Raw genomic sequence first — 56,176 nt, 5'->3', positions numbered from 1 at the left:
GCCGTAGCCGATCTGCAAGGTCGAGCCGTCCTCGATCATGTCGGCCACCAGCTTGCCGATCGCCTGCTGCACGGCGCCGATGGCCGGCAGGCCGACCTCGATCACCGCCTCGTCGCTTTCAACCAGCGCCGTCACCTGCGACAGGTGGACGATGCAGTCGCCGTGCGCCACCGGCACGTTCGGATTGACCTCCAGCACCACCACGCGCGCCTTGCGGATCGCCGCCATCGTGTAGTCGGCCGCCAGGCTGAGCGCGAAGTTGCCGTGCTCGTCCATCGGCGACGCCATCGAGAACACCACGTCGGCCGGCACCAGCCCCCGCTGGATCAGGCCGGGCAGCTCGGAGAAATAGGCCGGGATGAAATCCGCCCAGCCGGCCTGTCCGGCCGCGCGCGAGGCGCCGCCGAAGAACAGCGCCACGTGGCGCACATGGTCGACCGTGTCGCAGTCGAAGTAGCCGTATTTGCGCATGGCGAGGATTTGCGCCACCTTGACGTCGCGCAAGCCGGTGCGGCGGGCCGACAGCGCGTGCAGCAGCGCGGGCGGCTCGCCGGCGCCGGTCGGCACGATGATGGTGTCGCCGTCCTTGAGCAACTCCAGGGCCTGGTCGGGGGAGCAACGTTTGCTGGCGTATTCAACATGCATGGCGCGGGCCTCTCACATAATGAAAACCCACTATAAACCAAAGTCGAGAAGAATTTGACGTAAACGTGTTAAGCCGCACAGAGCCATGCCCCCCGGCGGCCTATGATGAACTTAACAATTTACTCAAGTTCCAAGCTCATCATGAAACCGAACCTTCTCGTTACCGCGCTGTCCCTGATCCTGCCGCTGGCCGCGACAGCGCAAGAGTCGTCCTCGGTCGAGGTCTACGGCTTGCTGGACGCCGGCGTCGTGGCCGAACGGGGCTGCAAAGGCGACTGCGCGCGCACCAAGGTCGACAGCGGAATCGCTTCCGGCTCGCGCCTGGGCGTGCGCGGGCGCGAGGACCTGGGGCGCGGCACCTCGGCGGTCTACACGCTCGAGGCCGGCGTACTGAACGACACCGGCGCGTCGGAGCAAAGCGGCAAACTGTTCAACCGGCAAGCCTATGTCGGCATCGACGGCCCGCTGGGGCTGGTGACCCTGGGGCGGCAATACAACCTGGTCTACGAGACGCTGACCGATGTGGCCGACCCGTTCCATGGCGGCATGGCCGGCAGCGCGGCCAACCTGGTCGGCTACACGTCCAAGCGCTACGACAACACCATCAAATACAAGACCAAGCGCGCCCGCAGCGGCCTGATTGGTGCGGTGCAGTACAGTTTTGGCGAGTCGCCGTTCAACAGCAAGGTCAACCGCGCATACGGCGGCAGCCTGGGATATGAAAATGGCGCGCTCAAGATCGGCATCACCCATCAGCGCAAGGACAACCTGCTCGACGCCACCGGCACCACGCCGGCGGTCGACCAGTCGGCCCGCAACACGCTGGTGGCCGCCAATGTCGACTTCGGCCGCTTCACCGGCTACGCCGCGTTCGGCCAGAGCCGTGGTGAGGGCAGCCAGCACTGGGACATGTCCAACCCCTATGGCGCGGTGGCCCAGACCTTGCCGACCGATAAGAGCCGCGACGTGCTGTTCGGCGTCGCCGTGCCGATGGGCGCGACCACCTTCCTGGCCTCGTACATCCGCAAGGACGACCGCACGCTGGCCAACCGCGACGCCGACCAGATCGCCATCGGCGCCAGTTACGCGCTCTCAAAGCGCACCGACTTCTATGCCGCGCTGGCCAAGATCAAGAACCGCAACGGCGGCGCCTACTCGGTCGGCAACGCCAGCAACCAGGGGCGGGGCGACCGCGCGCTCAACATCGGCATGCGGCACGCATTCTGAGGCGGCCGGCGCAAACGTGCTAAATTGCTTGTTTCTCTGATTTCGGAACAAGCATGCATCTGACCTACTTCAACGGCGACTGGGCCGAGGGCAACACTCCACTGTTCGGCGCGATGGACCACAGCGTTTGGCTCGGCTCGTCCGTATTCGACGGCGCGCGCGCCATACGCGGCCACCTGCCGGACCTGCGCCTGCATTTGCAGCGCGTCATCACCTCGGCCGAGCGGGTGGGCCTGGCCTGTCCGTTGAGCGTCGACGAGATGGAGCGCCTGGTGCGCGAAGGCGTGGCGCGCTTCCCGGCCGACGCCGAGCTGTACGTGCGGCCGCTGGTGTTCGGCACCGACGGCTTCCTGATCCCGGTGCCCGAGAAAAGCGCTTTCGCGCTGACCTTGTTCGACGCGCCGATGCCGGCGTTCACCGGTTTTAGCGCCTGCCTGTCGGCGCAACTGCGCCCGGACCCCTTGATGGCGCCGACCGACGCCAAGGCCTCGTCGCTGTACGTCAACACCGCCAAGGCCATTCGCGAGGCGCAAAAGCGCGGCTTCGACAACGCCGTCGTCTGCGACAGCGCCGGCAAGGTGGCCGAGTTCGCGTCGGCCAACCTGTTCTTCGTCACGCCCGAGGCCAAGGTGGTGACGCCGGCGGCCAACGGCACTTTCCTGTCCGGCATCACCCGCGCGCGCGTGATCGCGTTGCTGGCGGAGGAGGGCATCATCGTCGAGCAGCGCGCGGTGCTGCCGGAGGAGCTCGAGAGCGCCACCGAGATCTTCAACACCGGCAACTACGGCAAGGTCATGCCGTGCATCCGCTATGAAACGCGCGAGTTGCCGATCGGGCCGATCGCCACGCTGGCGCGCGAGCGCTACATGGCGTTCTCGGACAGCCAATAGCCCGCCACCCGGCTCAACCCTGCGGCCTGGCCGGGCAACTGGCCGAAACCCAGCGCCCGGTCGAATCGACATGCACCTTTTGCGCCGAGCCGGTCGCCTCGGTGTTGACGTCCATCGTCATCGTGTAATGGCTGTCGTCGCTGAAGCGGATCTGGCCCTGGCCGCTGGAGGTCGGATTGGTGCAGCTGAACGACACGTCCAGCCCGCCCGCCGCCGGCACGCTCTTCGACGTGCAATTGCCCTTCTGGTTCAACGGCAGTTCCTTTCTGGCCGCCATTTCCGGCGTCACGCACGCGGTCACGCTGATGGCGCCGTCGCCCCCGGCCTTGGGCATCGACACGCCGTTCTGCCCCAGCATCGCCTCCATCTGCGCGCGCTGCGCGGCCGGCATGGTGGCCAGCTGCCGCATCGCCATCTCAAGGGCGGCGTCGGTCTGGATATCGCCGGTCTTGACCTTGTTATTCAGTTCCCACAGGCCCGGCTTGATGGTTTGCGCCTGCGCGCCGGCGGCGGCCATGGACAACAGGGCCAGCTCGATCAAAATACGTTTCATACTCACTCCCTGGAAAAGCCTGCGCACAGCATAAACGAAAAAGCGGCGCCCCACCGCGAGGGTGGGGCGCCGCCGTGATCAGTTCGCGGTGTGTGCTACACGCCGCGTCCGCTAATCAGGCGCAGCAGAATCATGATGATCGCGACGACCAGCAGCACGTGAATGAAGCCACCGATGGTGTACGAAGTGACCAGGCCCAGCAGCCACAGGATAAGCAGAACTACAGCGATGGTATAGAGCATGATTCTCTCCTCAAGTTGTTATTGCGACGTCCACGGTGGGCATCGAAGGCGATGTCGAACTGTTGTTCGTATCTTGGGTACCATTATCATTAAAACCAGCTTAAGCTTCTGTACGGTGCCGTACGCAAGACCGATTTCAGCGAATAATTTTTCAACTTGACATCATTCGGCCGAGCGCAACTGGCCGTTGACCACGCGCACCGCGTCGCCGGAGCGCCACGCCGGCTGCGCCGACTGGTTGAAGGTGCGGGTGGTGCCGTTGTCCATGCGCACCACGATGCGCCAGGTTTGCGTGGTTTTCATGTGGGTTTCGACCTGGTTGCCGGCCACCGCGCCGCCGACCGCGCCGGCCACCGTCGCCAGTTGACGGCCGTGGCCGCTGCCGACCTGGTTGCCCAGCAAGCCTCCCAGGATGGCGCCGCCGGCCGCGCCGACGCCGCTGCCTTGCGGGCGGTGCTCGATGGCGCGCACCGACGCGATCACGCCGCAACTCTTGCAGACGGCCGGCGCCTGTTTGGCTTCCGGTTCCGGCGCGCGGTCCTGGTTGCGGTCGAGGCCGGCGTTGTCGCGGGCGTCGTTGGCGGCGAGGTTGTTGGCGCCGTTGTTGCCGTTATAGGCGGCGCCGGCCGGCGGTTGCGCCGGCGGCGGCACCGACGACAGCTGGCCTGGCAGCGGCGCCGCGCCGGGCAGGCTGCCGTTGGCGTTCGAGGTCGGCAGCCAGCCCATGATGGCGGCCGTGCCCACGCCGCAGAACAACACCACCGCGACGGCGGCGATGATCATCAGCGGGTGCAAAGTCTGTTTGTTGGGGGTGTTTGGCATAGTCATAGCGGTGTCCTTTTTTACCGTGTTGTTTGCTTGTATTACGCGCGGAATTTTCCTATAGGACATGTTTAGCTTCCGTGCGTCAGCGTACATACATGGTAAATGATTACCCTTACGCTGGATTCATGCATACCCATCTCTTACACCTATCCGAAGAAGACAGGAGCCAGCCACGAACGGTGGTCAACCGCTTACTGTCCAGCTTGCCAGAGGATGAGCAAGCCCAGCTCGCCAAACTTGGCGAGACTGTCAGGGTTGAAGTCGGGGACGTGCTGTACGAACCCGGCCAGACCATCCGTTACATTTACTTCCCGATCGACAGTCTGATCTCGCTGCTGGCGGTGGCCGAGGGCCGCATGACGCTGGAGGTGGGCGCCGTCGGGCGCGAGGGCATGATCGGTGCCTCGGTGGTGCTCGGTCACGAAATGGCCCAGGTGCGCGCGGTGGTGCAGCGCGCCGGCCGCGCCATGCGCATGGACGCGGTTGAGTTCGCCACCGAGTTCGCGCGCATGGAGTCGCTGCAGCGGCTGTTGTACCGCTACACCGACACCTTGCTGGCGCAGGCGATCCAGATCGCCGTGTGCAGCCGCTTCCACGTGCTGGAGGCGCGCCTGGCGCGCTCGCTGCTGATCACCCGCGACCGGCTGCAATCGGAGAAATTCCACCTGACGCACGAGTTCCTGGCGCATGCGCTGGGGGTGCGCCGGGTCGGCGTCACCAAGGCCGCCAGCGCCTTGCAGAACCAAAAACTGATTTCCTACAGCCGGGGCAATATCGAGATCCTCGATGCGGCCGGACTGGAAGCGGTGTCGTGCCGCTGCTACGAGCTGGTCAAGGATGACGGCGCGATTGGCATGGGTAACGTGTTTTTGTAGAAACACCGCACGGGCGGGGAGAACGGCATCGTTCTCCCCAACTTGCAATCGCGCCGCTTCGATAAACGTGGCGCACTCCTTGTGACATGGCTGGCTGTCAAGCCTCCTCTCCAGTCTCTCCAATCTAGCAAGCGGTAAATGCCTTGCTATAGCTCAAAAATACCATCCTTACGGTATGACATGATCGACATTCCGGGCGGTTCATCGGTGCTATCAGGCATCGCTGGCGCGTGGTACGCGATTGATGCCACGATGGGACCGAGCCTCGTCATTATCCACCTGTCGATGATCTTCTTGCCTTGCGCGTTTGATGCACCCGCTGTGTCTCAGAGGAGTAACCGTGGAAAGCGATAACGATTTTTTCAGCTTCATGAGCATGCCCAAGGAGCTGGTCACCTTCAACCGGCCGATCCGGCTCAAGCTCGACCTGCCGGGCGGCGTCAACGACGACATGCTGCTGCCGCAGCGCGTGTTCGGCACCGAGACGCTGTGCGGCGGCATCGACTACCGCGTCCTGTGCGTGTCGTCCAACGCCAACCTGGCCTTGAAGCAGCTGATCGCGGTGCCGGCCGCGCTGCAATTCGTCACCGACCAGGGCGGCCTGCGCAGCGTCTGCGGCATCGTCACCGAAGCCAGTTCCGGCGACAGCGACGGCGGCCTGGCCAGCTACCAGCTGGTGCTGCGCGACGCGCTGGCCGTCCTGGAAAAGCGCATCAACACGCGCGTGTTCCGTCAGATGGACGAAGTGGAGATCGTCCGCCAGATCCTGCGCGAATGGCGGCAAAAGAGCTCCACGCTGGGCGTCTGCTTCCGCGACGAGGTGGACGAGGTTTTTCATCTGCGCAAATACCCGCAGCGCGAATTCACGATGCAGCACAACGAATCGGACGCCGCCTTCATCCGCCGCCTGCTCAAGCGCAGCGGCATCGGCTGGTACGTGCGGGCCGAGGCCAATGGCGAAGGGCCGATGCACACGCTGGTGCTGTTCAACGACGCCGAGAGCCTGCGCCAGAACGCCGCCGGCACCATCCGCTACCACCGCGACGCCGCCACCGAGGAGCGCGACACGATCACCTCCTGGGGCGCGGTGCGCACGCTGCAGCCGGGCGTGGTGACGCGGCACAGCTGGGACTACCGCTATTCGCAGGGGCCGGACTACATGATGGCGCAGGCCACCAGCGGCGTCGATCAGGGCGTGTGCGGCAACGACCTGGCCGCAAGCCTGGACGACTACCAGGTGATGATGCCGCACGCGGGCGACGACGTCGATGACCTGTGCCGCCTGGGCCGGCTGCACATGACGCGCCATGATTTCGAATCGAAGTGTTTTCATGGCGAAGGCAGCGTGCGCGATCTGTGCGCGGGCGAGTACTTCACGCTGACCGGGCACCCGGAGGTGGACCAGCATCCGGCCCAAGAACGCGATTTCGTCGTCACGGCCTTGCAGGTGGACGCGCAGAACAACCTGCCCAAGGCGCTGGCCGAACGTGTGGAACGCATGTTCTCGCGCAGCCGCTGGACGCAGGACGTGCACGAGCCGCAGCTGCGCAAGGAGGTGGCGGAGCGGATGGCGTCGGGCGCGCTGCGCATGCACATCCAGTTTACTGCGGTGCGGCGCGGCGTGAAGATCGTGCCGGCGTACGACGCGCGCACCGATCTGCCGCAGGCGCTGATGCAAAGCGCGATCGTCGTCGGGCCGAAGGGCGAGGAGGTGTATTGCGACCAGATGGGCAGGGTGAAGATCCGCTTCCCCGGCACGCGGGCGCCCGATCACCAACATGCGGACGGTTCCGGCGCGGCCGGTGACGACAGCGATTCAGCCTGGGTGAGGGTGGCGTCGAACTGGGCGGGCAATGGGCCGGGGAGTGTGGATCAGTGCGGCACGGTCGGCCTGCCGCGCGTGGGGACGGAGGTGCTGGTCAACTTCCTGGGCGGTGACCCGGACAAGCCGGTGATCGTGGGACAGTTGTACAACCAGCAGGCGCAGCCGCCGGCGTTGAGCAACCTTGGGGATTTGCCAGGCAACCGCTACCTTTCTGGCATCAAAAGTCGGGAAGTGAAAGGCAGTCGCGGGAATCAACTGCGATTTGATGACACGCAAGGTGAGATCAGCGCGCAGCTATCGAGTGATCATGGCTCCAGCCAATTGAATTTAGGGTCGCTTACCAAACCGAAAACGCATGGGCGGGGCGAACCGCGTGGCGAAGGCGCTGAGTTACGTAGTGACATGGGGGTTGCCGTTCGAGGAGTCGGTGGGGTACTCGTTACTGCAGAGTCTTCTCAGCAAGACGGTCCACATCTCGACCGGGGTGAAATGAACAGCTTGGTCCAAAGCCTGCAAAAAATTGCTGATCAACTTTCCAAGCTCGCCGCGACTCATTCGCAAGATCCCTCAGACGGGTCTCAGGCAACGGAACTAATCAGCAAATTAGCACATCTGGAAAAGCAGGCGGCACAAGTTGTTGCCGTCTTTGGCCCTGATGGAACTTTCGTCGGTAGTGGCCAAGCTCTGCTCTTAGATGGATTGAAGGGCGTAGACATTCTGAGCGGAGCTCATGCTCGTATTGGATCTTCAGGCATGACGTCAATTCGTGCTGCCAGTGGAATAAGTCTATTCGCTAACGAAGGTGGCGCAAAGCTCATCTCCGCGGCTGGCAGAGTTCAAGTACAGGCACAGAGCGAAGGAATGGAACTTCTCGCGAAGCGAGTGCTTGACATCATCAGCGCAAGCGATTGGATAAACATACGATCGAAGCAGGGGGTGCGCATCAGCGGCGGCGGCAGTGAAATCGTAATAGATGCACAGGGCATAAGGGGCCAGACGAATGGGGAGCATGAGATGCATGCAAGTGCTCACCGGACTTTTGGTCCACGAGCAGCCTCTTCGAACCTTCACCGTGAGTTTCCGGAGCTGTCGAAATTACTTACTGAGAAAACCTGGATCGAGATCGCTTTGATCGATGGTGCCACCCCTGTAAGCGGGGAGCGATATCGACTAACTGATGCAGAGGGCGGCATTCATGAGGGCAACCTTGATTCTCAGGGGCTAGCGAGAGTTGAATCCATAGTGCCAGGACACTGCAAGTTGGAATTCCCCGATTTGGGCCAAAGTAGCGAAGTATCGGTTTGAGTTGGAGTCAACATGACCAAGACAGAGCAGACGCCAGAAAAACTCAAAGAAGGCATCAAAATTCCAGCGGAAAAACTTACGACTATTCAGTTGATATCGCCTACGGTCGAACTTCTTGTTGGTGGTCCGTATAAAGCTCTTGATGGGATGCATACTTATGGGCATATGGCTTTACGAGTGATGACATCGAAAGAGGAGCGAATTTATGATTTTGGTCGCTATGGCAAAACTGGTGGAGATTTTAGCGCAGAGGGAGAGGGAATTCTTCGTGTGTGGACGGACTTTAACTCCTATATTTCTGGCGAGAATTCGTATGGCCGTACTACAAAAGGTTTTTCTTACAACATAACAACAGAGCAAGCTGAAAAAGTTTTCGCCCATTACTCTTCTATAATTGCTGGGGCGACTAAGCGGCGATCGAAACATCCAAATTCGGAGGAATACAAGCTCGCCCAAGACTATCATGGGATATCCAATAACTGTGCGACGATGTCGCTTTCGGGGGCGCGTGTGGCGCTACCTGGAATTGATGCTAACAGCTCAGCTTACAATGTGGGAAATGGAATGGGTAATTTGGAGAAAGTTGCCGCCCGTGGAACGAATTTCGGAGCTTGGCCTTCTAAGATATTTATGCCTGCCGACGTGCAAGCGATGTTGGAGACAGAAAAGAAGTATGTCCCAAAGAAAGTTGAAGTCTACGGGAAAGGGCTAAAATGAAAATTTCTTCGATTGTGCCGCATGTTCTAGTTGCAATCATGGCTGCAACTTTTGGCTTTTTACTTTCAGAAAAAGGAGTTATTAAGATGAGTGATAAAAAAGCATTTCGATTAGAAGAACCTCTTCTCATCGAGGGAGAGAAACAGAATAACTACTCATTACTGCCGACTGGAACGGTATTGTATTACGATAAAAGCTGGGCCGAGGGGCATAGTACCTACCATGTCTATTTCCACTTTAAAGGCGATTTCAAGTCTGTACCTGTTGATGGAAATGGCATCGATCCAATTTGGTTACGCACAATAGACAGTGCTGAGTTATCTAAGCTGATGACTGAATACCCCGTCAGCAGGGAGGAGCTTACGAATATTTTGAAGGCTAAGCGTGCGACAAAACAAGATCTTGTCCAAATACTTCGTGACTGGATAGATTGAAAATGGCAGAAAAACCTGGAATGGATAGGTTCACGCTGAGTTCGATGTCGTCGCTGCGGAGACTTTGATACAAGGTCCCACTAATGGAAATTTAATGGCAAGGCATAAATTATGAGAAATAGCGAAGGTCGCGGCGTAATCCGACTTGGTGACTCAACCTCTCATGGTGGAAAGGTCACCTCCGCTTGCAGCGATTTCACAGCGCTCGGCAAACCTATCGCCGTGCATGGCGACATGACCGTTTGCCCTCAATGCAAAGGCTCCTTTGCAATCCAAGTGGCTTCCAGCGATCGCAAACATCATGGGAAGACCGTGGCATACCACGGCGACAAAACCGCCTGCGGCGCCGTACTGATCTCATCCATATAGCCTTTGCCCAATCTCGTAATATGCGGCGACTTCGGACTCTGTGCGTCGCTGCAGAGTCTGGCGCACCCGATTGCTAGGCGAGCTGTTCAGCGCGATGAAAGCACAACGTTCTTATGTCTTCCGCTTCGATGTCGCTGCTGCCATCGCATGGAGGGAAGGTTCTCAACAGTAGCGTTGAGCATTGTGTCCTGATTGGAAAGGTGGTCGTTGTCGTGGGTGATAAGTGCTCGTCCCGTCAACAGTCATCAGAATTGTATAGTTGCCAGCGGAAGTGCGCCCCACACCGTCAGGAGTAAGGCGGTCGCTTACGATGGCGACAGGACGTCCTGTGGCGCGACGCACATGTCGTCTGTGCCAACCTTTTCGCGAAAATGATGGAAGCGTGTCGTGCCGCTGCCTAGCTGGTCAAGGATGACGGCGCAATTGGCATGGGCAACGTGTTTTTGTAAGAAGCGGTCATCCGTTGCACTAAACGCACAATCGATCATTTTACTGAGTGTGTTGGCAACCGTATCTCTGCTGCAATGTTTTCAAAAGATATAAGGGCTAGCATCGGTTTGCTGCACCTGTTCTTTTAAAAACAACTATGACGGAGATACGTATGACAACCAATAAGTATTTAGTGACGTTTCTATTGGCCGGAACGGCCCTGGCCGGATGCGGCGGCGGCGGTTCCGCCGACGTCCCCGCCAATTCGCTTAGCACCGCCGCGACCATCAGCGTGAACGCGGCCACCGCCGATCCCGTGCTGAACCAGACGGGCAATCCGGCATACAAGGAAATCGAACGCTATAAAAGCTGGCTGAGCACCAACAGCGACACGGCCGCCGCGCTGGCCGCCGACAAGACCAAGGCCACCAACATCGTCTCGTGGCAGATGCCGCATGGCGGTTTCTACAAGCTGCCGGCCTGGTACGGCGCGCCGTGGAACGGCACCGCCAGCCGCTCCGAGTGGTTCGGCGCCAATGGGGTCGAACTAGGTACCATCGACAACGACGGCACGGTCACTGAAATCATGTTCCTCGGGAACGTGTACGCGCGCAGCGGCACCGTGGCCTACCGCGACAGCGCGCGCCGTGCGATGGATTTCATCCTGAACATGCAATATTCATCGGGCGGCTTCCCGCAAGTGTATCCGGCGCGTACCGGCACCTCGTATTCCAATTACGTCACCTTCAACGACAACGCGATGGTGCGCGCGCTGGTCCTGCTCGACCATGCCGCGCAGCAGAAAGCGCCGTTCACCGGCGACTTCTTCACCGCCGCGCAGCGCACCCGCATGACCAACGCGATCAATCTGGCGGTGGGCTACATCCTCAATGCGCAGATTGTGCAAAACGGCGTCAAGACGGTGTGGTGCGCGCAGCACGATCCGGTCAACTTCGCCCCGCGCGGCGCGCGCTCGTACGAGCTGCCGTCGAAGAGCGGCAAGGAGTCGGCCCAGATCGTGGCGTTCCTGATGACCCGGCCGCAGACGGCAGCGATCGCGGCATCGGCCAAGGCGGCGATCGCCTGGTACAAGAGCAGCCAGGTCAAACTGGAAAACACCGCCTACGAAAAGACCAATTCCAAGGCGACCAACACCTCGCCGTTCATCACCCAGGCGGGTTCGACCACGTGGTACCGCTTCTACGATCTGAACGCCGATACCGGCTTCTTCAGCGGCCGCCTGCCGACCGATAACCCTCCGGGCACCGGCAAGCAATACGACATCATGAATGTCGAGCCCGAACGCCGTTATGGCTACGAGTGGGGCGGCAGCTATGGCACCAGCCTGTTCGCCTACACCAACACGGTCGGTTACTAATCCGGGGCGGAAGCAAAACCGCCCCTGTCACGCCGGGTTCGACGTGACAGGGGCGGCATGTGCAACGCGGCCGTACCGGTTATTAGCGCGGTGGCTTGTTGACCTGGTTACCGATCACGCCACCGACGGCGGCGCCGCCGACCGTGCCGACCGCGCTGCCGCCGGTCAGGACCGAGCCGGCGACGGCGCCGACACCGGCGCCCACGGCCGTGCTTTTATCCTGCGAGGACATGCCGGCGCACGCGCTCAGGCCCAGGGTTGCGGCCAGAATGGCGGCGGTCGATGCGATACGTTTGATGTTGTTCATGATGGTTCTCCTTACGCTATTAAGGCACGGCGTCGCGCGCACCAATGACGACAGAGTACGTCTGCGCGCCGCCCATTTCCGTACGACAGCGCACATTGAAACACCTTGTTACCCTTTAGGCCGGGGCGCGATGTTTTGCGCGTTCTTGCCCGGCTTGGCGCGCAGCGTCTGTCCCGGCGGCGGCGCCACCGGCTTGCCGCCGCCTTGCGCCAGCAGGGTTTCGCAGCCGGTCGTCTCGCCCGGCCCGGCGTTGATCAGCGGCAGGATGGCGGCCACCGGCGCCACCAGGGTCAGCGCCAGCGCGCCGCCGGCGCGCATCGCCAGCACGCCCTTGTCGACGCTCACGTCCGGGTCCTTGAAGGTGCCGCGCACATAGATCGGCGCCCGCAGCGAGATCACGCGCACGCCCTTGGCGTCCGGCCGCAGGGTCAGGTCGAGCTTTTCGTTGGCCAGGTTGACGGTGCCGGCGACGTCGATCTTGGCGTCGGAGGTGTCGACCACGAACAGGCGCGAGCGCATCAGGCCGTTGGTGACGCTGAAGTCGGTCACCATGCAGTTGAGCTTGACCTGCTTGTCGCCGACCAGCTTGGTCAACACGACGTTGCCCAGGTTCAGGCCCATTTCCTCCAGCAACAGCTTGCTGACGCTGCCTTCGTTGATGACGCCTTTGAGTTCGCCGTTCGACGAGCCCAGCAGGCTGGCCACCGAGTTGCCGGTGGCCGACAGCGACATGTCGGCGTTGATCTGGCCGACCGTGGCCTGCATGCCGTCGATGGTGGGGAACAGCTGCTTCAATTGCAGCTTGCGCGCGCCGGCCTTGAGCTCGGCGCGGATGGCGTTCGGGTTGGTCTTGCCGCTGCCGTCGAGCATGATGTTGGACGTGAAGCGGCCGCCGGCGATGTCGAAGTTCATCGGCGTCAGCGACAGCACGCCGTCCTTCATGTGGATCAGCGTGTCGAGGTTGTTGATCGGCAGGCCGCCGTCGCGCGTGATGCGCTTGGCCTTGAAGCCGACGTCGGCGTCGAGCGCGGTCCAGCGCTCGGTCTTGAAGGTTTCGACCGGCAGCACCTTGTTGCCCGGCTGGACGGCCTCGACGCCGCGCGCCTGCTTGCTGGCGTTGGAGTCGGCGCCGACCAGCGGCCCCAGGTCCGAGAACTGCAGCAGGTTCGATTCGACGGCGCCCGTCAGCACCGGGCGCGGCCGGCCGGAGCGGTAGTCCAGCTTGCCGTGGATGTCGCTGTTGCCCACGCGTCCCGTGAACTTGTCGTAGATCCAATGGCTGGCGTTGGCGCCGAGGTTGCCGGTCAGATGGCCTTCGGTGGAGAAGGCCGGCGTCTCCGGCAGCAGCACGCCGGTGATGCCGTACAGGCGCGCCATGCTGGGGCCGGAGATCTTCAGCCGCATGTCGAGCGCGGTCAGCGCGGTCGGCTTGGTCAACGTGCCTTCGACGGCGATGCGGGTGCCGCCGACGTCCAGGCTGGCGGCCAGCGGGAAGGGCACGGTCTGCTGTTGCAGCGACAGCACGGCGCCGGACTTGCCGCTGCCGGTGATGGTTTGGTTGTTCCACTTGCCGCGCAGCTTCCACGACACGCCATAGGTCGGATCGGCGTTGATGGTGTCGATCGCGGCGGTGGCGTCGACGTGGGTCATGGCGTCGATGTAGCGCACCGAGCCTTTGGAGAACACCACGCGCCGCACGTCGAGCTTCCACGGCGACGGCTTGTCGGCCTGCTTGAAGGTCCAGTTGTTCTTGCCGTCGGCGTCGCGCTGCAGCAGCACGGTGGGATTGTCGAAGCGCAGCACCGGCACCGAGATCTTGTGATCGAGCAGCGACAACAAGTCGACGCCGAACGCGAACTGGCCGACGCTGGCCATCTCCGCCGGCGCCTGCATGCCGGCCGGATTGCCGACGTGGACGTCCCTGGCGACCAGGTGCGGCAGCGGCAGATAGTCGCTCCACGCGCGGTCGGCGCCGGATAAACCCTGCCGTTCCCACGTCAGCGACAGGTCGCCACGGATGTCGAACGGGCGGTCGATCGATTCGCTGATCTTGTCGTTGAGCCACGGGCGCGCCTTGTTCCAGTCGTAGTTCGACAGCGCGACCAGCGCGACGACGGGTATGGCGACCAGCACGCCGGCGACGGCGAGGGCGATGCGGGTGCGGTTGGGTGGACGGCGGGACGGGGCGGGACTGTTCTGGCGGGGCGGGGTCATCGGTGGCCTTTCTTATTGGTAACGGCATTTTACACACCCTACGCGGCGCGGGCGGGCCCGGTTGTACGCTGGCGCACCCAAGGCAGGCGGCCCGGGCGCCACCCCGCGTCAATGTGCGGCACCGTACTGAAGCAACAAAGGCAACGGCCTATAACGTTACCTGTCCACACAAATTTCAAGGAGAACAATAATGACGACGACCTTACACCGGAAACTGGCAATGATCTGCGGCACCGCCGCGCTGCTGGGCCTGACCGCATGCGCCAGCAATAAAACCCCGGCCACCGCCGATGTCGCGGTGTCGCGCGCGGCCGTGGCCAACGCCACCTCCGCCGGCGCCGCCGAGCTGGCCCCGGCCGAGATGCAGTCGGCCCGCGACAAAATGGCGCGCGCCAACCAGGCGCTGGCCAACAAGGATTACAAGGCCGCCCAGGATCTGGCCGCGCAGGCCCAGGCCGACGCCCAGCTGGCGCAGAGCAAGGCCAACACGACCAAGGCGACCGCCGCCGCCGACGAGCTGCAGCAGAGCATCCGCGTGCTGCGCGAAGAGCTCAACCGCAATAGCACCACCACCCAATAAGAGACGAGGCAACCATTATGAAACAACTGAACCTGAAAAAACTGTCCATCATGCCAACCGTGTTGGCCGTGTCGATGATGCTGGCCGCCTGCAGCACCACGCCGATGACCACCAGCATGCTCGACCAGACCCGCGGCGACTTCGCGGCCGCGCAGAGCAACCCGTCGGTGGCGGCCAACGCGCCGGTTGAATTCAAGGCCGCCGCCGACGCGCTGGACCGCGCCAACGCCGCCGCCGACAAGAAGGAAAGCATCGACACGGTCGACAAGCTGGCCTACCTGGCCAAGCAGAAGATCGCGGTAGCCCAGGAAGTGGCCAAGCGTAAGCAGGCCGAGAACGAGGTGGCCGACGCCGGCCGCCAGCGCGACGAGATCCGTCTGCAGCAGCGCACGCAGGAAGCCGACAAGGCCAAGGTGAGCGCCGAGCAGGCCAAGGCCGACGCCGACGCCGCCCGCCGCCAGGCCGAGGCGGCCACCGCCAGCGCGCGCGAAGAGCAATCGAAGAGCGCCGCGCTGCAGCAGCAGCTGGCCGACCTGCAAGCCAAGCAAACCGACCGCGGCCTGGTCATCACGCTGAGCGACGTGCTGTTCAAGACCGACAAGGCCGACCTCAGCGCCGAAGGCATGCGCACCGCCCAGAAGATGGCCGACGTGCTGTTGCAGGAACCACAGAGCGCCGTGTTGATCGAAGGGTTTACCGACTCCACCGGTTCGTCCTCGCACAACCTCGAGCTGTCGCAGCGCCGCGCCGAATCGGTGCGTAACGCGCTGATCGGTTTGGGCGTGAAGGCCGACAAGGTCGCCACGCGCGGCTATGGCGAAGCGTTCCCGGTCGCCAGCAACAGCGACGCCGGCAGCCGCCAGTTGAACCGCCGCGTCGAGATCGTGCTGTCGCAAAACGGCGCGCCGATCGCCAACCGCCGCTAATCACCATCGGCGGGCGGGCGCGGCGGCGATGGCCGCCGCGCCGGTCCGCGTCATCACTTTCTGTACTTTTTTAAGGAAAATATCATGGCTGAATCCAACCCCACCCAACCGGCAGGCATCGACCGGGAAGCCGTCCGCGCGGCCGCCCGCAACCTGGAAGATGGCCCGGTAACCGCCGGCTACAAGGGTGACCGCACCGCTGTCATCAAGATGCTCAACGAGGCGCTGGCGACCGAGCTGGTCTGCGTGCTGCGCTACAAGCGTCACTATTACACGGTCAGCGGCCTGCAGAACGGCCCGATCAAGGCCGAGTTCCTGGAACACGCCACCGAGGAGCAGGAGCACGCCGACTGGCTGGCCGAACGCATCGTCCAGCTGAACGGCCAACCTGATTTCAATCCTGCAACATTGCTCGATCGCAGCCATGCCGAGTATGATGGCTCCGAGGATGTGCAATCGATGATCCGGGCCAACCTGATCGCCGAGCGCGTCGCGATCGAATCGTACCGCCAGATGATCGAGCGGATCGGTGACAGCGACCCGACCACGCGTCATCTTTTGATTAAGATCATGGCGGTCGAAGAAGAGCACGCGGACGATATGCGCGATTTGCTTGAATAACGACTAACGTTTTAATTTTGCTGTACAGTTTTCACTCACAACCAAAACAGGAGCTCCATCATGCTGGAACAAAACATCAGTACCGTGAACAACGACGTGAAAACTCTGGTTAAAGATGCCCAGGCATTGTTTACCGCCGCCACCGCGCTGACCGGTGAAAAAGCCGAGGAACTGCGCGGCCGCGGCATGCGCGCGCTCGACACCGCGCTGGCCAAGGCGCACGAGGCGCAAATCAGCGCCGTCGCCGCCAGCAAGGAAGTGGCCAAGCAGGCCGACGTGTACGTCAAGGAAAACCCATGGCGCTCGATCGCCGCGGCCGCCGGTGTGGGCCTGCTGATCGGTGTCATCATCGGCCGCAAGTAATTTATGGCGCAAGCTGACGAGTTGAATCGTCCGCCAGGCCTGATCGCTTCGCTGGGCAATGTCGCCCGCAACAGCGTCGGCCTGCTGCTGACGCGGCTGGAGCTGGCCGCACTGGAGATGTCGCAGGTGCGCAACCACCTGATGCATCTGGTGCTGGCGTTCGCGCTGGCGGTGGTGGCGGGCTGCTTCGCGCTCGCCTACGCCACCGTCACGATTGCTTATCTGGCGTGGGACGCGCTGGGATGGACGATCTTGCCCATCCTGACCGGCGTGTTCCTGCTGCTCGCTATCGGCCTGATGGTGTACGCGCGCGGTTTGATCCGCAGCGGCAAGCTGGGCATGCCGGCCACCATGGCTGAACTGAAATCCGACCGCGACATGCTGTTGTAACAGGAGCGCATATGACAAAAGACGCGGAAAGCGCGGCATTCGACGCTGACAAACAGCGGCTGATCCGCGAAGGGGAGCTGTATCGCATCAAGGTGGTGCACGCGAAGGCCATGGTGGCCAACGCGCTGCATCCGGACGCGCTGTTCCATGGCGCCGTCGACCACGCGGTCGGACTGGCGCAGGCGCGCCTGGGCGGCCTGCTGCAGCCGGGCGGCCTCAGCGGCTTTAATTTCAAGGCGCTGATGCCGTACGCGCTGACGGTGGGCTCGTTCATCGCCCGCAAGAAGCTGGTCAAGCCGGCGCTGGGCGTGGCCGCGGTGCTGGGATTGGGCGCGGCGTGGCTGATGCGCCGCCAACGCGCCACGGACTAGCGTCTTGAGTTCGTCGTCGCACAAGCTCAACCCCGCCGGCATGCGCATCGTGCTGGTGCTGCAGGGCGGCGGGGCGCTGGGCGCCTACCAGGCCGGTGTGTTCCAGGCGCTGCACGAGCATGGCCTGGCCCCGGACTGGATCGTCGGCACTTCGATCGGCGCCATCAACGCCGCCATCCTGGCCGGCAATCCCCACGAGACACGGCTGGCGCGGCTGCGCCAGTTCTGGGACGGCATCTCGCACCGGGATCCGTTCGACATGCGGCGCCTGCCGGACGCGCAGCGCCGCTCCAATGTTCTGCTGCAAACCTGGGATACGCTGCTGCGCGGCGTGCCCGGCTTTTTCAAACCGCGCCTGTTCAGTGCGTTCGCGGCGGGCATGGCCGTCGCGCCCGAGGAGGCCAGCTTTTACGACACGGCCGAGCTCGGCGAAACGCTGAATGCCCTGGTCGATTTCGATTACCTCAACGGTCCGCAAGGCATGCGCCTGACCGTCAACGCCCTCAAGGTGACGTGCGGCACGCTGCGCAGCTTCGACAACCGCGAGCTCGACATCAACGCCAGCCACATCCTCGCCAGCGGCGCCTTGCCGCCGGGCTTTCCGGCGGTGCGCGTCGACGGCGAGCTATACTGGGACGGCGGCCTGTATTCCAACACCCCGCTCGAGACCGTGCTCGACGACGTCCGTCCGGTCGACACGCTGTGCTTCATGGTCGACCTGTGGAGCGCCGACGGCGGGGAACCCACCACCCTCGACGAGGTGCAGACGCGGCAGAAGGATGTGACCTTCGCCTCGCGGTCCAAGCGCCACCTCGACGATTACGTGGCCCGCCACAAGCTGCAGCAAAAGCTGCGCGCGCTGTACGCCGCGCTGCCGGAGCACGCGCGTTCGGAGCAGGGCGAGCAGGACCTGGCCGAGCTGGGCTGCGGCACGACCTTGCACGTGGTGCGTCTGGAATATGCGGGACGGGACTGGAACATGGCGGCCAAGGACATCAATTTTTCCAAGGGTTCGACCGAGTGGCGCTGGGACCAGGGCTATCAGGACGGGCTGCGCGCCGTCAAGGCGGCCGGCTGGCTGAGCTTTGTGTCGGAAGACACGCCGCTGGTGGTGCACGAGCTGCCGCCGCTGCCGGCCGCCAAACCACCGGGCACCGGCCGCGCCGCCTGAGCGTCGCGGCGGCCCGGCGCGGGCATTAGTGCTTGTTCTCCGCGAGAATCTGCGGCACCTTGTCCATATCGCGCTTGTAGGTCGCGCGCGCGTCGCGCAGGCAGGCCTCGCGCTCGCTGGCCGGCCCTTTTTTACAGGCGATGGTCGCCTCCGCCAGCGCGGCCCCTATCTCCTTGCGCAAGGTGCGCGCCTGCTCGGCGCCGGTGGCGTCTTCCTTGTACCACCGCGCCGGATCGCCCTTGGCGATTTCCTGCTGTTGCAACCGGGCGTTCTGGGGCGGCGTGGTGCCGCCCTGGGTGTCCTGGGCCTGCGCGGCCAGGGCCGCGCAGGCCAGCACCAGGCCGCATGCGATGTGATGGATGCGCGTCATGATGTCCTCCTTGTTTACAACCTGCCGGTCAGCAGCATGATCAGCAGGATCACGACGATCAGGCCGGTGATGCCGCTGGGCGCATAGCCCCAGTTGCGGCTGTGCGGCCAGGTCGGCAGCGCGCCGATCAGTGCCAGGACCAGAATAATCAGAATGATGGTGCCCATGGTGTTCCCCTTTAATTAGTATGTGTTTTTAGGTGTTGGCGTTGATTGGATCAGTAGCGGTACAGGCGGCCGTCGACCAGGCGCACGCGGTTGCCCACGCGCAGGTCGTAGACGCTGTCCTGGTTGACGAGGCGGTAGTCGCCGTTGTCCATGCGCACGCTGATCTGATATTCCTCTTTGGCCTGGCTACGGTTGCCTTCGACGTTGTTGCCGACCACGGCCCCGCCGACGGCGCCGGCCACGGTGGCGGCGGTGCGGCCGCTGCCGGAACCGACCTGGTTACCCAGCAGCGCGCCGACCAGGCCGCCGGCCACGGCGCCGGCGCCGCTGGTGCCGGCCTTCGCTTGCTTGATCTGGATCGACTCGATGGTGCCATAGCTGGCCGATTCGTTTTGATTCTGATACGACACTTGTTGCGGCGGGTTGTTGGTGTTGGCGCAGCCGCTGAGCACGGCAGTGCCGGCGATCATCAGCGCGGCCAGGGTCTTGGTATGGTTCATGTTGTCCTCCTGAAAATGTGATTCCAGAATAGTCACAGGGCGCGGGAGGGTCTGTGCGGTTCCGCACGAAGGTTGCCAAGTTGGCCGGCGTGCGTTTTTGGGCGGAATTTAATGTGTGTACGGTACCGTACAGATGTCCGTATGGAAACCACGTAAAACGTCTCCATCGGTAGCAGAGATGTCCAAACGTCCCGCTGGCTGACAAACTCATTTGTTAATAACTCCAAGGAGAACCGCCATGAAAATCGCACATAAAATCGCCACCGCCCTGTTCACCGTCTCGCTGCTGGCCACCGCCGGCTGCGCTTCGACCTCCACCAAAGAAGGCACCGGCGAATTTGTCGACGATTCGGTCATCACCACCAAAGTGAAAGCCAGCATCTTTAACGAGCCTACCCTGAAATCGACCGAAATCAACGTCGAAACCTTCAAAGGCACCGTGCAGCTGAGCGGCTTCGTCGCCCAGCCGGCCGATATCGCCAAGGCAGGCGAAGTCGCCCGCGGCGTCAAAGGCGTGACCTCGGTCAAGAACGACATCCGCGTCAAGTAAGCACTACCCGCCGGCGCGCCGTGCTCCTGGAGCATGCCGCGCCGGAGTTTTTTTTGTGAGCCATCATGAGCCAGCCGCCCGTAGAGATTTCCCACCCTCCTATTCCGGCCAGCAGCGTGGCCACCGGTCCGGCGCCCGACGCCGAACCCGATCTTAGCAACGCCCCCCGCATTCCCCTACATGTCAACGCCCGCGGTCTCGCGCTGGGCATCATCGCCACCGTCGCCTTTGTGTACGCGCTGCAGTGGTCGCGCGGTTTTCTCGTCCCCCTGTTGCTCGGCATTCTCATCAGTTACACGCTCAGTCCGATAATGTGCTGGCTCGAGCGCTGCCGCGTTCCGCGCTTCGTTGCCGCCACCATGATCACCGCCGCGCTGGTGGGCGGCTCGGTGATGGTAATCGACAAGCTGCACGGCGAATTCGAAGCCATCGTTGACGAACTGCCCAGCGCCGGCCACAAATTGTCGCGCCTGGTGTCCGAACGGCTGCACGGCGGCTCGAGCGCGTTGCAGCGCATCCAGGCGGTCGCCACCGAATTGCAGCAGGCCACCGCCGGCGCCCAGGAGCGCCGCGCCGCGCGCCGCTCGACGCCGACGCCGGCCTCCGACTTCCCGCTGATGGACTGGGTGTGGGCCGGATCGATGGGACTGGTGGGCTTCCTCAGCCAGGCCACGATGGTGATCTTCCTGGTGTTTTTCCTGCTGCTGTCGGGCGATACCTTCAAGCGCAAGCTGGTCAAGCTGACCGGGCCGTCGCTGACGAAGAAGAAGATCACCGTGCATATCCTCGAGGACATCAACACCTCGATCCAAAAATACATGCTGATGCTGCTCGTCACCAACGGCATGCTGGCGCTGCTGATGTGGGTGGCGCTGCGCTGGATCGGCCTGGAGAACGCCGGCGCCTGGGCCATCGTGGCCGGGCTGCTGCATTTGATGCCTTACTTCGGCCCCTTGCTGATCATGCTGGCGACCGGCATCGTCGCCTTCCTGCAGTTCGAGTCGTTGCAGATGAGTTTGCTCGTGATGGGCAGTTCGCTGGCCATCGCCACGCTGGTAGGGACCGTGATCACGACCTGGATGACGGGGCGCTTCGCGCGCATGAACGCGGCCGCCGTGTTTGTCAGTTTGCTGTTCTGGGGCTGGCTGTGGGGCGTCTGGGGCTTGCTGCTGGGCGTGCCGTTGATCGTTATCGTCAAGGTCGTCGCCGAGCGGGTCGAGGGCATGGAGGTGGTGGCGGAGTTGCTGGGGGAGTAGGGCCGCTGGGGAATATCGAAAGGCCGGCGGTGCGCCGTGCAGGCACGTATGGCGCGGAAACACGTAGGGCGGATTAGCGTAGCGTAATCCGCCATGCATGCGTTTCGACGGCTCACGCAATGGCGGATTACGGCGTGCCGCCTAATCCGCCCTACGTGGTTTAGATGGTTTAGATGGTTCTGACGACGCCTGCGGCGGCGGGCGGTGCTTTAAACTCCCCAGCTGCAGCGCGTATTGCCGCGCGAATTCGGCGCCGAGGAAGAAGATCTGCGCCGAGTAGTAAACCCACAGCAGCAGCGCGATCACCGAGCCGGCCGCGCCGTAGCTGCTGGCCACGCCACTGTTGCCGATGTACGCGCCGATCGCGTATTTCCCCAGCGCGAACAAGGCCGCCGTGCCCAGCGCGCCGATGCTCACGTCGTGCCACGACAATTTTACCCGGGGCAGCATCTTGAAGATCACGCCGAACAGCGCGGCGATCACGAAGAAGCTGATCGCGTAGTTGACGCCGGTCAGCAGGTCGCCGGCGTTGATCCACACGCTGTGCCAGTATTTTTCCAGTACCGTCAAAATGGCGCTGACCACCAGCGACACCATCAACAGGAACGCCAGCACCAGCACCATGCCGAACGACAGCAGGCGGGTGCGCACGACGTCCCACACCGTGCCGGTCTTGAGCGGCGGCACTTGCCAGATCGCGTCCAGGCTCGCCTTGAGCTCGGCGAACACGGTGGTGGCGCCGAACAGCAGCAGGCCGCCGGCGATCATCGTGGCCAGCCGGCCTTCCTCCTTGCTGCGGGCGCCGGCCAGCACCAGTTGGATCGCCTCGGCGCCCTGGCTGCCGACCAGGCCGCGCAGTTGCGCGAACAGCTCGCCCTGGGCCGCCTGCGGGCCGTAGAACCAGCCGGCGATGGCCAGCACCAGCACCAGGATGGGCGCCAGCGAAAACAGCGTGTAGAACGCCAGGGCCGCGCCCATGCTGCTGCCGCGGTGGTCGAACCATTCGTAGACGGTACATTTGAGCACCGAGCCTATGTTTTTATTCATCGCTATTAAGAAGCTCCGGCTAAAAAAAAAGCCCCGCGACGCAAGTCGCGGGGCTCAATGTACTAATTATTGAACGCGGCGTTCGATCGTGATCTGTTCGACTTCGACGCGACGGTTAGGTTCCAGGCACTTGATCAGGTCGGCGCGTTTCTTGTTGTCGCAGGTGACGACAGGATTGGCTTCGCCCTTGCCTTCGGCGACCAGGCGGTTGGCGGCGACGCCTTTGCCGACCAGGTAGTCCTTGACCGAGTTGGCACGCTTCTCGGACAGCTTCTGGTTGTACTTGTCGCTGCCCAGACGGTCGGCGTAGCCGGTGATGACGACGTTGTCGACGGTCGGGTTGGCGTTCAGCACGTTGGCGATCTCGTCCAGCTTAGGCTGGTTCGGGTTCAGCTTGGCGCTGTCGAAGGTGAACAGTTCGGTCGACGACATCGTCACTTTTTCAAAGCGCGCTGGCGGTGGTGGCGGCGGAGCGACCGGTGCCGGTGGTGGCGGCGGCTGCACGGCTTCCGGCGCTGGCGGCGGTGCCGGTGGGGCAGGGCGCGGTGGCGCGGCGAACGCGAAGTTCAGGCCGACGGTCACGTAGACGTTGTCCGATTTGCTAGGCGGGAAGGCATCGCCGCGCAGGAAGCCGTGCACGTCGCGGATGTCGGCCTGGAAGCTGGTGCGCTCGTTCAGGTCGGCCTGGAAGCCCAGGCCGGCGCTGACGAACGGCGAATTCTTGGAGATCTGGCCCAGCGTGTTCAGGTTCGACTTGTCGCGCTCGACGCCGGCGCCGACCAGGATGAATGGACGGAACGATTTACGGGAGAACATATAGAGACCGTCGACGCCCAGCGTCTGCTGCTGATAGCGCTCGCCGTTTTCCTTGGAGCGGGCGTAGGTGCCGCCCAGCTGCACGTCCCAGCTCGGGCTCACTGCCTTGCCGAATTTCAGGCCGCCGCCGTAGCCCTTCTTGTCGACGCCAAAAGCGTCGTCGTCCGGCTTGAAGCCGTTGACGCTCGGCTGTACATACCACGATGGATTGATGACCGCGTCTTGAGCGACGGCGGAAAAGGACGCGCAGAGAGCCGCGACGGCCAGGACGATGTTCTTAGTTTTATTCACAAGTAAGCTCCCGAGTAAGAAATATGATGTGTTGCTCATCAGCAGCAGCGCAGTGTTGACCGCTGTTGGACCGAAGATTAGGTAACTTTCATGATGTGGTCGGTTCGCTACCGCACAAAAGCTTGCGCTGTATCAAATCGACCACAAAAAATGAAACTTTCCCCTGCCTCGGCCGGTCCGACCATAAAAGGAGCGGGAATCAGCCCGTCCGGCGGAAGTTATATCACTAATGTTCGTTGCCGCACAGACTGGTGCGCCGCGAAACGGCATTCTTGAGTCAGATGCAGAGACTGTGGCGTTTCAAATCGTTGGCCACCCTCTTGCTGCCACTAATCTCGGCAAATTGTTATAAGGAGTGTTCAAATGCATGCAGTTAGACAACCTCAACACCAGGTTCAGAACGAGATGAAAGCCTCGCCGGAAATGCAGTCCACCACCGCCAAGCTGATGCTGGTGGAGCGTCCGGCCCCGGCTCCTCTGGACCGCAAACCGGCGCTGTCGATGGCGTCGATCGAGCGTGTGCGTTCGACCTCCGCGACCTTGCGTCGCATTGAAAATATGCAAAAATTGATCGGCGAGCTGTCCATGCACGAGATGCTGGCCGACGAAATCGCCTGGTTCCTCAAGTTCTCGCCGTCCGGCGCCCGCAAATACATCCGCGACCTGCGCGAAGCCGGCGTCATCGAGCTGGCGCGCTACGTCGAAGGCACCGCCACCTACCTGGGCAAGGCCGTCTACCAGCTGACCCCCGACCCGGAGCGCGTCGCCGCCTTCCTGGCCGCGATCGTCCAGCCCAAGCGCGAAGGCGCGCCCCCGCGCAAGGAACGTCCCGGCATCCGCGAACAGGCGATGGCCGGCAGCGGCCGCCACTTCCACATCCTGGCCGACGACACCCATTACGCGATCCGCGTCAACCGCGGTCCGGTCATGCGCGATCCGCTGGTGGCTGCGCTGTTCGGTTCGGCCCCTTCGGAACAAAAAGCGGCCGACTAAGCGTCCCTCCAGCTCTACCTGTATCATCGATAGCCGGGCATGCCCGGCTGTTTGCGTATTGAAAAGCAGACAAGCCGCCCCACTTAGCCAGCACTGGATACAACACGGACGCGGCACATGGAAGCTTTGATCTGGATCGGCCTGACGGCGCTGGCGATAGCGCTGCCTTTTTATGTGCCCCGCTGGCGCCTGCGCCGGGTGCTGGCCAGGCCATTGCCGGCCGAGGCGCAGGCCGTCCTGCAGCGTAATATCCCGGTCTACCGCCGCATGACGCCCGAGCTGCGCCAGCAGTTGCAGCGGCTGGTCGTGCAATTTTTGCATCAGAAAAAATTCGTCGGCTGCGAGGGGCTGGAGGTGACCGACGAGATGGCCGTCATCATCGCCGGCCAGGCCTGCCTGCTGTTGCTCAACCGTCCCACCAAGGTTTATCCGGCGCTGCACACGATCCTGGTCTACCCGAGCGAGTTCGTGGCGCGCCGCGCCGAGGTCGGTCCCGGCGGCGTCGTCACGCCGGGCCACCAAAGCATGCTGGGCGAATCGTGGGACGATGGCCGCGTGGTGCTGTCGTGGGACGACGTGCGGCGCGGCGCCGACGACTGGACCGACGGCCACAACATCGTGCTGCACGAGTTCGCGCACCAGCTCGACAGCGAGTCGGGACGTGCCAACGGCGCGCCGTATCTGGGCAGTCCGGACAGTTACCGCGAGTGGGCCGAGGTATTGTCGCGCAATTTCAACAGCCTGCGGCACAGCGCCATGTACCGCCAGCACAGCGTGATGGACCATTACGGCGCCACCAATCCGGCCGAGTTCTTCGCCGTCGCCACCGAAACCTTCTTTGAAAAGCCGTACCAGATGGCCGAGCATCACGGCGAGTTGTTCGCCGAGTTCCTCAAATACTACCGTGTCGATCCGCGCGAGTGGTTGCCGCCGCCGCCACCGCCGCCCGCGCCGCCTGAGGCCGATGCGCAATACGCGTGGAGCCCGACCTGGTCGCATTGACCATCGCGGGGCTACTAACGGTCGCGGTTCGTGGGGGCACGTAGGGCGGATTAGGCGGAACGCCGTAATCCGCCACTGCATGAGCCGTCGCGACGCATGCATGGCGGATTACGCTTCGCTCTGAGGCCTACCGTGCGGTGGGCCTCTTCAACGTTGGGCCCCCAGGGCGGATTAGCGTGCGGGGCACGCTAATCCGCCCCACGTGATCATCCTTCAGGCATAATTAGTTTCCATGTGGGACGCCAGCGAGGGTATCACCATGCAATTTGACGAGTTCGAATTATTCTCCTCCGATGCCGCCGCGCCGCGCGCCGCGCCGGCCGAGGCGGCGTCGCCCATCGTGCGGCTGCAGTACTTGGTCGACAATACCCCGGCCATCATCTATTGCACCGTGCCCAGCGGCGACTTCAAGATGACCTTCGTCAGCAACAACGCCTACAACGTGCTCGGCTATCGGCCCGAGCAGATGGTGGCCGACCCCAATTTCTGGTTCGACCACATCCATCCGGACGACGCCCCCAACATCTTCTCCAGTCTGGCGCTGGTGTTCACCGAGGGCCAGCGCGCCTACGAGTACCGCTTCCGCATCCACGACGGCAGCTACCTGTGGATGCACGATTCGCTGCGCCTGATCCGCGACGACAAGGGCGCGCCGCTCGAGGTGATCGGCTCGCTCACCGACATCACCGAGCGCAAGCTGATGGAGGAGGCGCTGCAGGCGCGCGGCATCGAGCAGCAGCAGCTGATCGGCGAATTGCGCAGCGCCCACGAGCAGTTGCTGCAATCGGAGAAGATGGCGTCGATCGGCCAGCTCGCCGCCGGCATCGCCCACGAGATCAACAATCCGGTCGGCTTCGTCAACTCCAATATGAGCTCGCTGAAGAACTATGTCGGCACCTTGCTCGGCGTGATAGACAAATATGAACAGGCGGCCGCCGCCCATCCGACCCTGACGGCCCAGATGGCCGCGCTGCGCAGCCAGGCCGACCTGGAATTCCTCAAGGAGGACGTGACCGACCTGGTGCGCGAGTCGATGGACGGGCTCAAGCGGGTCAAGGACATCGTCCAGGCGCTCAAGGATTTTTCCCACGTGGGCGAGACCGAATGGCAGGTGGCCGATCTGCATCACGGCCTCGACAGCACGCTGACCATCGTCAGCAACGAGATCAAGTACAAGGCCCGGGTCGACAAGGCGTACGGCGTGCTGCCGCAGGTCACCTGCCTGGCCTCGCAACTGAACCAGGTGTTCATGAACCTGCTCGTCAACGCCGCCCACGCGCTGCGCGAGCAGGGCGTCATCACGATCCGCACCGGCACCGAGGGCAGCGGGCCGGACGGCTGGGTGTGGGTCGAGATCGGCGACAACGGCGTCGGCATCGAGCCGGCCAACCTCAATCGCATCTTCGAACCGTTCTTCACCACCAAGCCGGTCGGCAGCGGTACGGGCCTCGGCTTGTCGCTGTCCTACGGCATCGTCAACCGCCACGGCGGGCGCATCGACGTCGCCTCGGTGGTCGGCCAGGGCACGCGCTTCACGGTGCACCTGCCGGTGCGCCCGCCGCAGGCGTCGGAAGCGAAAACGTAGGGCGGATTAGCGCAGCGTAATCGGCCATGCATGCGTCGCCGACGGCTCATCCATGGCCGATTACGGCGTTCCGCCTAATCCGCCCTACGAAAACAGAAAACACCGGTGTTGTCACTCGCCCTTGGGGTTGCGCACCCAGATCGACAGCCGCCCGCCGCTCTTGCTTTCGAAGTCCTGCACCTGCTGGATCATGCGGGCGTCGAGCGTGTGGTCGGCCGTCAGCAGCATCAGGCCGTCGCGGCTGACCAGGTCGCGCGCCAGCACCATGCCGGGCAACAATTCGCCCGACAGCACCTCGACCCCGGCCAGGCCGGCGCCGGGGCCGGCGCCGCCGTCGATGACCTGGCGGAACGCCGCCACCACGTTCGGATCGTAGCGCTTGCCGCTGGCGTCGAGGATCAGCGACTTGGCCTCGTCCGGGCGCAGGTGGCGCTGCACCATGCCGCCCTGCTGCAGGTTGTAGTAGTCGACCGCCAGCGACAGGATGCGGGCGCCGAGCGGAATGGCCAGCCCGGCCAGGCCGTCGGGGAAGCCGTTGCCGTCGAAGCGTTCGAGCTGGGCGCGCAGGATGGCGGCGCTGCCGCGCAGCTCCTCGAGCGGCATCAGCAGCTCGGCGGCGCGGATCGGATGCTTGCGGAACAGGCCCAGCGCGTCGCCGGTCAGCATCGTCAGCGGCGTCGACAGCATGTCGTCGCTAAAGCCGATCTTGCCGATGTCGTGCAGCAGCGCGGCGATGAACACGTCCTGGCTTTCCTTGGCGTCGAGCTCGAGGCGCACGCACAGCTGGCGCGCCAGGTCGGCCACCTGGCGCGCGTGGCCGGGCCGGTTGTGCGCGCGCAGCTCGATCATGGTCGAGAAAATCTTGATGGTGGTGACGAAATTGGTCTTGAGCTTGTTGTTGGCCGCCACCGTCGCCTCGTGCTCGACCTTGAGCAGTTTGGTGCGCGCCTCGACCTTGGCCTCGAGGCTCTGGTTGAGCAGCTTGAGCTCCTCGTTCTGGCGCAGCGCCAGCGCCTCGAGGCGCTGCTTGTCGAGCTCGAGCTGGCGGCGCTCGAGCGCGTGGCGCACCAGCAACAGCATGTCGCTGTCCTCCCACGGCTTGGTGATGTAGCGGTAGATCTCGCCGCAGTTGATGGCGTCCTGGATCGACTGGATGTCGGAGTAGCCGGTCAGCAGGATGCGCAACGTGTCGGGCCAGCGTTCGCGCACCTGCGCCAGGAAGCGCGCGCCGTCCATCTCCGGCATGCGCATGTCGGAGATGACCAGGTCGACCGCCTCCTTTTCCAGCACCTGCAGGCCCAGCGCGCCGCCCTCGGCGGTGAGCACGCGGTAGCCGTTGGCGCGGAACAGGCGCCGCAGCGACGACAGGATGTTGGGCTCGTCGTCGACGCACAGCACGGTGGCCGGCGCCGGCGGGGCGTTGGGCGACAGCGACGGCGTCGACGGGGAAAGCGGCGCTTGATTCATGGGGTGGGGTCCTCGGTGGCGGCCGTCTGGCTGATCGGCAGCCGCACGCGGAAGCGGGTGCCCTGGCCGAGCGCGGTGTCGACGTCGATGCTGCCGTTGTGTTTTTGCACGATGCCGTAGGCCAGCGACAGGCCCAGGCCGGTGCCCTTGCCGATCGCCTTGGTCGTGAAGAAGGGGTCGAAGATGCGCGAGACGGTGTCCGGCGCGATGCCGCTGCCGTTGTCGCCGACTTCCAGCCAGACGTGCTCGCCGTCGCGGCCGGTGCGCACGGTGATGCGCCCGCGCGCGTCGCCGATCGCGTGGGCGGCGTTGACGATCAGGTTCATCACCACCTGGTTGATTTGCAGCGGCAGGCACTGGATGTCCGGGATGTCGCCGTATTCCTTGATGACGTCGGCCTTGTATTTGACCTCGTTGCTGACGATGTTGAGGGTCGAGTCGATGCCGCGGTGCAGGTCGGCCCAGACCCATTCCTGGTTGGCGTCCACGCGCGAGAAATCCTTCAGGTCCTGGACGATGTGGCGCACCCGCACGATGCCTTCGCCCGATTCGGCCATCAGGGTCGGGATGTCCTGGCGCAGGAAGTCGAGGTCGATGCGCTCGCGCATCGCGCGCAAGGCGGCCGCGTCCGGCGCCGACAGCGACGGCTCGGCGCGCTGGTAGGCGTCGAGCATGCCGAACAGCTGGTCCAGATAGTTTTGCAGCGTGCGGAAATTGGAAAAGATGTAGCCGATCGGGTTGTTGATCTCGTGCGCCACGCCGGCCGCCAGCTGGCCGATCGAGGCCAGCTTGTCGGCCTGCAGCAACTGCTGCTGGGCGCGCGACAGTTGCTGGTTCAGTTCGGTCAACTCGAGGTTGCTGCGGCGCAGCTCGGCCTCGGCCAGCAGGCGCTGGGCGATGTCCTCCTGCAGCTTGGCGTTCATCTCGGCCAGCTGGCCGGTGCGCTTCTCGACCACGTGCTCGAGGTTGTCGTGGGCGCGCCGCAGCGCGTTCTCGGCCACGCGCCGCTCGGTGACGTCGCGCAGGGTCTCGATGGCGCCGACCACCCGGCCCTGGCCGTCGCGCAGCGGGGCGGCGGTGAAATGCAGCCAGTGGCCGCTGGCGCCGATGTTGGGGAAGAATTCCTCGACCTCGTAGGCGCCCGGGATCAGCGGCGAGCGCTTGCACTTGCCCGGATAGTAGTGCTCCAGCTCGCGCTCGAGTTCGGGCGACGGGCCGCCCATGATCAAGTCCGCCAGCAGCGGCCGCGGCCGGGCGTACAGCGCCTGCCAGTGGTTGGCGGTGCCGATCATGTCGGCCCGGGACCAGCCCAGCAGCTGCTCGCAGGCGTGGTTCCAGTGGGTGATCACGTGGTGGGTGTCGATGGCGAAGGTGGCCACCGGATGGCCGTCGAAAAACGCCGACAGCGCGATGTCGCCGCCGTCGTCGGCCAGCAGGGACGTGGTCGCGTGGCTCATGGGGTCAGGGTCTGGCACATGTCGTGGTACAGCTGCTCGGCCTCGGCGAACGCGCCCGCCCAGGCGCCGTCGTCCAGGTCCAGCGCGCCCCACACCTCGAGCGACAGCGGCGGCACCTGGTCGTCCTCCTGGCCCGACATGTCGAGCGCGTGGGCCAGGATGTTGGCCAGGTAGATCACCGTGGTCAGGGTCGGCGCCGGGCGGGCAGGGCTGCGGGCGCCCGCCCCGGTGCCCGGTCGTGCGGCCGCCTCCTCGGCCAGGTGGTGGCCGGCCACGGCCGCCTGGATTTGTTGCGGGAATTTCCAGTGCGCCGTCAGCGCGCTGCCGACGGCGGCGTGGTCGATGCCGAACACGGCCAGTTGGGCGGCCGAGGTCACGCAGTCGTGTTCGCGCCGGTAGGCCAGCACCCGCCGGTAGTCGGCCGGAAAGCGCGTGCACAGCACCAGGGTGCCGAGGTCGTGCAGCAGGCCGGCGGTGAAGGCGGTGTCCGGGTTGACGCCGCAGCGCGGCGCCAGCACGCGGGCGCACACGGCGCTGCCGATGGCGTGGCGCCAGAACGCCTGGAAGTCGAACTCGACGTCCTTGACGGGGGCGAAGCTGGCCGTCACCGAGCACGCCGTCACCAGCGTGCGGATGCTGTGGAAGCCGAGCACCGAGATGGCCTGCTGGATCGTGGTGACCTTCGACTGCAGGCCGTAGAACGACGAGTTGGCCAGGCGCAGCGTCTTGGCCGTGAGCGCCTGGTCGAGCGCGATCTTGGCCGCCAGCACGTGGGTGTCGATGTCCTCCTGCTCCATCGTCGCCAGCAGTTCGGCCACCACCGCCGGCAGCGACGGCAGGTCGCGCACGCATTTGATGATGTCGTCGGCCGCGATCACGCCGGGTCCCGTTCGCGGTAGGCGCGCAGCACGCGCAGCAGCGCGGCGCCGCCGGCGTCGTCGGCGCTGTGGCGGAACAGCCGCTCCAGCCGTTGCACGCGGCGCTCGCGCTCGCGCGCCAGTTGCGCCGGGTCGACCTCGGCGGCCTCGTCGGCGGCCCACACCACGCAGCGCTGCACGCCGCGCCGGCGCAGCGACGCCAGCATGGCGTCGGTCAGCGCGGCGTCCTGCGGCAGCAGCACGCCGCCGTGGGCGTCGAGCAGGGCGCTGGCCAGCACCATGCCGGCGGCGGCCTGCTCGAGGTCGATCTCGGCCGACTTGGCGCCGGCGTTCATGGCGCCTCCCCGGTCAGGCTCAGCGTGATCAGGCTGCCGCGCGAGGCCGAGCTCTCGCCCATCGGATAGACCACCACCGCGTAGCGCCGGCCGTCGATGTCGGCCAGGTGGCGGCTGGGACTGGCGTGGCGCGGCGGTTCGCCGGCCACCGGGCCGCTGGCCGGCGGCGCGAACAGTTGCGGCAGCACGCTGCTGGCCTCGTTGCCCAGCAGCGCGCCGCTGTGGCGGAACAAGCCCTCGGCGGCGCCGTTGATGAAGGCGATCATGCCGGCGTCGTCCATGCCGATCACCGGCAGCGGCAGGTGCTGCAGCAACTCGCGCGCCACGCTCAGGCTGACCTCGTCGCGGCGGATCTGCCGCTGCTTTTCCAGCAGCAATTCCTCCAGCTGGCGGTTGGCGGCGGCCAGCTCGCGGTTGGCGCTGCGCACCTCCAGGTTCAGGCGCTGGTTGTCGTCGGCGATCTCCTTGAGGCGGAAGGCCTCGGCCACGTGGCCGCGCAGCAGTTCGTCGTCCCACGGCTTGGTGAGGAACTTGTAGATCGCGCCCTCGTTGACGGCGTCGGTGACCGACTGCAGTTCGGTGTAGCCCGACAGCATGATGCGGATCGTCTCCGGGTACTGCTGCTTGGCCTTGCGCAGGAAGTCGGCCCCCAGCATGCCGGGCATGCGCTGGTCGGAGATGATGACGTCGACCGGTTGCCGGGCCAGCAGCTCGAGGCCCTGCTGGCCGTCGTTGGCGGTGTGGATCTCGTACTGGTCGGCGCGCAGCAGGCGCTTGAGCGCGGAGACGATGTTCGGTTCGTCGTCGACCAGCAGCAGGCGCCGCCGCGGCTTGTGCATGCGCCGCAGGTGCGGCGCCAGCGCGCGGCCGCCGGCCAGCAGATGGCCGACCTCGTCGGCGGCGAGCGGCGGCGAGAAGAAGTAGCCCTGGATCAGGTCGCACATATTGCGGCGCAGGAAATCGCACTGGGCCTCGGTCTCGACGCCCTCGGCCACCACCTTCATGCCCAGATGGTGCGCCATCGCGATCAGGGTCTTGCACATGGCCGCGTCGTGGCCGCTGGTGACGACGTCGCGGATGAAGTGGGCGTCGATCTTGAGCGCGTCGAACGGATAGCGTTTCAGGTTGCTCAGCGAGGCGTAGCCGGTGCCGAAGTCGTCCAGGGTCAGGCTCAGCCCCGAGGCCTTGAAGCCGGCCAGGCGCGCGTCGCACTCGGCGCCGGCCTGGGTCAGCGCGCTCTCGGTCACCTCCAGGGTCAGCATGTCGGGCGCGATGCCGCACTCCTTGAGCATGGCCGCCACGCTGGCGCCGCAGGCCGGATCGCGGAACTGGCTGGGGGCGACGTTGATCGCCACCTTCAGCTGTTCCAGGCCGGCCGCGTGCCACGCGCGCAGGTCGCGGCAGGCGCGCGCCAGCACCCATTCGTCGATGGCGCCGGCCAGGCCGGCGGCGTCGGCCAGCGCCAGGAATTCGCGCGCAGCCAGCAAGCCGTGGAGCGGATGGCGCCAGCGCACCAGCGCCTCCAGGCTGGCCACGGCGCCGGTTTGCAGATCGACCAGCGGCTGGTACAGCAGCACCAGCTCGTCCGACGTCAGCGCCCGCCGCAGGCCGGCGCCGAGGTCGGCGTCGTCGCCGCCGGGCGGCGACGCCAGCTTCGGCGCGGGCGCGGCGACGCTGGCGTCGGCGTCGGCGGCCGGCGCGGAAAGAGGCCGCGGAGAAGGGGCGGTAATCATCGGCGTTCCTATTGAAATGCAAGCGAATGGCTGCAAAATTACTCTGCCGTTACGGGGTCGATTATACGTCTTGGCCACGTTTAGTTGTCACTCGGTATGAAGGCGTTGCACGCAGGGCACATTCGGCCGGCGCGCCGCCTGGCATGCGGCGACAGTGCGTAAGCGCACGGAAACGCGCGCCGTCCCGGGGCATATTGCGCACATCGGGCTTCGGTCGAAACCAGGGAGAACAGCATGAGCAATATTATTGCGGGGCATTTCCAGTTGCAGGACGAAATCGCGGACGCGCGCATCGCGCTGCTGCGCGCCGGCTTCGCGGCCGATCGCATCAGCGCGTTCTACGTCAACCCGCCGGGGCAGCACGATATGTACGAGCTCGGCGGCGACCATGACAAATCGCCCGGCGCCAAGGAGACCGACGAGGGCGTGGTGCAGGGCGGCGCCACCGGCGCGGTGGCCGGGGCGGTGGCCGGCAGCGCGGCGATTCCCGTGGCAGGCCCGCTGGGGCCGGTGGTGGGCGCGCTGGTCGGCGCGCACGTCGGTTCGCTGTTTAGTTTTTCCAAGATGAAGGACGCCGGCGAGGCCGAGGAGGGCAGCGCCGAGAACCTGCGGGCGCCGCGCAAGTCGGGCATGATGATCGCCGTCGAGGTGGCCGACAGCGGCCAGGAGCAGCGCGCGCTCGACGTGTTGCGCGGCCTCGGCGCCCGGGATGTCGAGCGCGCCGAGGGCCACATCAGCGCCGGCGACTGGCGCGATTTCAATCCGAATTCGCGGCCCGTGCCGGCCTGAGCGGCAGGCGTCGCCGGGCCGGCGGTGTTGTTGCGCGGCCGGAATTGTGCGGGCGCGGGCGCGAATTCCGGCGTGATCGTTGCTACAATCGACTGCAACGCCGGACCGCCGTGTCCGCGTTCGCATGGGGAGGCGGCGATGACACAGGCTTGGCTAGAGCTCACGCGCGCGGACGGCCGCGCGGTGGCGGCGCCGTCCGAGGCGCAGTTGGCGGCCGCGCTGGCCGAGGTGTATGGCGGCCAGGCGGCCGGGCCCGATGGCGGTCCCGCCAGCGCGGTGCTGCGCTTCGGCTATGACGATGGCTTGATGTACGAGCTGGAGGTCGCCGGCGGCGGCGCGGTGCGCTTTGCCGAATGGTCGGACCGCGACCGCGAGATCGCGCTGGCCGATCCGCGCACGATGAAAGCGCTGCCGCAGGCGGCCGCACTGCAGCTGTGGCGCCTGATGGTGCGGCGCCAGGTGGCGCAGATCCGCGGCCAGCCGTGGCTCGATGAGTGAGGCGCCGCGATCAACGATGGGCGTCAGCGGCGGCGCTGCTCCATCCGCGTTTGGCAAAGGATGCACAGGCGCGCCTCCGGCCGGGCGTCGAGCCGCGAGAAGCCGATTTCCTCCCCGCAGTTTTCACACAGCCCGTAGCTGAGGTCGTCGAACTTGGCCAGCGCCTGCCTGACCATCGACAATTGTTTGCTGGTGTGGGCCGCCGTCTCGTGCACCAGGGCGTTGAGGGTGCGCTGGCTGGCGTTGTCGGCCGGCGAGGCCTCGGCCTCGTGCGGCGGCGGCAGGCGCACGTCGGTGTCGCGGTCCAGATCGTCCGCGAGTTGGCTGAGCAAGGCATTGCGGGCCCGCTCCAGCCGCGCCCGCAAGGCTTGCCATTGTTGTTCTTCCAGTCCGTTCATGCCGCGCGCTCCTTACGTCTTGGACCGGTGCGCGGGTGGTTTTGTTCGATCCGATGGCGGGCGCCAGCGCCTACTTGGCGTCCATCGCCTCCAGGTGGTGCTTGAGGTTTTCGTACGGCGCGGCCAGGCGGTCCGGTTTGCCGGCGGCGATCGCCGCCGCCAGCGACAGCAGCTCGCCGGTCAGCTGGATCAAATCCTTGACGTGTTCGATCTTGCGGATCTTGTCCTGCGCGTGCGCGGTCACGTCCAGCAGCTGTTGCTGCGCGCCGCCCAGGCCGCTCGCGGCCAGCACCGCCGCCTCCAGGTACAGGCCGTTGGCGCGTTGGCGCAGCGCCACCTCGTTTTCGAACAGCGCCTGCGCCACCGGCTGGGCGATGGCCGGCGGCTTCTGGCGGAGCGCGCTCATCAGGCGGGTGTGCAGCGCGTCGGCGCTGGCGGACAGGCTGTCGGCCAGCGCTTCGATGTCCTTCTGGGTGGAATTGGTTGTCATCACGGCTCCTGGTTGGGCTTAGTGTTGCGGGATCTGCTCGAGCAGCGCGCGGTGGCTCTGTTCGATCGCCGCCAGGTTGTTCCGCGCCTGGGTCTGGCGCAGGCCGATCAGGCGGTACTCGGCGGTTTTGTTTTGCTGCTGGCTCTTGGCCAGCGCCGTCAGCAACCGGTCGCGCTTGGGATCGAGGAAGGGGATCTCCGACTCGAGCATGCCGATGACGATGCGCTCCTCGTTGTCGCTGGACTTGTCGTACAGGCGCAGCAGCGTGCCCATGGCGTCGAGCAATTGTTGCATCGGTTGCTCGGCCTCGCGCAGTACCTGGTTGACGGCGCGCTCCTGGGCCGGCGCCGCGATGGCGCGCGCCAGCAGGCGCGTCAGGTTGGCGAAGGCGTTGACGTGGCGTTCCTCGATGCCGGAGTCGGGCCAGGCCTTGATGCCGCCGCTGACGGTCTTGATCTGATCGCGCAGATCGTACTCCTGGTCGCCGGCCAGCACGCCGAGCGTCTGCATATAGGCTTGCACGCCGTATTGCAGCTTGACGAAATCGTCGCACGCCTGCCTGCGCCGGGCGTCGAGCTCGGCTTCGCGGGCGTCGGCGTCGGCGCTCAGGAACGGCTGTTCGCGCTGGTAGGTTGTGCGGTAGCGCTCGGTCAGTTCATGGTAGGCGTTGAGCTTGGGCGCTTGCGCGGCGAAGGCGCGCACCTCGGCCATGCGCGGCGTGCTGCTGGCGCAACCGCCGAGCAGGGCCAGCAATCCGAGTAACAGGAAAAGACGCGGCAGTTTCATGGGTGCTCCTCAAGGGGTTTGGACTATTGTTGCGCCGGGTATTGGCGGCTGTCTTGCGAATGCACAGCTTACGGTGTCAGCGCGCGCCGCCAGTCGAGGCCGGCGATGGTGTCGCCGGCGGGGAGGTACTCGCAGCCGAGCCAGCCGGTGTAGCCGAGCGCGTCGATCAGCGCGAACAGGTGGCGGTAATTGATCTCGCCGGTGCCCGGCTCGTGGCGGCCGGGGGTGTCGGCGATCTGCATATGTTTGATCATCGGCAGGTTGGCGCGGATAGTGTTGCTCAGTTCGCCTTCCATGCGCTGCATGTGATAGATGTCGTATTGCAAAAACAGATTCGGACGATCGGCCTCGGCGATGATCTCGAGCGCCTGGGCGCTGCGGCTGAGGAAATAGCCGGGCATGTCGAAATGGTTGATCGGCTCGATCAGCAGGTCGATGCCGCGCGGGCGGGCCAGGTCGGCGGCGTAGCGCAGGTTATCGACATAGGTGGCGTGCGCGGCGTCGCGGGGCAGGGTGGCGGGCGGCTTGCCGGCCATGCAATGCAGCAGGCCGACGCCGAGCGCCGCGGCGTAATCGAGCGCGGCCGGCACGCCGGCGCGGAACTCGTCGGCGCGGGCCGGATCGCAGGCCATGCCGCGGTCGCCGGCGTCCCAATCGCCGGGGGGCAGGTTGAACAGCACCAACTGCAGCTGATGACGCCGCAAGCGTTCGGCGATCTCGCCGCTCTGGTAGGCGTACGGAAACAGGAATTCGACGGCATCGAAGCCGGCCTCGCGCGCCAGCGCAAACCGGTCGAGGAAGGGGACCTCGGTGAACATCATCGACAGGTTGGCGGCGAAGCGGGGCATGGACGGTCCGGATAGCGTTAGCAATCCGATATCGTAATCGATATTTGCCCGCCCACACAAAAAACCTTTCCCACCGAGGGGGTCAAGTCTAACATTCCAACACGGCCTCATCCACCGAGGGGGGGCAAGTCTAACATTCCAACACGGCCTCATCAGCAGCACGGTCCAGCACGTGTACGAATGTTAGACTTGACCCCCAAAAAAAAGCCGCTCAACTTGCATTGAACGGCTTTGCATTGGACGCTGGCTTATCGGCCGCGACCGCCCGAGCGGTGCGGCGCCGCGCCGCGCGGGGCGCTGGTGCCGGTGCGCGGACCGCCACCGTTGCCGCCGCTGCCCGGCGCGCGTGGCTTGCCGCCGCCACCACCGCCGCCGCCGGTCTTGGCGCGGCCCTGGCCGCCACCGCCGCCGCTACGGCCCCCGCCACCGCCGTTGCGATGGCCGGCGCCGCCGCTGCGCAGTTGCACCGGCTGCGCGCGCGCGTTCGGGTCCGGCTCGAAGCCGGGGATCACTTCGCGCGGCAGGGTTTGCTTGATGAGCTTTTCGATGTCCTTCAGCATGTCGTGCTCGTCCACGCACACCAGCGACACCGCCTCGCCCGTGGCGCCGGCGCGGCCGGTGCGGCCGATGCGGTGCACATAGTCTTCCGGAATGTTCGGCAGGTCGTAGTTAACCACGTGCGGCAGCTGGTCGATGTCGATGCCGCGCGCGGCGATGTCGGTCGCCACCAGCACTTGCAGCTTGTTGTCCTTGAACTCGGACAGCGCCTTGGTGCGCGCCGATTGGCTCTTGTTGCCGTGGATCGCCATGGCGCCGATGCCGTCGCCGCCCAGTTGCTCGACCAGCTTGTTGGCGCCGTGCTTGGTGCGCGTAAACACCAGCACCTGCGACCAGTTGTTCGATTTGATCAGGTGCGCCAGCATCGGGTGCTTCTTGTCGCGGTCGACCGGGTGGATCTTTTGCGCGATCACTTCCACCGTCGAGTTGCGGCGCGCCACTTCGATCGTCGCCGGCTTGTTCAGCAGGCCGTCGGCCAGCGCCTTGATCTCGTCCGAGAAGGTGGCCGAGAACAGCAGGTTCTGGCGCTTCGGCGGCAGCGCCGCCAGCACTTTCTTGATGTCGCGGATGAAGCCCATGTCGAGCATGCGGTCGGCCTCGTCCAGGATCAGGATTTCCACCTGCGACAGGTTGACGGTGCGCTGTTCCATGTGGTCGAGCAGGCGGCCCGGCGTGGCCACCAGGATGTCGACCCCGTGCTTGAGCTGCTTGATCTGCGGGTTGATGCCGACGCCGCCGAAGATCACGGTCGAGTTCAGCTTGGTGTACTTGCCGTAGGTGCGCACGCTTTCCTCGACCTGCGCCGCCAGTTCGCGCGTCGGGGTCAGGATCAGGGCGCGGATCGGGCGCTGGCTGGTGTTGCTGGTCTGCGCCGCGCCGTTGGCGTCGGTCGACAGGCGTTGCAGCAGCGGGAGGGTGAAGCCGGCGGTCTTGCCGGTGCCGGTTTGCGCGCCCGCCAGCAAATCGCCGCCGTTCAGTACCGCGGGGATCGCCTGCAGTTGGATCGGGGTCGGCGTGGTGTAACCGGTTTCGGTGACAGCACGGACAATAGCGTCGGACAAACCGAGGGAGGTAAATGACATGGTAACTTTATATGAAGATCGGCCTGTCGCCTCTTGGGCGCCAGTCGCAGGCAATCGGATTTTTGGATTGCGGCGCAAAGGACTGGTCAGATGCCGCAGCTAGCAGTATAACAGCTATGTCCGCTTGAAGTTTCAAATGGGAAATGAAAAAGGGCGCCGAAGCCCCCTTTTTTTGTAACAGTTTGTCCCGCGCGCCCCGTTATGGGGCGCAAATCACGCGAACGGCGTCAGCAGGCCGACCATCTGGCCGAAGATCTTCGGGCTGGCGGCGATGATGTCGCCCTTGTACAGGTAGTCCGACTCGCCGTTGAACTCGCCGACGATGCCGCCCGACTCGGTCACCATCAGCGAGCCGGCGGCGATGTCCCACGGCTTCAAGCCTTTTTCGTAGAAGCCGTCGAGGCGGCCGGCGGCCACGTAGGCCAGGTCCAGCGCGGCGCTGCCCGGACGGCGCACGCCGTGCGAGCGTTCGGCCATGATGCCGTACATTTTGAGGTATTCGTCGAGCGCCTTGGCGTTGCCGGCCTGGTAGCCGGTCGAGAGCAGGGCGTTGGCGATGCGGTCGAGCTTGGTGACGCGGATGCGCTTGTCGTTCAGGTAGGCGCCGGCGCCCTTGGTGGCGGTGAACAGGTCGTTGCGCACCGGGTCGTAGATGACGCCCTGGGTGATCACGCCGCGCTGCGACAGCGCGATCGAGATGCAGTATTGCGGGAAGCCGTGCATGAAGTTGGTGGTGCCGTCGAGCGGATCGATGATCCACGTGTATTCCGTCTCGTCGTTGGCGTTCTTGGACGGGCCCGATTCCTCGGCCAGGAAGGCGTGGTCGGGATAGGCTTTGGACAGCACCTCGATGATCGCCTGTTCGGCGGCCTGGTCGACGTCGGTGACGAAATCCTTGTGGTTTTTCTCGGTCACGATGACGCGGTCGAGGTCGAACGAGGCGCGGTTGATGACGGCGGCGGCGCGGCGGGCGGCTTTGATCGCCGTGTTGAGCATTGGGTGCATGTTAAGCTTTTCCGTTAAAAGAACGCTAACGCCCACCGGCGGTCGGGGCCGCGGCGGCGCGTCAGGGAACAAGAGTGAATTAAAGAGCGGAGCGGCGCCGACAGGGTAAAATCCGGGTTCGCGGGCAGGCTGTTGGCCGGGCCGCAAGGTTGAAGTTATTGTATCGATACCGCGCAATAGCGCTATTTTAAATGAACCTGCCCGAAATCAACACCAATCTTTTCACGCGGCTGCGATTTATTCTGGTCGAAACCAGCCGGGCCGGCAATATCGGCGCCGCCGCGCGCGCCATGAAAACCATGGGCTACAGCGACCTGGTGCTGGTCGCGCCCCGTTTCGACAACGCCGCGCAAGACCCGGAGGCGGTCGCCTTCGCCAGCGGCGCGCAGGATATCCTGGCCGGCGCGCGGGTGGTCGGCAGCATGGCCGAGGCGCTCGACGGCATCAACTTCGCCGCCGCCGTGTCGGCGCGGTTGCGCGAATTTTCGCCGCCGGTGCTGACGCCGCGCCAGCTGGCGACGCAGCTGGTGGCGCAGCCGGCACTGCACGCGGCGCTGATCTTCGGCAACGAGCGCTTCGGCCTGCCGAACGAGCTGGTCGAAAAATGCAATGTGCTCATCAACATCCCGGCCAATCCCGAGTACTCGTCGCTGAACCTGTCGCAGGCGGCGCAGGTGCTGGCCTACGAATGCCGGATGGCGGTGCTCGACGGCGCCGGCGTCACCCACACGCCGCGCCAGCCGGCCGGCGACGCCAACGACATCGGCTTCCACGGCGAGGCGGCCAGCCTGGCGCAGATCGAGGGCATGTACCAGCATCTGGAGCAGGCGCTGGTGGAGATCGGGTTTCTGGATGCCGGCAACCCGCGCAAACTGATGCCAAGGCTCAAGCGGCTGTTCGCCCGCGCGCAGCTGGAGAAGGAAGAGGTCAACATCCTGCGCGGCATCGCGCGCCACATGACCGGCAAGCAAAAAAACCACGGGGACACGTAGGGCGGATTAGCGCAGCGTAATCGGCCATTGCGTGCGTCGCGACGGCGCTCAAAACGGCAACAATATCAAAGGGTGGGGGACACATGCCTTCAAGCCGCAGATCTTTCCTCAAGCTGGGCGTGGCCGGCGCGATCGTGCTCGCCGCCGGCGGCGCCGTCTACCGCCTGGCCTACGCGCCGACGCCGGCCCAACGCTTTGTGCCCGACGCCGCCGCCGCAACCCTGCTCGCGGCGCTGATCCCATCCATGCTGGGACCAGTGCTGCCCACCGACCCCGCCGCCCGCGCCAGCGCGATCGAGCAGGCCGTCGGCCAGGTCGGCACCGCCATCGCCGGCTTGCCGCTGGCCTCGCAAAAACAGGTGCGCGACCTGTTCGGCATGCTGTCGCTGGCGCCGGTGCGGCGCCTGCTGGCGGGCGTGGCGGGCGGCTGGGAGCGGGCCGCCCCGGCCGACGTCGACGCCTTCCTGCAACGCTGGCGCCGGCACCGCCTGCGCACGCCGCAAACCGCCTACCACGCGCTGCACGACCTGATCATCGGCGCCTGGTACGCGCAGCCCGCCAACTGGGCGGCGATCGGCTACCCGGGTCCGATCAAGGAGCTCGCATGAGCACCACCAACATCCCCATCGCCAGCGGCAAGGGCCCGATCCCCGACCCGATCCAGGCCGGGCTGGCCGCCGGCTGGCAGGTGACCGACTGCGCGCGGCTGGACCACGACCTGGCGCTGGAGGCGGACGTGGTCATCGTCGGCAGCGGCGCCGGCGGCGGCGTGACGGCCGAGATCCTGGCGCGCGCCGGCCTGCGCGTGCTGATCGTCGAGGAGGGCGCGCTGAAGTCGTCGAGCGACTTCAAGATGCGCGAGGCCGACGCCTATCCGGCGCTGTACCAGGAGTCGGCAGCGCGCAAGACGCGCGACAAGGGCATCAACATCCTGCAGGGGCGCACCGTCGGCGGCAGCACCACGGTCAACTGGACCAGCAGCTTCCGCACGCCGCCCGCCACGCTGGCGTACTGGAACCAGCACTACGCGCTGGCCGGGTACACGCCGGAGACGATGGCGCCGTGGTTCGGCATGATGGAGCGCCGCCTCAACATCGCCGAATGGGCGCCGCCGCCGAACCAGAACAACGACGTGCTGCGGCGCGGCGCGGCCAGCCTGGGCATCGCGACCGGCATCATCCGCCGCAACGTCAACGGTTGCTGGAACCTCGGCTACTGCGGCATGGGCTGCCCGACCAACGCCAAGCAGTCGATGCTGGTGACGACGATACCGGCGGCGCTGGAAATGGGCGCGACCCTGCTCACGCGCGCGCGCGCCGAACGGCTGGTGATCAAGGGCGACAAGGTGGCGCGGCTCGAATGCGTGGCGCTGGACGCCGCCGGCCTGGCGCCGACCGGGCGCCGTATCACGCTGCAAGCGATGCATTTCGTGCTGTCCGGCGGCGCCATCAACACGCCGGCGCTGCTGCTGCGCTCCGTCGCGCCCGATCCGCACGGCTTGCTGGGCAAGCGCACCTTCCTGCATCCGACCCTGGTCTCGGCGGCCATCTTCGGCCAACGGGTGGACGCCTATGCCGGCGCGCCGCAGTCGGTCTACTCGGACCATTTCCTGCATGTCGACACCATCGACGGCGCCATCGGCTACAAGCTCGAGGCGCCGCCGCTGCATCCGGTGCTGATGGCGACCACGATGGCCGGCTTCGGCGCCCGGCACGCGCGCATGATGGCGCAATTCCCGCACGCGCAGGCGCTGCTGGCGCTGCTGCGCGACGGCTTCCACGCCGACGCGCCGGGCGGCAGCGTGGCGCTGGCCGACGACGGCGCGGCGCTGCTCGACTATCCGATCGGCGACTACCTGTGGGACGGCGCGCGGCGCGCCTTGCTGAGCATGGCGGAGATCCAGTTCGCGGCCGGCGCCAAAACGGTGATGCCGGTGCACGAGGCGGCGGACGAATACACCAGCTGGGCGCAGGCGCGGGCGGCGATCGCCGCGCTGCCTTTCAAGCTGCTCGCCACGCGCGTGGTGTCGGCGCACGTGATGGGCGGTTGCGCGATGGCGGGCGACGAGCGGCTGGGCGTGACCGACGACGAAGGCCGCTACCGCGGGCTGCGCAATGTGTCGGTGCACGACGGTTCGCTGTTCCCGACGTCGATCGGCGCCAATCCGCAGCTATCGGTATACGGCGTGGCGGCGCGCCTGGCCAGCGCCCTGGCGTCGCGCCTGCGCGCAACGTAAAAATGACGCACGAACAATCACGCGCAAACAATGACGCGCAAACACGCAAACAATGACGCGCAAACACGTAGGGCGGATTAGCGCAGCGTAATCCGCCATGCCCGCGTGACCGCCGGCCCCCCCAATCGCCAGGGCCGTCACCGATCCGACTAGTGTTCCGTTCGCTTGACCCCCTGCCGCCGCCCGCGCCGCGGAGTATGATGAGACATGATCAAACGATTGCTCATCCTGCTGCTGGCGATACAGATCGGCGCGCTGCTGGCGCTGGCGTACGCCTTGTACCGTTGGTGGCATCCTGCATGGCGCGCCGCGTCCGGCGCGCCCTGGCCCGCGCTGGCCTGCCTGGCCGTCGCGGCGCTGGCCGTGCTGCTGGTGCGGCTGCTCATCAACGCCAATAACTTCCGCCTGAGCCGGCGCGGGCGCGGCGCCACGCCGGCCGCCCACGCGCTCGATCGGCGCGGCGCGGCCAGGCTGTTCGCGCATGAATTTTTCTCCTCGATGCTGACGTCCTCCTACTACATGCTGCGACCGCTGGGCATGCGGCTGCAGCCGCGCGCGCGCGGCCTGCCGGTGCTGCTGATCCACGGCTACGCCTGCAACAGCGGCTACTGGCTTCCGATGAGCAAGCTGCTGGCGCGCGCCGGCATCAGCCACTACGGCGTCGACCTCGAGCCGCCCGGCGCGCCGATCGACGACTTCGTGCCGCAGGTCCACGCGGCCGTCGAGCGCCTGTGCGAGGCCACTGGCAGCACGCAAGTGATCGTGCTGGCGCACAGCATGGGCGGGCTGGTGGCGCGCGCGTATCTGCGCCGCCACGGCGCGGCGCGCATCGCCCGCGTGATCACGCTGGGCACGCCGCATCACGGCACCGCCTTGGCCGGCTTCGGTCCTGGAAGTAACGCCGTGCAAATGCGGCGCGACAGCGAATGGCTGGCGTCGCTGGCGGCCACTGAGGCTTATTTGCAACGCCAATTATTCTCGTCGATTTATTCTGTCCACGACAACATCGTCGCGCCCCAGGAATCGAGCGATTTGCCCGGCGCGCGCAACCTGGTGTTCGGCGCGGTCGGCCATGTCGCGCTGGGCCGGCACCCGGAAATCATGCGCTGCGCGCTGGCGGAAATCAAAACCGCAACACCTGTGTGATTTTGTGTGATTTTTTGCGTGATTTGTTGCTGTATGGTTACTCGTATGAAGTACAGTAAACAAGGTGCAACGATGGCGATAGACTTCGGAACCCTGATCCTCGACGAGACCCCCGACGCGGTGGTCGTCACCCGTCTCGATGGCGAAGTGGTGTACTGGACCAACGGCGCGCGCACGGTGTTCGGCTACAGCAGCGCGGAGGCGGTCGGCCGCACCTTGGCCGATCTGATCGAGTTGCCAGGGCGGGACGATGGCGGCGCGGTGACGCGCCAGACGCTCGACGCCGGCGCGGCCAGCTACGAGTCGGTGCGCCGCGCCAAGGACGGCGCGCTGGTGTACATCGACAGCACCAGCAAGCTGCTGCGCGACGCCGCCGGCGCGCCCGAGTATATTTTGTGGAGCAAGAAGGACGTCACCGCGCTCAAGGTGGTGCGCGACGCCAAGCTGGTCGAGGCGCGCTTCGACGGCATCCTCGAGTTGATGCCGGACGCGATCATCATCGCCAACGCCAGCGGCCGCGTGGTGCTAGCCACGCGCCGGGCCGAGGAGATGTTCGGCTACGCGCACGGGGCGTTGCGCGGCGCGCTGCTCGAGACGCTGATGCCGGCGCGCTTCCGCCAGGTCCACCAGGCGCACCGGGCCGACTATGGCGCGCGGCCGTCGCCGCGGCCGATGGGCAGCGGGCGCGACTTGTACGGCCTGCGCAGCGACGGCGCCGAGTTCCCCGTCGAGATCAGCCTGAGCCCGGTCGCGACGGACGAGGGCACCTTGTTCATGAGCGCGATCCGCGACGTCAGCGAGCGCCGCCGCATCGAGCTGGCGCTGCAGGAAAAGAATGTCGAGCTGGCCAAGGCGGTGGCGGCCAAGGACCGCTTCCTCGGTGGCATGTCGCACGAGCTCAGGACGCCGCTGAACGCGATCATCGGTTTTACCGGTACCATGTTGATGAAGTTGCCTGGGCCCATCAATTCGGAGCAGGCCAAGCAGTTGCGGACGGTGCAAAGCAGCGCGCGCCACCTGCTGTCGCTGATCAACGACCTGCTCGATCTGACCCGGATCGAGTCGGGCAAGGTCGAGCTCGAGCTGGTGCCGCTGCAGTGCCGGCCCGTCATCGACGAGGTGCTGGCGCTGTCGCAGCCGCAGGCGCGCAACAAGGGGCTGGAGCTGGTGCTGGTCGATTCCGACCATGAATTGACGGTCAAGTCCGACCGCCGCGCGCTGCAGCAGATTTTAATGAACCTGGTCGACAACGCGATCAAGTTCACCGACAGCGGCGCGGTGCGGGTGCGGCTGGAGGCGGCCACGGTGGGCGCCCGCGATTGCGTCACGATCAACATCAGCGACAACGGCGCCGACGCCGGTCAGGGCGGTCGGCACCAGGCGGTATCGCGTTTGCAAGCCAGTTCGATGCGCCAGTTCGAGGGCACGGGACTGGGGCTGCATTTGAGCCAGAAATTGGCGGCCCTGTTGCATGGGGAAATTTTGTTTGACAGCGAGTATGGCGTCGGCAGTATTTTTACACTGGCGCTGCCGCTGGAGTCATGACAAGGGGGTCAAAGGTGTCGGCACGAATACTGATAATTGAGGACAACGCCACCAACATGGAGTTGATGGTCTATCTGCTGCGCGCGTTCGGCTACGCGCCGCTGTCGGCCGCCGACGGCGAGGCCGGCGTGGCCGCCGCGCTGCGCGAGCTGCCCGACCTGATCATCTGCGACGTCCACCTGCCCAAGCTCGACGGCTACGGCGTGGTGGCCGCGCTCAAGGGCGACGAGCGGGTGCGCCACATCCCGACCCTGGCGGTGACGGCGCTGGCGATGGTGGGCGACCGCGAGCGCCTGCTCGAGGCCGGCTTCGACGGCTACATCGGCAAACCGATCGAGCCGGACACCTTCGTGACGCAAATCGAGTCTTTTTTAGGCGGGGAGATGTCGACCCCGCCTAAAAACGACATCGCCACGATCCTGATCGTGGATGACCACGTGCTCAACCGCGAGTTCCTGATGACCCTGCTCGGCTACGGCGGCCACCGCCTGCTGGAGGCCTCCAACGGCGCCGAGGGCCTCAAAATGGTGCTGGCCGAGCGGCCCGACCTGGTGATCTCCGACATCCTGATGCCCAACATGGACGGCTACGAGTTCGTCACCCGCATGCACGGCAATCCGGAGACGGCCGACGTGCCGGTGATCTTCTACACCGCCACCTACCGCGAGCGCGAGGCGATGGCCGTGGCGCAGTCGTGCGGCGTGCGCTGGGTGCTGCCCAAGCCGTCCGATCCGGACGTGATCCTGCGCACCGTGCACGAGGCGCTGGGGCTGGCCGTGGCCGGCGAGGGCGACGGCGAGGCCGACCTGCCGGCCTTCGCGCCCGAGCCGCCGCAGGAGGGGCGCTTCCACAACATCGACGACAAGGTGGCCGAGTACCTGGGCGAGCTCGAATCGAGCAGCCAGCTGATCTCGCGCTTCGCCCACGGCGCGGCCGAGGCCGACGAGGGCGCGCCCGAGCACCTGTCGCTGATGACGCAGCGGCTGTCGAGTTCCCTGTCGAGCCTCCAGGCGGTGAGCCTGCGGCTGACCGCGTTGATCGAGCTGGGCATCGAGCTGGGCACCGAGCGCGACCCGCGCTCGCTGGTGGAGATCGGCTGCCGCGTGGCGCAGAACATCTGCGTGTCCAAGTACGCCTGCATCGGCGTGCTCGAGACCGGCGCGACCGAGCTCAGTTACTACGCCAGCTGCGGCGCCGGCGTGCCGATCCGCCAGATCGCCCAGTCGCCGCGCGCCGGCGTGCTGCGCGGCCTGCTCGACCAGCGCCTGCCGTGCCGCATCAACGACCTCGACGGCGATCCGGCGACGATCGGCCTGCCGGCCGGCCATCCGCCGGTGCACTCGTTCCTGGGCGTGCCGATCGCCTCGCGCGAGCGCACCCACGGCTGGCTGTACCTGGTCGACAAGCTCGGCGCCGACGGCTTCTCCGAGGTCGACGAGCGCGTCGCCGCCACGGTGGCCGCGCAGATCTCGGTGGCCTACGAAAACCTGCTGCTGTACGAGGAGATCAAGCGCCACCACGCGCAGCTGACCTCGGACATGAATGCCCGCATCCGCCTCGACGAGGACCTGCGCCGCTTCCGCCTGGCGATGGACGCCACCGCCGACGCCATCTTCCTGGTCGACCGCGCCGGCATGTGCTTCGTCGACGTCAACGCCACCGCCTGCCGCATGCTCGGCTACGAGCGCGAGGACTTCCTCAAGATCGGCCCGGGCGTGGCGGCCGAGGGCGACCTGCGCAAGCTCGAGGAGCTGTACGAGAAACTGCTGGCGGGCGACCAGAGCGGCGCCATGACCGAGCTGCTGCTGCAATGCCGCGACGGCCGGCCGCTGGCGGTCGAGGTGCAGCGGCGCACCTTGCGCTCGGGGCCGAGCTGGATCCTGGTGGCGGTGGCGCGCGACATCACCGAGCGCAAGGAGGCCGAGCAGCGGCTGTTGAAACTGGCGCACTTCGACACCCTGACCGGCCTGCCCAACCGCAGCCAGTTCTACGACTCGCTGATGCACTCGCTGCGCCAGGCCAGCGAGCACAAATGGTCGCTGGCGGTGCTGTTCCTCGACGTCGACCGCTTCAAGAACGTCAACGACACCTTGGGCCACACCATCGGCGACGAGCTGCTGCGCCAGTTCTCCAGCCGGCTGGTCGACTGCCTGCGGGTGCGCGACACCATCGGCCGCTTCGGCGGCGACGAGTTCGCCGCGATCCTGATGCTGCCCGAGGGCGCGCAGAACGCCATCGCCGTGGTCGACAAGATCCGCGACTCGATGCGCCGGCCGTTCGACCTCAAGGGGCACGAGGTGACGGTCACGGCCAGCATCGGCATCGCCGTGTTCCCCGACGACGGCAACGACCCCGACACCTTGATCCAGTACGCCGACACGGCCATGTACCGCGCCAAGGAGGCCGGGCGCGACGCCTTCCGCTTCTTCACCGCCGAGATGAACGCGCAATCGCTGGCGCGGCTGGACCTGGAGAACGCGCTGCGGCGCGCCATCGACAACCACGAGTTCGTGCTGCACTTCCAGCCCAAGGTGCACATCGGCAACGGGCGCATCAGCGGCGCCGAGGTGCTGATCCGCTGGCGGCGGCCCGGCCACGGCATGGTCTCGCCGGCGCTGTTCATCCCCATCCTCGAGGAGACCGGCCTGATCGTGCGGGTCGGCTCGTGGGTGATCCACGAGGCCTGCCGCAAGATCGCCGACTGGCGCCGCAACCACGGCTGGGCGGTGCACCTGTCGGTCAACGTCTCGGGCATCCAGTTCTTCGTCGGCGGACTGGAGGAGGAGGTGCTGCGCGCCATCAAGGAGCACGGCATCGCCCCCGAGCTGCTGGAGCTGGAGCTGACCGAGAGCTCGCTGATGTCGAACGCGGAAGAGACCATCACCGTGCTGCAAAACCTCAAGGCGCTGGGCATCAAGATCTCGATCGACGACTTCGGCACCGGCTACTCGTCGCTGGCGTACCTGAAGCGCTTCCCGATCGACAAGCTCAAGATCGACATCGCCTTCGTGCGCGAGGTCACCAGCAACCCGGACGACGCCGCCATCGTGCTGGCCATCATCAACATGGCGCACAGCCTCAAGCTCGAGGTCATCGCCGAGGGCGTGGAGAAGGACGCCCAGCTGTCCTACCTGCGCCGGCACGGCTGCGACGAGATGCAGGGCTATTTCTTCAGTCGGCCGCTGCCCGAGGAGGAGTTCGAAGCGATGATGGGCGAGGGGCGCCAGTTGCAGGCGCCGGTGGACGAGGCGGTGCTCGAGCAGCAAACCCTGCTCATCGTCGACGACGACGCCTTCATGCTCGACGTGCTGACCGACTTCCTGTCGCAGGACGGCTACCGCATCCTGACGGCGCAGACGGCGGCCGAGGGCTTCGACATCCTGGCCAAGCACCGGGTGCAGGTGATCCTGTGCGACCAGTGCATGCCGTTGATGAGCGGCACCGAGTTCATGGAGCGGGTCAAGAACCTGTGCCCGGACACCTTCCGCATCATGCTGTCGGCCTACGCCGACCTGACGCCGATCATGGCCGCCATCAACCACGGCGCCATCGACCGCTTCTACACCAAGCCGTGGAAGGGCGCGGTGCTACGCGAGAACATCCGCGAAGGCTTCCGCCTGCACGCGCGCGCGCACGGCCCGCTGCGCATCGCCGACGCGGTCCAGGCCTCCGCCTGACGATGGCCGCGGCCGGACAAGGCGGCAAGCGCGCGCGCCTGGCCGGCGGGCTGGCGCTGTTGTTGCTGCTGCCGCTTGCCGGCCCGGCCGCGGCGCGGGCGCCGGCGCCGCAGCCGGCGCCGCTGAAAATCTACGGCATGGAAAACAAGCCGACCAGTTTCCTGCACGACGGCCAGCCGGACGGACTGGCGGTCGAGCTGGTGGCGCGCATCCAGGAGCGGCTGGGGCGGCCGGAGCGGCTGGAGATCATTCCGTGGGCGCGCGCCAACGCGCTGGCCAGGGCCGAGCCCAACGTGGTGCTGGCGGTGCTGGTGCGCACGCCCGAGCGCGAGGCGATCCTCGATTTCGTCGGGCCGGTGTTCACCACGCGGGTGTCGGCCTACGTGGTCAAGGGCCGGCTCGACGAGCTGCGGCGCGGGGATCCTGGCCTGCACAAGGTGCGCGCCGGTGGCCAGCGCAGCACCGTCTTCGTCAGCCTGCCGCGGCGCATGGGCTACAACGTCACCGACGAGGTCACGACCGCCGAAACCGCCGCCAGAATGCTGATGAGCCGGCGCTTCGACCTGTGGTTCGTCGCCGAGGAACTGATGCCGGCGTCGATGGAGCGGGCCGGCTACCGGCCGACGCGGTCGAGCTGGCGTTCAACCTGAGCGTCGACGGCGTCTATTTCGCGTTTTCCAAGGGCACGCCGGAGGCCACCGTGACCGCCTGGGCCGACGCGCTGCGCGACATTAAGCGCGACGGCAGCTTCCTGAAGATCCACCAGAAATGGCTGCCGGCGGCGCAGTTGCCGCCGGATGTGGCGGCGCCGCCGACGCAACCATCCCCGCAGCGGTGATCGCCGACTTTCCAGGGCCGCGACCGGATGCGACCGGATGGGGTCAAGTCTAACATTCGTACATGAGCTCGGCCGCAGTTTCAAAGCTGCCGAGCTCATGTACGAATGTTAGACTTGACCCCCATGGGGACTGACCGTCAGTTGTTAGTTTAACCAGTCTGTCGGCCCGGGCTGCGGCCGGGGCCGTCCGGCCACCATGGCGTTTGCCCGGCTTTCGCCGAAGAACCGCCTATCTTGCGCCCATCCCCCCTCATTTACGTTGAAAGCGGTCCCAGTGTTCTCAGTTTGGCGTCATCGGTGTTATGCTTGCATGAGAATAAACAGAGATCCTCGCTATGCAACAAAAAGCACCCCGCCGCACCCGTGAACGCATACTGGAACTGTCCCTGCGCTTGTTTAACGAGTTCGGCGAACCCAACATCACCACCACGGTGATCGCCGAGGAGATGAACATCTCGCCAGGCAATTTGTACTACCATTTCCGTAACAAGGACGACATCGTCAACTCGATCTTCGTCCAGTTCGAGGCCGAGATCGAACGCATCCTCACCGTGCCCAACGGCCGCCGCTCCAACATCGACGACGTCTGGATGTACCTGCACCTGATGTTCGAGCTGATCTGGCGCTACCGCTTCTTCTACCGCGACCTCAACGACTTGCTGTCGCGTAACCGCAAGCTGGAGCTGCATTTCAAGCAGATCCTGGCGCACAAGATCAAGGTCGCCAAGCAGCTGTGCGAGGACTTGCGCAGCGAAAAATCGCTGGAGGCGTCCGACGCCGCCATCGACGCCATGGCCACCAACATGGTGGTGGTGGCGACTTACTGGCTGTCGTACGAATACGTGCGCAATCCGCGCAAGTACAGCGAGCAGCAATCGATGGCCGACGCCCTCGCGCGCGGCTGCTACCAAGTGCTGTCGCAGATCGGCCCGTACCTGCGCAACGAGACCAGTTTGCTGTTCCAGAAACTGTCCGAAGAATATCTAAAAAAGCTCAAGTGAGCCGCCGGAGACACCATGGCCTGGACCCCTTTCCCCTATCCCGACCCCGCCTACCGCTACACGCCGGAGGCGCTGAAGGCGGCCTGGCCGGCGCTGCATAGCGGCGACCTGGAGCCGTTCCCCGCCAATCCGGCGCTGCTGCAGGCGTGGATCGCCTTCCACGCCGGCGAGTTCGAGCGGGCCGCGCGGCTGGGGCTCGACGTCGGCGTCAACGGTTACTCGGTCGCGCACAAGGCGATCTGCATCTACGCCCAATATCTGGAGCCGAACGAGAAAAAACGCATCGCCACCTTCGAGTGCGTGGCCGAGCGCTGCGAACGCCAGCAGCGCGAGCAGCCGGACAACCCGGCCGGCTATTACTGGCACGCCTACGCTCTGGGCTATTACGCGCTGGGCATCTCGGTGGTCAAGGGACTGGCGCAGGGGCTCGGCCCGCGCGTGCGCGCCAGCCTGGAGACGACGGTCCGGCTGGCGCCGGCGCGCGCCGACGCCCACGTCGGCCTGGGCGTGTTCCACACCGAGATCGTCGACAAGGTCGGCGGCATGATCGGCGGCCTGACCTACGGCGCCCGCAAGGAGGAGGGCTACCGCCACTTCCAGACGGCGCTGCGGCTCGATCCCGATTCGGCGATCGCGCGCATCCAGTACGGCCACGCGCTGGCGCTGCTCGAAGGTAAAAAGAAAATGGCCGAGGCCACGGCCTTGCTGGAACAGGCCGCCGGCATGACGCCGCGCGACGCCATGGAGCGCCTCGATGTCGAGGCCGCGCGACAGGAATTGATGGAGGAAAAACAGCAGTGACGAAGACGATTTGTGTGTATTGCGGCGCCAACGCGGGCGTCACGCCCGCTTACGCCGAGGCGGCGCGCGCGCTGGGCCGGGCGCTGGCCGACCAGAACCTGGCGCTGGTCTACGGCGGCGGCAAGGTGGGTTTGATGGGCGTCATCGCCGACGCCGTGCTGGCGGCCGGCGGCGAGGTCACCGGCGTGATCCCGACCGCGCTGGTCGAGCGCGAAGTGGGCCACATGGGCCTGACGCGCCAGTTCATCGTCAAGGATATGCACGAGCGCAAGGCCATGATGGCCAGCCTGTCGGACGGTTTCATCGCCATGCCCGGCGGCATGGGCACGCTCGAGGAACTGTTCGAGATGCTGACCTGGTCGCAGCTGGGCATCCACGCCAAGCCGATCGGCCTGCTCAACGTCGACGGCTTCTATGACGGCTTGATCGACTTCATCGCCCATGCCAGCGGGCAGGGCTTCATCCGTCCGCAGCACGCGGCGCTGATGATGTCCGCGACCGATCCGCAAGCGCTGCTGCAACTGCTGAAAGCGTAGGGCTTGGCCGGCGCGCGCCATATCCTGATCCTCGCCGCCGGCAGCGCCGGCGACGTCTACCCGTTCATCGTCATCGGCCAGGCGCTGCTGCGGCGCGGCTATGAGGTCACCTTGGTCGCCTCCGACAATTTCAAGGAACGGATCGAGCGCGCCGGCATGGGCTTCGCCTCGGGCCTGAGCCAGGCCGAGCTCGACGAGCTGGTGTACGACCCGGACCTGTGGCATCCGCAAAAAGGGCTGTTCACGATCTGGAAGTACATGTCCCGGCATTTCGCCCCGTCGTACGCGCGGCAGCTGGCGCTGGTCGAACAACGGCCGACGGTGATCGTGGCCAGCACGCTGGCGATGACCGGCCGCCTGCTGCAGGAGGCGCGCGGCGTGCCGCTGGCCACCGTCCACCTGGCGCCGTCGTGTTTCTTCTCCGCCTACGATCCCGCCGCGCGCGCCGGGCTGGAGTGGCTGGCGCGGATGCCGCCGTGGGTCGTGCGCGCCGTGCTGGGCCTGATCGAGCGGCTGGTCATCGATCCCGCCGTGCGTCCCGAAATCAACCGTTTGCGCGCCGCGCTCGGCCTGGCGCCGGTGCGGCGCGTGATGAGCCATTGGCTGCATTCGCCGCAGCGCGTCATCTGCGCCTTCCCCGACTGGTTCGCGGCGCCGCAGCCCGATTGGCCGCCGAACACCGTGTGCACCGGTTTCCCGCGCCTGCCGGCCGCGCCGGACGAGCCGCTGGACCCGGACTTGCGGCGCTTCCTCGACGCCGGCCCGGCGCCGATCGCCGTCACGCCGGGGTCGGCGATGGCGCACGGCCGCGCCTTCATCGCGCGCGCGATCGCGGCGGCCGAAGCGTTACAACAACGCGTGGTCGTCATCACGCCGTTCCGCGACCAGTTGCCGGCCGCGTTGCCGGCGTTCGTGCACCACGTGGCGTACGCGCCGTTCGACGCGCTGGCGCCGCGCGTGGCGGCGTTCGTCCATCACGGCGGCATCGGCACCAGCGCCACGGTGATGGCGGCGGGCAAGCCGCAACTGGTGGTGCCGTTCTCGTACGACCAGCCCGACAACGGCATGCGCCTGGCGCGCCTGGGCGTGGGCGCGGTGGTTGGGCTGGACGCGCCGCCCGCAGCCTGGACCGCCGCGCTGTCGGGGCTGCTCAAGCGGCCGGAGGTGGCGCAAGCCTGCGCCGCGCTGGCCGCGAAGCTGGCGGCCGAACGCCCGCCCGCCGAGCAGATCGCCGATCTGGTCGAGGAGTTGGCGGTCACGGCTTTACGTAGGGCGGATTAGGCGGGACGCCGTAATCCGCCATGCATGCGTCGCGTTGACGCACGCATTGGCCGATTACGCTACGCTAATCCGCCTTACGTGATTTAGATGTGCGTTTAAATTAGTGTTAGCCGGAACAATAAGGAGACAAAGTGACCAATCGACTGGGCAAGATACTGATCGCCATCATCCTCGCGGGCTGCGCCTGCGCCACCATAGCGGCTCCGCCGGCCGCCGTCCACGCCGGCGACGTCCGCGAACGCATCAACATCGACAAGGATTGGCGCTTCGCCCACGGCCACGCGTACGACGCGCAAAAGGATTTTCGGCACGGCCTGCGTCCCTTCTTCTTCGCCAAGGCCGGCTACGGCGACGGCCCGGCCGCCGCCGACTTCAGCGACGCCGCCTGGCGCAAGCTGGACCTGCCGCACGACTGGGCGGTCGAGCTGCCGTTCGATGCGCGCGCCGACACCAACCATGGCTCGCTGGCCATCGGCCGCAACTTCCCGGAAAACAGCGTCGGCTGGTATCGCAAGGTGCTCCATATCCCGGCCAGCGACCAGGGCCGCCGCATTTCGCTGGAGTTCGACGGCGTCTACCGCAACAGCACGGTCTGGGTCAACGGCCACTACATCGGTACCGAACCCAGCGGCTACTCCGGCTTCCGCTACGACATCACCGATTATCTGAACGTCGGCGGCGACAACGTCATCGCCGTGCGCGCCGACGCCACCGTCGAGGAGGGCTGGTTCTACGAGGGCGCCGGCATCTACCGCCACGTCTGGCTGACCAAGACCGCGCCGCTGCACGTGGCGCAGTGGGGCACCTTCGTCAAGACCCGGGTCGACGGCGGGCGCGCGCGCGTCGACGTCGACGTCACCGTGGCCAACGACGGCAACAGCGCGGAGTCGTTCTCGCTGCGCCAGCAGGTGTACGCGCCGGACGGCCAGCTGGTGGCGCAGGCCGAACAGGCCGGCCGCACCGTGGACGCCGCGCGCAACGGCGAGTTCAGCGCGGCGCTGACGGTGCCGCGCGCGCGTCTGTGGTCGCTCGAGGAACCGAACCTGTACACGCTGAAGACCACGCTGCTGCGGGGCGGCCGCGCGGTCGACAGCTACCACACCCGCTTCGGCATCCGCACGGTGGCGTTCGACCCGGACAAGGGTTTTACGCTGAACGGCAAGCCGCTCAAGCTGCAGGGCACCAACAACCACCAGGACCACGCCGGCGTCGGCGTGGCGCTGCCGGACGGCCTGCAGACCTGGCGCCTGAAGCAACTGAAGTCGTTCGGCGTGAACGCCTACCGCGCCTCGCACCATCCGCCGACGCCGGAACTGCTGGACGAGGCCGACCGGCTGGGCATGCTGGTCATCGACGAGCACCGCATGATGGGCACCACGCCCGAGGTGCGCGGACAGCTCGAGCGCATGATACGGCGCGACCGCAACCATCCGAGCGTCGTCATCTGGTCGGTGGGCAACGAGGAATGGGCGCTGGAGTGGAAGGACCCCGGCCCGCACCTGGCGCGCGAGATGGACCGCCACGTCAAGCGCATGGACCCGACGCGGCGCACCATGGTCGCCACCAGCGGCTCGGGCCAGGGCGTGTCGCTCGGCGCCGACGTGATTGGCTTTAATTACGGCGCCCAGCACGATGTCGACCGCTTCCACCGCGACCATCCCGGCAAGCCGGCGCTGATGTCGGAGGAGGGCTCGACCTTCACCACGCGTGGCGTCTATGTCGACGAGCCGGCGCGCTCCCACCTGAACGCCTACGACCGCCAGGCCCGGCCCGGCAGCAGCCTGAGCATCGAGGAGGGCTGGCGCCGCGTCCGGGAGCGCGACTGGATGGGCGGCATGTTCGTCTGGACCGGCTTCGATTACCGGGGCGAGACCACGCCGTTCGGCTGGCCGGCGGTCGGTTCGCAATTCGGCATGCTCGACACCACCGGCGTGCTGAAGGACACGGCCTACTACCTCAAGTCGGTGTGGACGCGCGCGCCGATGGTGCACATCCTGCCGCACTGGAACTGGGCCGGCCGGGAGGGGCAGCCGATCAAGGTGGCCGTCTACAGCAACGGCGACGCGGTCGAGCTGTTCCAGGACGGCCGCCCGCTGGGCCGCAAGACCATGGTCAAGGACGGCCACCTCGAATGGACGGTGCCTTACCAGCCGGGCAAACTGACGGCGACCGCCTATCGCGGCGGCGCGCCGGTGGCGACGGCCGAGGTGGCGACCACCGGCGCCGGCGCGCGCGTGGCGCTGAGCGCCGACCAGACCGTCCTCAAGCCCGACGGCACCGACATCGCCGTGGTGTGGGTCAACGTCGCCGACGCCGCCGGCAAGATCGTGCCGACCGCCGATGACGAGATCGGTTTTGCCGCGTCCGGCCCGATCCGCATCATCGGCGTCGGCAACGGCGATCCCGCTTCGCACGAGCCCGACCGTCCGGCCGAGCGGCACGGCTTCGTGCCGCTGACCGGCTGGCGCACGCTCGCCGTCGACAGCGCCGACGATCCGGCGGCGCGCGCCGCCACGGTCGACACCTCGTCCTGGCGCGACCCGGCCGCGTGGCTGCCGCCGACCG

Annotated in this window: 58 protein-coding genes (2 of these 58 only partly in view); 36 read left to right on the top strand and 22 right to left on the bottom strand. The window is 65.7% G+C overall.

From position 1 onward, the window contains the following. Positions 1-645: the 5' portion of an acetyl-CoA hydrolase/transferase family protein gene (locus JOD97_RS16215; protein WP_209719769.1), read on the bottom strand. 645 nt of this gene lie to the left of the window's left edge; only the first 645 of its 1,290 coding nucleotides appear in the window; it begins with the start codon at positions 643-645; its stop codon lies off the left edge, out of view. A 141-nt stretch (positions 646-786) separates the two neighbouring features. Between JOD97_RS16215 and JOD97_RS16210 the strand changes: the two genes are divergently transcribed. Further along, entirely contained in the window at positions 787-1,872 is a 1,086-nt protein-coding gene (locus JOD97_RS16210) for a porin (protein WP_209719766.1), read from the top strand. 53 nt (positions 1,873-1,925) lie between these two features. Beyond that, positions 1,926-2,762 carry a branched-chain amino acid aminotransferase gene (locus tag JOD97_RS16205; protein WP_209719763.1) on the top strand — a complete coding sequence of 279 codons (837 nt, stop codon included), beginning with the start codon at positions 1,926-1,928 and terminating at the stop codon, positions 2,760-2,762. Positions 2,763-2,775: 13 nt separating this feature from the next. On the opposite strand, the gene JOD97_RS16200 is transcribed toward JOD97_RS16205, so the two are convergent. The 3 genes from JOD97_RS16200 to JOD97_RS16190 all read right to left on the bottom strand — a co-directional run bounded on the left by JOD97_RS16200 (position 2,776) and on the right by JOD97_RS16190 (position 4,385). Then, positions 2,776-3,315, bottom strand: a complete 540-nt coding sequence (locus JOD97_RS16200; protein ID WP_209719759.1) for a DUF3617 domain-containing protein — start codon at positions 3,313-3,315, stop codon at positions 2,776-2,778. Between the two features lie 95 nt (positions 3,316-3,410). After that, on the bottom strand, positions 3,411-3,557 hold the full coding sequence (locus tag JOD97_RS16195; RefSeq protein WP_141749448.1) for a lmo0937 family membrane protein: 147 nt from the start codon (positions 3,555-3,557) through the stop codon (positions 3,411-3,413). A 162-nt stretch (positions 3,558-3,719) separates the two neighbouring features. Then, complete coding sequence (locus JOD97_RS16190; protein ID WP_308937244.1) at positions 3,720-4,385, bottom strand: glycine zipper 2TM domain-containing protein; 666 nt, start codon at positions 4,383-4,385, stop codon at positions 3,720-3,722. A 122-nt stretch (positions 4,386-4,507) separates the two neighbouring features. On the opposite strand from JOD97_RS16190, the gene JOD97_RS16185 reads away from it, so the two are divergent. The 7 genes from JOD97_RS16185 (at position 4,508) to pelA (ending at position 11,714) form a co-directional block, all read left to right on the top strand. Continuing rightward, positions 4,508-5,257 (top strand): Crp/Fnr family transcriptional regulator, encoded by a 750-nt coding sequence (locus tag JOD97_RS16185; RefSeq protein ID WP_209719756.1) that lies wholly within the window; start codon positions 4,508-4,510, stop codon positions 5,255-5,257. Positions 5,258-5,597: 340 nt separating this feature from the next. Beyond that, positions 5,598-8,387 (top strand): type VI secretion system Vgr family protein, encoded by a 2,790-nt coding sequence (locus JOD97_RS16180; RefSeq protein ID WP_373999868.1) that lies wholly within the window; start codon positions 5,598-5,600, stop codon positions 8,385-8,387. 12 nt (positions 8,388-8,399) lie between these two features. Further along, positions 8,400-9,104: a hypothetical protein gene (locus JOD97_RS16175; protein WP_209719754.1), complete on the top strand. Its 705-nt coding sequence runs from the start codon at positions 8,400-8,402 to the stop codon at positions 9,102-9,104. After that, positions 9,101-9,538 carry a hypothetical protein gene (locus tag JOD97_RS16170; protein ID WP_209719751.1) on the top strand — a complete coding sequence of 146 codons (438 nt, stop codon included), beginning with the start codon at positions 9,101-9,103 and terminating at the stop codon, positions 9,536-9,538. The genes JOD97_RS16175 and JOD97_RS16170 overlap by 4 nt, the downstream gene beginning before the upstream one ends. 111 nt (positions 9,539-9,649) lie before the next feature. Then, positions 9,650-9,907, top strand: coding sequence for a PAAR domain-containing protein (locus tag JOD97_RS16165; RefSeq protein WP_209719748.1), 258 nt, complete (start codon positions 9,650-9,652; stop codon positions 9,905-9,907). A gap of 216 nt (positions 9,908-10,123) precedes the next feature. After that, the gene (locus JOD97_RS33265) at positions 10,124-10,282 is read left to right on the top strand and encodes a PAAR domain-containing protein (RefSeq protein WP_373999878.1); all 159 of its coding nucleotides are present in this window, start codon (positions 10,124-10,126) and stop codon (positions 10,280-10,282) included. A 226-nt stretch (positions 10,283-10,508) separates the two neighbouring features. After that, positions 10,509-11,714, top strand: coding sequence for a pectate lyase (gene pelA / locus JOD97_RS16160; protein ID WP_209719745.1), 1,206 nt, complete (start codon positions 10,509-10,511; stop codon positions 11,712-11,714). An 82-nt stretch (positions 11,715-11,796) separates the two neighbouring features. Here pelA and JOD97_RS16155 read toward each other — a convergent pair whose 3' ends face one another. Continuing rightward, positions 11,797-12,021 carry a glycine zipper 2TM domain-containing protein gene (locus JOD97_RS16155; protein WP_209719741.1) on the bottom strand — a complete coding sequence of 75 codons (225 nt, stop codon included), beginning with the start codon at positions 12,019-12,021 and terminating at the stop codon, positions 11,797-11,799. A gap of 108 nt (positions 12,022-12,129) precedes the next feature. Continuing rightward, entirely contained in the window at positions 12,130-14,235 is a 2,106-nt protein-coding gene (locus JOD97_RS16150; protein WP_209719738.1) for an AsmA family protein, read from the bottom strand. A gap of 190 nt (positions 14,236-14,425) precedes the next feature. Here JOD97_RS16150 and JOD97_RS16145 point away from each other — a divergent pair, with 190 nt between their 5' ends. From JOD97_RS16145 to JOD97_RS16115, 7 genes are all read left to right on the top strand, one after another. Further along, the gene (locus tag JOD97_RS16145; protein ID WP_209719735.1) at positions 14,426-14,815 is read left to right on the top strand and encodes a DUF4398 domain-containing protein; all 390 of its coding nucleotides are present in this window, start codon (positions 14,426-14,428) and stop codon (positions 14,813-14,815) included. 17 nt (positions 14,816-14,832) lie between these two features. After that, complete coding sequence (locus tag JOD97_RS16140) at positions 14,833-15,741, top strand: OmpA family protein (RefSeq protein WP_209719732.1); 909 nt, start codon at positions 14,833-14,835, stop codon at positions 15,739-15,741. Positions 15,742-15,825: 84 nt separating this feature from the next. Continuing rightward, complete coding sequence (locus JOD97_RS16135) at positions 15,826-16,362, top strand: bacterioferritin (RefSeq protein WP_209719728.1); 537 nt, start codon at positions 15,826-15,828, stop codon at positions 16,360-16,362. 60 nt (positions 16,363-16,422) lie between these two features. After that, positions 16,423-16,725, top strand: coding sequence for a YqjD family protein (locus tag JOD97_RS16130; protein ID WP_209719724.1), 303 nt, complete (start codon positions 16,423-16,425; stop codon positions 16,723-16,725). 3 nt (positions 16,726-16,728) lie between these two features. After that, positions 16,729-17,115 (top strand): phage holin family protein, encoded by a 387-nt coding sequence (locus JOD97_RS16125; protein ID WP_229264475.1) that lies wholly within the window; start codon positions 16,729-16,731, stop codon positions 17,113-17,115. A gap of 11 nt (positions 17,116-17,126) precedes the next feature. Then, positions 17,127-17,486: a hypothetical protein gene (locus tag JOD97_RS16120; protein ID WP_209719690.1), complete on the top strand. Its 360-nt coding sequence runs from the start codon at positions 17,127-17,129 to the stop codon at positions 17,484-17,486. Positions 17,487-17,526: 40 nt separating this feature from the next. After that, a complete protein-coding gene (locus JOD97_RS16115) occupies positions 17,527-18,657 on the top strand; it encodes a patatin-like phospholipase family protein (protein WP_209720488.1) in 1,131 nt (376 codons plus the stop codon). 25 nt (positions 18,658-18,682) lie between these two features. On the opposite strand, the gene JOD97_RS16110 is transcribed toward JOD97_RS16115, so the two are convergent. Genes JOD97_RS16110 through JOD97_RS16100 form a run of 3 tightly spaced genes read right to left on the bottom strand, consistent with a single transcriptional unit; the run spans position 18,683 to position 19,694 of the window. Next, positions 18,683-19,027: a hypothetical protein gene (locus JOD97_RS16110; RefSeq protein WP_209719688.1), complete on the bottom strand. Its 345-nt coding sequence runs from the start codon at positions 19,025-19,027 to the stop codon at positions 18,683-18,685. Between the two features lie 14 nt (positions 19,028-19,041). Next, positions 19,042-19,194 (bottom strand): DUF3309 domain-containing protein, encoded by a 153-nt coding sequence (locus JOD97_RS16105; protein WP_090192273.1) that lies wholly within the window; start codon positions 19,192-19,194, stop codon positions 19,042-19,044. A 50-nt stretch (positions 19,195-19,244) separates the two neighbouring features. Then, positions 19,245-19,694, bottom strand: a complete 450-nt coding sequence (locus tag JOD97_RS16100; protein WP_209719685.1) for a glycine zipper 2TM domain-containing protein — start codon at positions 19,692-19,694, stop codon at positions 19,245-19,247. A gap of 238 nt (positions 19,695-19,932) precedes the next feature. Between JOD97_RS16100 and JOD97_RS16095 the strand changes: the two genes are divergently transcribed. Next, positions 19,933-20,244: a BON domain-containing protein gene (locus JOD97_RS16095; RefSeq protein WP_090320349.1), complete on the top strand. Its 312-nt coding sequence runs from the start codon at positions 19,933-19,935 to the stop codon at positions 20,242-20,244. Positions 20,245-20,309: 65 nt separating this feature from the next. Further along, complete coding sequence (locus JOD97_RS16090) at positions 20,310-21,500, top strand: AI-2E family transporter (RefSeq protein WP_209719681.1); 1,191 nt, start codon at positions 20,310-20,312, stop codon at positions 21,498-21,500. A 141-nt stretch (positions 21,501-21,641) separates the two neighbouring features. Here JOD97_RS16090 and JOD97_RS16085 read toward each other — a convergent pair whose 3' ends face one another. Together JOD97_RS16085 and JOD97_RS16080 are read right to left on the bottom strand one after the other, a co-directional pair. After that, positions 21,642-22,547, bottom strand: a complete 906-nt coding sequence (locus JOD97_RS16085) for a YihY/virulence factor BrkB family protein (protein ID WP_209719678.1) — start codon at positions 22,545-22,547, stop codon at positions 21,642-21,644. Between the two features lie 66 nt (positions 22,548-22,613). Continuing rightward, complete coding sequence (locus JOD97_RS16080) at positions 22,614-23,654, bottom strand: OmpA family protein (RefSeq protein WP_209719675.1); 1,041 nt, start codon at positions 23,652-23,654, stop codon at positions 22,614-22,616. A 405-nt stretch (positions 23,655-24,059) separates the two neighbouring features. Between JOD97_RS16080 and JOD97_RS16075 the strand changes: the two genes are divergently transcribed. From JOD97_RS16075 to JOD97_RS16065, 3 genes are all read left to right on the top strand, one after another. Beyond that, complete coding sequence (locus tag JOD97_RS16075; protein WP_209720485.1) at positions 24,060-24,647, top strand: winged helix-turn-helix domain-containing protein; 588 nt, start codon at positions 24,060-24,062, stop codon at positions 24,645-24,647. A gap of 117 nt (positions 24,648-24,764) precedes the next feature. Further along, entirely contained in the window at positions 24,765-25,649 is an 885-nt protein-coding gene (locus JOD97_RS16070) for a zinc-dependent peptidase (protein WP_209719672.1), read from the top strand. Between the two features lie 259 nt (positions 25,650-25,908). Further along, on the top strand, positions 25,909-27,234 hold the full coding sequence (locus JOD97_RS16065) for an ATP-binding protein (RefSeq protein WP_209719669.1): 1,326 nt from the start codon (positions 25,909-25,911) through the stop codon (positions 27,232-27,234). A 111-nt stretch (positions 27,235-27,345) separates the two neighbouring features. Here the strand turns inward: JOD97_RS16065 and JOD97_RS16060 are convergent, their stop codons facing one another. Genes JOD97_RS16060 through JOD97_RS16040 form a run of 5 tightly spaced genes read right to left on the bottom strand, consistent with a single transcriptional unit; the run spans position 27,346 to position 33,104 of the window. Beyond that, complete coding sequence (locus JOD97_RS16060) at positions 27,346-28,701, bottom strand: HD domain-containing phosphohydrolase (RefSeq protein ID WP_209719666.1); 1,356 nt, start codon at positions 28,699-28,701, stop codon at positions 27,346-27,348. After that, on the bottom strand, positions 28,698-30,158 hold the full coding sequence (locus JOD97_RS16055; protein WP_209719664.1) for an ATP-binding protein: 1,461 nt from the start codon (positions 30,156-30,158) through the stop codon (positions 28,698-28,700). Before JOD97_RS16055 ends, JOD97_RS16060 begins: the two co-directional genes overlap by 4 nt. After that, positions 30,155-31,033, bottom strand: a complete 879-nt coding sequence (locus tag JOD97_RS16050; RefSeq protein ID WP_209720482.1) for an HDOD domain-containing protein — start codon at positions 31,031-31,033, stop codon at positions 30,155-30,157. The genes JOD97_RS16055 and JOD97_RS16050 overlap by 4 nt, the downstream gene beginning before the upstream one ends. After that, the gene (locus JOD97_RS16045) at positions 31,033-31,371 is read right to left on the bottom strand and encodes a hypothetical protein (protein ID WP_209719661.1); all 339 of its coding nucleotides are present in this window, start codon (positions 31,369-31,371) and stop codon (positions 31,033-31,035) included. The genes JOD97_RS16050 and JOD97_RS16045 overlap by 1 nt, the downstream gene beginning before the upstream one ends. Then, the gene (locus JOD97_RS16040) at positions 31,368-33,104 is read right to left on the bottom strand and encodes an EAL domain-containing protein (RefSeq protein WP_209719658.1); all 1,737 of its coding nucleotides are present in this window, start codon (positions 33,102-33,104) and stop codon (positions 31,368-31,370) included. The genes JOD97_RS16045 and JOD97_RS16040 overlap by 4 nt, the downstream gene beginning before the upstream one ends. 234 nt (positions 33,105-33,338) lie before the next feature. On the opposite strand from JOD97_RS16040, the gene JOD97_RS16035 reads away from it, so the two are divergent. Beyond that, the gene (locus JOD97_RS16035; RefSeq protein ID WP_209719655.1) at positions 33,339-33,893 is read left to right on the top strand and encodes a hypothetical protein; all 555 of its coding nucleotides are present in this window, start codon (positions 33,339-33,341) and stop codon (positions 33,891-33,893) included. 138 nt (positions 33,894-34,031) lie between these two features. After that, positions 34,032-34,391 (top strand): hypothetical protein, encoded by a 360-nt coding sequence (locus JOD97_RS16030; RefSeq protein ID WP_209719652.1) that lies wholly within the window; start codon positions 34,032-34,034, stop codon positions 34,389-34,391. 23 nt (positions 34,392-34,414) lie between these two features. On the opposite strand, the gene JOD97_RS16025 is transcribed toward JOD97_RS16030, so the two are convergent. From JOD97_RS16025 to JOD97_RS16000, 6 genes are all read right to left on the bottom strand, one after another. Next, complete coding sequence (locus tag JOD97_RS16025; RefSeq protein ID WP_209719650.1) at positions 34,415-34,789, bottom strand: TraR/DksA family transcriptional regulator; 375 nt, start codon at positions 34,787-34,789, stop codon at positions 34,415-34,417. A gap of 70 nt (positions 34,790-34,859) precedes the next feature. Then, the gene (locus JOD97_RS16020) at positions 34,860-35,279 is read right to left on the bottom strand and encodes a hypothetical protein (protein ID WP_209719647.1); all 420 of its coding nucleotides are present in this window, start codon (positions 35,277-35,279) and stop codon (positions 34,860-34,862) included. Between the two features lie 18 nt (positions 35,280-35,297). Beyond that, positions 35,298-36,065 (bottom strand): hypothetical protein, encoded by a 768-nt coding sequence (locus JOD97_RS16015; RefSeq protein ID WP_209719644.1) that lies wholly within the window; start codon positions 36,063-36,065, stop codon positions 35,298-35,300. Positions 36,066-36,133: 68 nt separating this feature from the next. Then, positions 36,134-36,913 (bottom strand): 2-oxo-tetronate isomerase, encoded by a 780-nt coding sequence (otnI, locus tag JOD97_RS16010; protein WP_209719641.1) that lies wholly within the window; start codon positions 36,911-36,913, stop codon positions 36,134-36,136. 248 nt (positions 36,914-37,161) lie between these two features. Next, entirely contained in the window at positions 37,162-38,553 is a 1,392-nt protein-coding gene (locus tag JOD97_RS16005; protein WP_209719638.1) for a DEAD/DEAH box helicase, read from the bottom strand. 213 nt (positions 38,554-38,766) lie between these two features. After that, complete coding sequence (locus tag JOD97_RS16000) at positions 38,767-39,549, bottom strand: inositol monophosphatase family protein (RefSeq protein WP_090320397.1); 783 nt, start codon at positions 39,547-39,549, stop codon at positions 38,767-38,769. 200 nt (positions 39,550-39,749) lie between these two features. On the opposite strand from JOD97_RS16000, the gene JOD97_RS15995 reads away from it, so the two are divergent. The 13 genes from JOD97_RS15995 to galA all read left to right on the top strand — a co-directional run. Then, a complete protein-coding gene (locus JOD97_RS15995) occupies positions 39,750-40,550 on the top strand; it encodes an RNA methyltransferase (RefSeq protein WP_209719635.1) in 801 nt (266 codons plus the stop codon). Between the two features lie 83 nt (positions 40,551-40,633). Continuing rightward, complete coding sequence (locus JOD97_RS15990; RefSeq protein ID WP_209719632.1) at positions 40,634-41,158, top strand: hypothetical protein; 525 nt, start codon at positions 40,634-40,636, stop codon at positions 41,156-41,158. Then, the gene (locus tag JOD97_RS15985; protein WP_209719629.1) at positions 41,155-42,786 is read left to right on the top strand and encodes a GMC family oxidoreductase; all 1,632 of its coding nucleotides are present in this window, start codon (positions 41,155-41,157) and stop codon (positions 42,784-42,786) included. The genes JOD97_RS15990 and JOD97_RS15985 overlap by 4 nt, the downstream gene beginning before the upstream one ends. A gap of 207 nt (positions 42,787-42,993) precedes the next feature. Next, the gene (locus tag JOD97_RS15980) at positions 42,994-43,932 is read left to right on the top strand and encodes a triacylglycerol lipase (protein WP_209719626.1); all 939 of its coding nucleotides are present in this window, start codon (positions 42,994-42,996) and stop codon (positions 43,930-43,932) included. A gap of 72 nt (positions 43,933-44,004) precedes the next feature. Continuing rightward, positions 44,005-45,477, top strand: coding sequence for a PAS domain S-box protein (locus JOD97_RS15975; protein WP_209719622.1), 1,473 nt, complete (start codon positions 44,005-44,007; stop codon positions 45,475-45,477). Positions 45,478-45,491: 14 nt separating this feature from the next. Continuing rightward, entirely contained in the window at positions 45,492-49,154 is a 3,663-nt protein-coding gene (locus JOD97_RS15970) for an EAL domain-containing protein (protein WP_209719619.1), read from the top strand. A gap of 2 nt (positions 49,155-49,156) precedes the next feature. Continuing rightward, a complete protein-coding gene (locus JOD97_RS15965; protein WP_229264473.1) occupies positions 49,157-49,804 on the top strand; it encodes an ABC transporter substrate-binding protein in 648 nt (215 codons plus the stop codon). Further along, positions 49,720-49,992, top strand: a complete 273-nt coding sequence (locus JOD97_RS32700; protein WP_229264472.1) for a hypothetical protein — start codon at positions 49,720-49,722, stop codon at positions 49,990-49,992. Before JOD97_RS15965 ends, JOD97_RS32700 begins: the two co-directional genes overlap by 85 nt. Positions 49,993-50,327: 335 nt before the next feature. Further along, positions 50,328-50,993 (top strand): TetR/AcrR family transcriptional regulator, encoded by a 666-nt coding sequence (locus JOD97_RS15960; RefSeq protein WP_090320420.1) that lies wholly within the window; start codon positions 50,328-50,330, stop codon positions 50,991-50,993. A gap of 15 nt (positions 50,994-51,008) precedes the next feature. Continuing rightward, the gene (locus tag JOD97_RS15955; protein WP_209719616.1) at positions 51,009-51,794 is read left to right on the top strand and encodes a hypothetical protein; all 786 of its coding nucleotides are present in this window, start codon (positions 51,009-51,011) and stop codon (positions 51,792-51,794) included. Continuing rightward, positions 51,791-52,330: a TIGR00730 family Rossman fold protein gene (locus tag JOD97_RS15950; protein ID WP_209719613.1), complete on the top strand. Its 540-nt coding sequence runs from the start codon at positions 51,791-51,793 to the stop codon at positions 52,328-52,330. The genes JOD97_RS15955 and JOD97_RS15950 overlap by 4 nt, the downstream gene beginning before the upstream one ends. Positions 52,331-52,333: 3 nt before the next feature. Then, the gene (locus JOD97_RS15945; RefSeq protein WP_209719610.1) at positions 52,334-53,611 is read left to right on the top strand and encodes a glycosyltransferase; all 1,278 of its coding nucleotides are present in this window, start codon (positions 52,334-52,336) and stop codon (positions 53,609-53,611) included. A 131-nt stretch (positions 53,612-53,742) separates the two neighbouring features. Beyond that, positions 53,743-56,176: the 5' portion of a beta-galactosidase GalA gene (galA, locus tag JOD97_RS15940; RefSeq protein ID WP_209719608.1), read on the top strand. 455 nt of this gene lie beyond the right edge of the window; 2,434 of the gene's 2,889 nt are visible here — the first part of the coding sequence; the start codon lies at positions 53,743-53,745; its stop codon lies beyond the right edge, outside the window.

The sequence above is a fragment of the Duganella sp. 1411 genome, from assembly GCF_017833525.1.
Taxonomy (GTDB): domain Bacteria; phylum Pseudomonadota; class Gammaproteobacteria; order Burkholderiales; family Burkholderiaceae_D; genus Rugamonas.
The sequence above is the reverse complement of the archived record's forward strand: the minus strand, read 5'-3'. Positions and strand labels throughout refer to the sequence as shown.

Coding starts and splice junctions, on each gene's coding strand:
- JOD97_RS16015 (WP_209719644.1), bottom strand. CDS start 36,065: ATGAAACTGCCGCGTCTTTTCCTGTTACTCGGATTGCTGGCCCTGCTC.
- JOD97_RS16090 (WP_209719681.1), top strand. CDS start 20,310: ATGAGCCAGCCGCCCGTAGAGATTTCCCACCCTCCTATTCCGGCCAGC.
- JOD97_RS16175 (WP_209719754.1), top strand. CDS start 8,400: ATGACCAAGACAGAGCAGACGCCAGAAAAACTCAAAGAAGGCATCAAA.
- JOD97_RS16055 (WP_209719664.1), bottom strand. CDS start 30,158: ATGAGCCACGCGACCACGTCCCTGCTGGCCGACGACGGCGGCGACATC.
- JOD97_RS16120 (WP_209719690.1), top strand. CDS start 17,127: ATGACAAAAGACGCGGAAAGCGCGGCATTCGACGCTGACAAACAGCGG.
- JOD97_RS16100 (WP_209719685.1), bottom strand. CDS start 19,694: ATGAACCATACCAAGACCCTGGCCGCGCTGATGATCGCCGGCACTGCC.
- JOD97_RS16030 (WP_209719652.1), top strand. CDS start 34,032: ATGACACAGGCTTGGCTAGAGCTCACGCGCGCGGACGGCCGCGCGGTG.
- JOD97_RS15975 (WP_209719622.1), top strand. CDS start 44,005: ATGGCGATAGACTTCGGAACCCTGATCCTCGACGAGACCCCCGACGCG.
- JOD97_RS15965 (WP_229264473.1), top strand. CDS start 49,157: ATGGCCGCGGCCGGACAAGGCGGCAAGCGCGCGCGCCTGGCCGGCGGG.
- JOD97_RS15990 (WP_209719632.1), top strand. CDS start 40,634: ATGCCTTCAAGCCGCAGATCTTTCCTCAAGCTGGGCGTGGCCGGCGCG.
- JOD97_RS16195 (WP_141749448.1), bottom strand. CDS start 3,557: ATGCTCTATACCATCGCTGTAGTTCTGCTTATCCTGTGGCTGCTGGGC.
- JOD97_RS16000 (WP_090320397.1), bottom strand. CDS start 39,549: ATGCTCAACACGGCGATCAAAGCCGCCCGCCGCGCCGCCGCCGTCATC.
- JOD97_RS16155 (WP_209719741.1), bottom strand. CDS start 12,021: ATGAACAACATCAAACGTATCGCATCGACCGCCGCCATTCTGGCCGCA.
- JOD97_RS16095 (WP_090320349.1), top strand. CDS start 19,933: ATGAAAATCGCACATAAAATCGCCACCGCCCTGTTCACCGTCTCGCTG.
- JOD97_RS16145 (WP_209719735.1), top strand. CDS start 14,426: ATGACGACGACCTTACACCGGAAACTGGCAATGATCTGCGGCACCGCC.
- JOD97_RS16025 (WP_209719650.1), bottom strand. CDS start 34,789: ATGAACGGACTGGAAGAACAACAATGGCAAGCCTTGCGGGCGCGGCTG.
- JOD97_RS16125 (WP_229264475.1), top strand. CDS start 16,729: ATGGCGCAAGCTGACGAGTTGAATCGTCCGCCAGGCCTGATCGCTTCG.
- JOD97_RS16070 (WP_209719672.1), top strand. CDS start 24,765: ATGGAAGCTTTGATCTGGATCGGCCTGACGGCGCTGGCGATAGCGCTG.
- JOD97_RS15985 (WP_209719629.1), top strand. CDS start 41,155: ATGAGCACCACCAACATCCCCATCGCCAGCGGCAAGGGCCCGATCCCC.
- JOD97_RS16190 (WP_308937244.1), bottom strand. CDS start 4,385: ATGACTATGCCAAACACCCCCAACAAACAGACTTTGCACCCGCTGATG.
- JOD97_RS16165 (WP_209719748.1), top strand. CDS start 9,650: ATGAGAAATAGCGAAGGTCGCGGCGTAATCCGACTTGGTGACTCAACC.
- JOD97_RS16135 (WP_209719728.1), top strand. CDS start 15,826: ATGGCTGAATCCAACCCCACCCAACCGGCAGGCATCGACCGGGAAGCC.
- JOD97_RS16105 (WP_090192273.1), bottom strand. CDS start 19,194: ATGGGCACCATCATTCTGATTATTCTGGTCCTGGCACTGATCGGCGCG.
- JOD97_RS16115 (WP_209720488.1), top strand. CDS start 17,527: ATGCGCATCGTGCTGGTGCTGCAGGGCGGCGGGGCGCTGGGCGCCTAC.
- JOD97_RS15980 (WP_209719626.1), top strand. CDS start 42,994: ATGATCAAACGATTGCTCATCCTGCTGCTGGCGATACAGATCGGCGCG.
- JOD97_RS16085 (WP_209719678.1), bottom strand. CDS start 22,547: ATGAATAAAAACATAGGCTCGGTGCTCAAATGTACCGTCTACGAATGG.
- JOD97_RS16110 (WP_209719688.1), bottom strand. CDS start 19,027: ATGACGCGCATCCATCACATCGCATGCGGCCTGGTGCTGGCCTGCGCG.
- JOD97_RS16075 (WP_209720485.1), top strand. CDS start 24,060: ATGAAAGCCTCGCCGGAAATGCAGTCCACCACCGCCAAGCTGATGCTG.
- JOD97_RS15955 (WP_209719616.1), top strand. CDS start 51,009: ATGGCCTGGACCCCTTTCCCCTATCCCGACCCCGCCTACCGCTACACG.
- JOD97_RS16150 (WP_209719738.1), bottom strand. CDS start 14,235: ATGACCCCGCCCCGCCAGAACAGTCCCGCCCCGTCCCGCCGTCCACCC.
- JOD97_RS16170 (WP_209719751.1), top strand. CDS start 9,101: ATGAAAATTTCTTCGATTGTGCCGCATGTTCTAGTTGCAATCATGGCT.
- JOD97_RS16185 (WP_209719756.1), top strand. CDS start 4,508: ATGCATACCCATCTCTTACACCTATCCGAAGAAGACAGGAGCCAGCCA.
- JOD97_RS16065 (WP_209719669.1), top strand. CDS start 25,909: ATGCAATTTGACGAGTTCGAATTATTCTCCTCCGATGCCGCCGCGCCG.
- JOD97_RS16205 (WP_209719763.1), top strand. CDS start 1,926: ATGCATCTGACCTACTTCAACGGCGACTGGGCCGAGGGCAACACTCCA.
- JOD97_RS16020 (WP_209719647.1), bottom strand. CDS start 35,279: ATGACAACCAATTCCACCCAGAAGGACATCGAAGCGCTGGCCGACAGC.
- pelA (WP_209719745.1), top strand. CDS start 10,509: ATGACAACCAATAAGTATTTAGTGACGTTTCTATTGGCCGGAACGGCC.
- JOD97_RS16045 (WP_209719661.1), bottom strand. CDS start 31,371: ATGAACGCCGGCGCCAAGTCGGCCGAGATCGACCTCGAGCAGGCCGCC.
- JOD97_RS16210 (WP_209719766.1), top strand. CDS start 787: ATGAAACCGAACCTTCTCGTTACCGCGCTGTCCCTGATCCTGCCGCTG.
- otnI (WP_209719641.1), bottom strand. CDS start 36,913: ATGCCCCGCTTCGCCGCCAACCTGTCGATGATGTTCACCGAGGTCCCC.
- JOD97_RS15995 (WP_209719635.1), top strand. CDS start 39,750: ATGAACCTGCCCGAAATCAACACCAATCTTTTCACGCGGCTGCGATTT.
- JOD97_RS16005 (WP_209719638.1), bottom strand. CDS start 38,553: ATGTCATTTACCTCCCTCGGTTTGTCCGACGCTATTGTCCGTGCTGTC.
- JOD97_RS16200 (WP_209719759.1), bottom strand. CDS start 3,315: ATGAAACGTATTTTGATCGAGCTGGCCCTGTTGTCCATGGCCGCCGCC.
- JOD97_RS16060 (WP_209719666.1), bottom strand. CDS start 28,701: ATGAATCAAGCGCCGCTTTCCCCGTCGACGCCGTCGCTGTCGCCCAAC.
- JOD97_RS16035 (WP_209719655.1), top strand. CDS start 33,339: ATGAGCAATATTATTGCGGGGCATTTCCAGTTGCAGGACGAAATCGCG.
- JOD97_RS16130 (WP_209719724.1), top strand. CDS start 16,423: ATGCTGGAACAAAACATCAGTACCGTGAACAACGACGTGAAAACTCTG.
- JOD97_RS15960 (WP_090320420.1), top strand. CDS start 50,328: ATGCAACAAAAAGCACCCCGCCGCACCCGTGAACGCATACTGGAACTG.
- JOD97_RS16040 (WP_209719658.1), bottom strand. CDS start 33,104: ATGATTACCGCCCCTTCTCCGCGGCCTCTTTCCGCGCCGGCCGCCGAC.
- JOD97_RS16140 (WP_209719732.1), top strand. CDS start 14,833: ATGAAACAACTGAACCTGAAAAAACTGTCCATCATGCCAACCGTGTTG.